49 protein-coding genes and 1 pseudogene are annotated in these 48400 nt (G+C 71.2%); 25 read left to right on the forward strand and 25 right to left on the reverse strand.

Features of this window, described 5'->3' with window-relative positions; genetic code table 11:
• Positions 1-151: 151 nt before the first annotated feature.
• A complete protein-coding gene (locus ACZ4FV_RS24675) occupies positions 152-913 on the reverse strand; it encodes a group II truncated hemoglobin (protein ID WP_395865454.1) in 762 nt (253 codons plus the stop codon).
• 1776 nt (positions 914-2689) lie between these two features.
• The gene (locus ACZ4FV_RS24680; protein ID WP_465323268.1) at positions 2690-3616 is read right to left on the reverse strand and encodes a zinc-binding dehydrogenase; all 927 of its coding nucleotides are present in this window, start codon (positions 3614-3616) and stop codon (positions 2690-2692) included.
• Between the two features lie 226 nt (positions 3617-3842).
• Between ACZ4FV_RS24680 and ACZ4FV_RS24685 the strand changes: the two genes are divergently transcribed.
• Positions 3843-4442: a TetR/AcrR family transcriptional regulator gene (locus tag ACZ4FV_RS24685; protein ID WP_395865458.1), complete on the forward strand. Its 600-nt coding sequence runs from the start codon at positions 3843-3845 to the stop codon at positions 4440-4442.
• A 49-nt stretch (positions 4443-4491) separates the two neighbouring features.
• Here the strand turns inward: ACZ4FV_RS24685 and ACZ4FV_RS24690 are convergent, their stop codons facing one another.
• On the reverse strand, positions 4492-5139 hold the full coding sequence (locus ACZ4FV_RS24690) for a nitroreductase family protein (RefSeq protein WP_395865459.1): 648 nt from the start codon (positions 5137-5139) through the stop codon (positions 4492-4494).
• A 650-nt stretch (positions 5140-5789) separates the two neighbouring features.
• On the opposite strand from ACZ4FV_RS24690, the gene ACZ4FV_RS24695 reads away from it, so the two are divergent.
• The 3 genes from ACZ4FV_RS24695 to ACZ4FV_RS24705 all read left to right on the forward strand — a co-directional run bounded on the left by ACZ4FV_RS24695 (position 5790) and on the right by ACZ4FV_RS24705 (position 7220).
• Positions 5790-6257, forward strand: a complete 468-nt coding sequence (locus tag ACZ4FV_RS24695; protein WP_395865460.1) for a MarR family winged helix-turn-helix transcriptional regulator — start codon at positions 5790-5792, stop codon at positions 6255-6257.
• A gap of 82 nt (positions 6258-6339) precedes the next feature.
• Positions 6340-6711, forward strand: coding sequence for a VOC family protein (locus ACZ4FV_RS24700; protein WP_395865461.1), 372 nt, complete (start codon positions 6340-6342; stop codon positions 6709-6711).
• Positions 6708-7220, forward strand: a complete 513-nt coding sequence (locus ACZ4FV_RS24705) for a GNAT family N-acetyltransferase (protein ID WP_395865463.1) — start codon at positions 6708-6710, stop codon at positions 7218-7220. Before ACZ4FV_RS24700 ends, ACZ4FV_RS24705 begins: the two co-directional genes overlap by 4 nt.
• Positions 7221-7822: 602 nt before the next feature.
• Here ACZ4FV_RS24705 and ACZ4FV_RS24710 read toward each other — a convergent pair.
• On the reverse strand, positions 7823-8845 hold the full coding sequence (locus ACZ4FV_RS24710; protein WP_402232151.1) for a helix-turn-helix transcriptional regulator: 1023 nt from the start codon (positions 8843-8845) through the stop codon (positions 7823-7825).
• Positions 8846-8907: 62 nt separating this feature from the next.
• Here ACZ4FV_RS24710 and ACZ4FV_RS24715 point away from each other — a divergent pair.
• Both ACZ4FV_RS24715 and ACZ4FV_RS24720 read left to right on the forward strand, forming a co-directional pair.
• Positions 8908-9366: pseudogene (locus ACZ4FV_RS24715) on the forward strand (nuclear transport factor 2 family protein); the annotation flags it as partial.
• A gap of 30 nt (positions 9367-9396) precedes the next feature.
• Positions 9397-9924 (forward strand): nuclear transport factor 2 family protein, encoded by a 528-nt coding sequence (locus ACZ4FV_RS24720; RefSeq protein WP_402232374.1) that lies wholly within the window; start codon positions 9397-9399, stop codon positions 9922-9924.
• A gap of 137 nt (positions 9925-10061) precedes the next feature.
• Here ACZ4FV_RS24720 and ACZ4FV_RS24725 read toward each other — a convergent pair whose 3' ends face one another.
• Positions 10062-10820 carry a dienelactone hydrolase family protein gene (locus tag ACZ4FV_RS24725; RefSeq protein ID WP_402232153.1) on the reverse strand — a complete coding sequence of 253 codons (759 nt, stop codon included), beginning with the start codon at positions 10818-10820 and terminating at the stop codon, positions 10062-10064.
• A 226-nt stretch (positions 10821-11046) separates the two neighbouring features.
• On the opposite strand from ACZ4FV_RS24725, the gene ACZ4FV_RS24730 reads away from it, so the two are divergent.
• Complete coding sequence (locus ACZ4FV_RS24730; RefSeq protein WP_402232155.1) at positions 11047-11988, forward strand: helix-turn-helix transcriptional regulator; 942 nt, start codon at positions 11047-11049, stop codon at positions 11986-11988.
• 166 nt (positions 11989-12154) lie between these two features.
• Here the strand turns inward: ACZ4FV_RS24730 and ACZ4FV_RS24735 are convergent, their stop codons facing one another.
• Both ACZ4FV_RS24735 and ACZ4FV_RS24740 read right to left on the reverse strand, forming a co-directional pair.
• Positions 12155-13912, reverse strand: coding sequence for an amidohydrolase (locus tag ACZ4FV_RS24735; protein ID WP_465323269.1), 1758 nt, complete (start codon positions 13910-13912; stop codon positions 12155-12157).
• On the reverse strand, positions 13909-15450 hold the full coding sequence (locus ACZ4FV_RS24740; RefSeq protein ID WP_395865474.1) for an APC family permease: 1542 nt from the start codon (positions 15448-15450) through the stop codon (positions 13909-13911). Before ACZ4FV_RS24740 ends, ACZ4FV_RS24735 begins: the two co-directional genes overlap by 4 nt.
• Before the next feature lie 244 nt (positions 15451-15694).
• Here ACZ4FV_RS24740 and ACZ4FV_RS24745 point away from each other — a divergent pair, with 244 nt between their 5' ends.
• Positions 15695-16396, forward strand: a complete 702-nt coding sequence (locus ACZ4FV_RS24745; protein ID WP_395865907.1) for a TetR/AcrR family transcriptional regulator — start codon at positions 15695-15697, stop codon at positions 16394-16396.
• A 124-nt stretch (positions 16397-16520) separates the two neighbouring features.
• Positions 16521-17231: a lysophospholipid acyltransferase family protein gene (locus tag ACZ4FV_RS24750; protein ID WP_395865476.1), complete on the forward strand. Its 711-nt coding sequence runs from the start codon at positions 16521-16523 to the stop codon at positions 17229-17231.
• Between the two features lie 138 nt (positions 17232-17369).
• Here ACZ4FV_RS24750 and ACZ4FV_RS24755 read toward each other — a convergent pair whose 3' ends face one another.
• Both ACZ4FV_RS24755 and ACZ4FV_RS24760 read right to left on the reverse strand, forming a co-directional pair.
• Positions 17370-18086 carry a DinB family protein gene (locus ACZ4FV_RS24755; protein WP_395865479.1) on the reverse strand — a complete coding sequence of 239 codons (717 nt, stop codon included), beginning with the start codon at positions 18084-18086 and terminating at the stop codon, positions 17370-17372.
• Positions 18087-18178: 92 nt separating this feature from the next.
• A complete protein-coding gene (locus tag ACZ4FV_RS24760) occupies positions 18179-19078 on the reverse strand; it encodes an NAD(P)-dependent oxidoreductase (protein WP_395865481.1) in 900 nt (299 codons plus the stop codon).
• 200 nt (positions 19079-19278) lie between these two features.
• On the opposite strand from ACZ4FV_RS24760, the gene ACZ4FV_RS24765 reads away from it, so the two are divergent.
• Together ACZ4FV_RS24765 and ACZ4FV_RS24770 are read left to right on the forward strand one after the other, a co-directional pair.
• On the forward strand, positions 19279-20391 hold the full coding sequence (locus tag ACZ4FV_RS24765; protein ID WP_465323279.1) for a GlxA family transcriptional regulator: 1113 nt from the start codon (positions 19279-19281) through the stop codon (positions 20389-20391).
• Positions 20392-20499: 108 nt separating this feature from the next.
• A complete protein-coding gene (locus ACZ4FV_RS24770; protein WP_395865485.1) occupies positions 20500-20895 on the forward strand; it encodes a nuclear transport factor 2 family protein in 396 nt (131 codons plus the stop codon).
• Positions 20896-21027: 132 nt separating this feature from the next.
• Here ACZ4FV_RS24770 and ACZ4FV_RS24775 read toward each other — a convergent pair whose 3' ends face one another.
• On the reverse strand, positions 21028-21915 hold the full coding sequence (locus ACZ4FV_RS24775; protein ID WP_395865487.1) for a spermidine synthase: 888 nt from the start codon (positions 21913-21915) through the stop codon (positions 21028-21030).
• A gap of 144 nt (positions 21916-22059) precedes the next feature.
• Here ACZ4FV_RS24775 and ACZ4FV_RS24780 point away from each other — a divergent pair, with 144 nt between their 5' ends.
• Positions 22060-22719 (forward strand): MBL fold metallo-hydrolase, encoded by a 660-nt coding sequence (locus ACZ4FV_RS24780; protein WP_395865489.1) that lies wholly within the window; start codon positions 22060-22062, stop codon positions 22717-22719.
• Positions 22720-22773: 54 nt separating this feature from the next.
• Here ACZ4FV_RS24780 and ACZ4FV_RS24785 read toward each other — a convergent pair whose 3' ends face one another.
• Positions 22774-23430 (reverse strand): enoyl-CoA hydratase-related protein, encoded by a 657-nt coding sequence (locus ACZ4FV_RS24785; protein WP_402232162.1) that lies wholly within the window; start codon positions 23428-23430, stop codon positions 22774-22776.
• A gap of 6 nt (positions 23431-23436) precedes the next feature.
• Positions 23437-24108, reverse strand: a complete 672-nt coding sequence (locus ACZ4FV_RS24790) for a TetR/AcrR family transcriptional regulator (protein WP_395865493.1) — start codon at positions 24106-24108, stop codon at positions 23437-23439.
• 140 nt (positions 24109-24248) lie between these two features.
• On the opposite strand from ACZ4FV_RS24790, the gene ACZ4FV_RS24795 reads away from it, so the two are divergent.
• Positions 24249-25358 (forward strand): tetratricopeptide repeat protein, encoded by a 1110-nt coding sequence (locus tag ACZ4FV_RS24795; RefSeq protein ID WP_465323270.1) that lies wholly within the window; start codon positions 24249-24251, stop codon positions 25356-25358.
• A gap of 239 nt (positions 25359-25597) precedes the next feature.
• Here ACZ4FV_RS24795 and ACZ4FV_RS24800 read toward each other — a convergent pair whose 3' ends face one another.
• On the reverse strand, positions 25598-26743 hold the full coding sequence (locus tag ACZ4FV_RS24800) for a winged helix DNA-binding domain-containing protein (protein ID WP_395865497.1): 1146 nt from the start codon (positions 26741-26743) through the stop codon (positions 25598-25600).
• 61 nt (positions 26744-26804) lie between these two features.
• Between ACZ4FV_RS24800 and ACZ4FV_RS24805 the strand changes: the two genes are divergently transcribed.
• The gene (locus tag ACZ4FV_RS24805) at positions 26805-27833 is read left to right on the forward strand and encodes a helix-turn-helix transcriptional regulator (RefSeq protein ID WP_395865499.1); all 1029 of its coding nucleotides are present in this window, start codon (positions 26805-26807) and stop codon (positions 27831-27833) included.
• A gap of 113 nt (positions 27834-27946) precedes the next feature.
• On the opposite strand, the gene ACZ4FV_RS24810 is transcribed toward ACZ4FV_RS24805, so the two are convergent.
• Positions 27947-28306 (reverse strand): MmcQ/YjbR family DNA-binding protein, encoded by a 360-nt coding sequence (locus tag ACZ4FV_RS24810; protein ID WP_395865501.1) that lies wholly within the window; start codon positions 28304-28306, stop codon positions 27947-27949.
• Positions 28307-28533: 227 nt separating this feature from the next.
• On the opposite strand from ACZ4FV_RS24810, the gene ACZ4FV_RS24815 reads away from it, so the two are divergent.
• The 3 genes from ACZ4FV_RS24815 (at position 28534) to ACZ4FV_RS24825 (ending at position 31682) form a co-directional block, all read left to right on the forward strand.
• Complete coding sequence (locus tag ACZ4FV_RS24815; RefSeq protein WP_395865503.1) at positions 28534-29118, forward strand: TetR/AcrR family transcriptional regulator; 585 nt, start codon at positions 28534-28536, stop codon at positions 29116-29118.
• Positions 29119-29268: 150 nt separating this feature from the next.
• Positions 29269-30843, forward strand: coding sequence for an MFS transporter (locus ACZ4FV_RS24820; protein ID WP_465323271.1), 1575 nt, complete (start codon positions 29269-29271; stop codon positions 30841-30843).
• A 77-nt stretch (positions 30844-30920) separates the two neighbouring features.
• On the forward strand, positions 30921-31682 hold the full coding sequence (locus ACZ4FV_RS24825; protein WP_395865507.1) for an SDR family NAD(P)-dependent oxidoreductase: 762 nt from the start codon (positions 30921-30923) through the stop codon (positions 31680-31682).
• A gap of 296 nt (positions 31683-31978) precedes the next feature.
• On the opposite strand, the gene ACZ4FV_RS24830 is transcribed toward ACZ4FV_RS24825, so the two are convergent.
• Positions 31979-32596 carry a TetR family transcriptional regulator gene (locus tag ACZ4FV_RS24830; RefSeq protein ID WP_395865508.1) on the reverse strand — a complete coding sequence of 206 codons (618 nt, stop codon included), beginning with the start codon at positions 32594-32596 and terminating at the stop codon, positions 31979-31981.
• 112 nt (positions 32597-32708) lie between these two features.
• Here ACZ4FV_RS24830 and ACZ4FV_RS24835 point away from each other — a divergent pair, with 112 nt between their 5' ends.
• Entirely contained in the window at positions 32709-33644 is a 936-nt protein-coding gene (locus ACZ4FV_RS24835; protein WP_402232168.1) for a zinc-binding dehydrogenase, read from the forward strand.
• Positions 33645-33772: 128 nt separating this feature from the next.
• Here the strand turns inward: ACZ4FV_RS24835 and ACZ4FV_RS24840 are convergent, their stop codons facing one another.
• Positions 33773-34597, reverse strand: coding sequence for an alpha/beta fold hydrolase (locus ACZ4FV_RS24840; RefSeq protein WP_395865512.1), 825 nt, complete (start codon positions 34595-34597; stop codon positions 33773-33775).
• A 329-nt stretch (positions 34598-34926) separates the two neighbouring features.
• Positions 34927-35646 (reverse strand): SDR family NAD(P)-dependent oxidoreductase, encoded by a 720-nt coding sequence (locus ACZ4FV_RS24845; protein WP_402232170.1) that lies wholly within the window; start codon positions 35644-35646, stop codon positions 34927-34929.
• A 68-nt stretch (positions 35647-35714) separates the two neighbouring features.
• Between ACZ4FV_RS24845 and ACZ4FV_RS24850 the strand changes: the two genes are divergently transcribed.
• A complete protein-coding gene (locus tag ACZ4FV_RS24850; protein WP_402232172.1) occupies positions 35715-36341 on the forward strand; it encodes a MarR family winged helix-turn-helix transcriptional regulator in 627 nt (208 codons plus the stop codon).
• Between the two features lie 52 nt (positions 36342-36393).
• On the opposite strand, the gene ACZ4FV_RS24855 is transcribed toward ACZ4FV_RS24850, so the two are convergent.
• Positions 36394-37383, reverse strand: coding sequence for an MmyB family transcriptional regulator (locus tag ACZ4FV_RS24855; protein WP_402232174.1), 990 nt, complete (start codon positions 37381-37383; stop codon positions 36394-36396).
• A gap of 139 nt (positions 37384-37522) precedes the next feature.
• Between ACZ4FV_RS24855 and ACZ4FV_RS24860 the strand changes: the two genes are divergently transcribed.
• Positions 37523-38062 (forward strand): VOC family protein, encoded by a 540-nt coding sequence (locus ACZ4FV_RS24860; RefSeq protein ID WP_395865520.1) that lies wholly within the window; start codon positions 37523-37525, stop codon positions 38060-38062.
• Between the two features lie 57 nt (positions 38063-38119).
• Here the strand turns inward: ACZ4FV_RS24860 and ACZ4FV_RS24865 are convergent, their stop codons facing one another.
• Complete coding sequence (locus ACZ4FV_RS24865; protein WP_395865522.1) at positions 38120-38527, reverse strand: VOC family protein; 408 nt, start codon at positions 38525-38527, stop codon at positions 38120-38122.
• A gap of 88 nt (positions 38528-38615) precedes the next feature.
• A complete protein-coding gene (locus ACZ4FV_RS24870; RefSeq protein WP_395865524.1) occupies positions 38616-39149 on the reverse strand; it encodes a DUF6817 domain-containing protein in 534 nt (177 codons plus the stop codon).
• Between the two features lie 225 nt (positions 39150-39374).
• Between ACZ4FV_RS24870 and ACZ4FV_RS24875 the strand changes: the two genes are divergently transcribed.
• Positions 39375-39959 (forward strand): hypothetical protein, encoded by a 585-nt coding sequence (locus tag ACZ4FV_RS24875; RefSeq protein WP_402232178.1) that lies wholly within the window; start codon positions 39375-39377, stop codon positions 39957-39959.
• A 135-nt stretch (positions 39960-40094) separates the two neighbouring features.
• Here ACZ4FV_RS24875 and ACZ4FV_RS24880 read toward each other — a convergent pair whose 3' ends face one another.
• A complete protein-coding gene (locus ACZ4FV_RS24880) occupies positions 40095-41312 on the reverse strand; it encodes a cytochrome P450 (protein ID WP_402232180.1) in 1218 nt (405 codons plus the stop codon).
• A gap of 135 nt (positions 41313-41447) precedes the next feature.
• Here ACZ4FV_RS24880 and ACZ4FV_RS24885 point away from each other — a divergent pair, with 135 nt between their 5' ends.
• Entirely contained in the window at positions 41448-42344 is an 897-nt protein-coding gene (locus ACZ4FV_RS24885; RefSeq protein ID WP_465323272.1) for a helix-turn-helix domain-containing protein, read from the forward strand.
• Positions 42345-42362: 18 nt separating this feature from the next.
• Positions 42363-42818, forward strand: coding sequence for a GNAT family N-acetyltransferase (locus ACZ4FV_RS24890; RefSeq protein ID WP_465323273.1), 456 nt, complete (start codon positions 42363-42365; stop codon positions 42816-42818).
• A gap of 99 nt (positions 42819-42917) precedes the next feature.
• Here ACZ4FV_RS24890 and ACZ4FV_RS24895 read toward each other — a convergent pair whose 3' ends face one another.
• Positions 42918-43115 carry a DUF397 domain-containing protein gene (locus ACZ4FV_RS24895; protein WP_465323274.1) on the reverse strand — a complete coding sequence of 66 codons (198 nt, stop codon included), beginning with the start codon at positions 43113-43115 and terminating at the stop codon, positions 42918-42920.
• Positions 43112-43978, reverse strand: a complete 867-nt coding sequence (locus ACZ4FV_RS24900) for a helix-turn-helix domain-containing protein (protein ID WP_465323275.1) — start codon at positions 43976-43978, stop codon at positions 43112-43114. The genes ACZ4FV_RS24895 and ACZ4FV_RS24900 overlap by 4 nt, the downstream gene beginning before the upstream one ends.
• Before the next feature lie 425 nt (positions 43979-44403).
• Here ACZ4FV_RS24900 and ACZ4FV_RS24905 point away from each other — a divergent pair, with 425 nt between their 5' ends.
• Positions 44404-44694, forward strand: coding sequence for a hypothetical protein (locus ACZ4FV_RS24905; protein WP_465323276.1), 291 nt, complete (start codon positions 44404-44406; stop codon positions 44692-44694).
• A gap of 242 nt (positions 44695-44936) precedes the next feature.
• Positions 44937-45719 (forward strand): phosphotransferase family protein, encoded by a 783-nt coding sequence (locus ACZ4FV_RS24910; RefSeq protein ID WP_465323277.1) that lies wholly within the window; start codon positions 44937-44939, stop codon positions 45717-45719.
• 598 nt (positions 45720-46317) lie between these two features.
• Here the strand turns inward: ACZ4FV_RS24910 and ACZ4FV_RS24915 are convergent.
• Positions 46318-47622, reverse strand: a complete 1305-nt coding sequence (locus ACZ4FV_RS24915; RefSeq protein ID WP_395865544.1) for an MFS transporter — start codon at positions 47620-47622, stop codon at positions 46318-46320.
• A complete protein-coding gene (locus tag ACZ4FV_RS24920; RefSeq protein WP_465323278.1) occupies positions 47619-48191 on the reverse strand; it encodes an ArsR/SmtB family transcription factor in 573 nt (190 codons plus the stop codon). The genes ACZ4FV_RS24915 and ACZ4FV_RS24920 overlap by 4 nt, the downstream gene beginning before the upstream one ends.
• Between the last annotated feature and the right edge of the window lie 209 nt (positions 48192-48400).

Below are 48400 nucleotides of genomic sequence, written 5' to 3' on the forward strand. Positions count from 1 at the left end.
GGGCGAAGCCGCGAGGCCGGGGCGAAGCCGCGAGGCCGGGGCGAAGCCGCGAGGCCGGGGCGAAGCCGCGAGGCCGGGGCGAAGCCGCGAGGCCGGGGCGAAGCCGCGAGGCCGGATCGGGCCGCGGCGCGGGCCCGATCCGGTGTGTCGCTCAGCCCAGGTAGGGCGGGGTCTGGCCCCAATCCCAACGCGGCATCGGAGTCTCCGGCAGCGGCGGCGGGTTGGGGCCGGAGTAGATGATCGCCATCCGGGTGCCCCACTCCAGGTAGTACGCGAGCACGCCGCGGAATTCCGGGTCGGCGGGCAGGCCCACGTCGTCGGCCGTCTCCAGCAGCAGCGCGACCCATCGGCGCCGCTGCGTCTCGGTGATCCCCCGGCCGAGGTGCTTCGAGGCCATATGCCGATGCCCGCCCAACTCGGTGCTGTAGCGGGACGGCCCGCCGAACACCTCGCCCAGCCAGGACGCCACGTGCTCGGCGTGATGCGAATCCATGTCCGCGAACACCGGAGCGAGGATCTCGTCCTTGGCCACCCGCTCGTAGAACGTCCCGAAGAGCCGCTCGAACGCGGGCGCCCCGCCGGCCCACTCGTACAGCGATGGAGTCGAACCGCCCTTACCCACCACGTCGGTCACCGCGTAGTGCCGCATCTCCTCGATCGCGGTGACGTACGGGCGGATCGCGGCGAAGAACGCGGCGAAGTGCTCACCCTTGCGGAAGCCGTTCAGATGCGCGTCCGTCGACGTCCAGCGAATGCGCAGGATGTACGCGGACGGCTCCTCCTGACATCGGCTCAACTCGTAGTCCACGCACTCCGGCGCCGCCGCGAGCGACTCGGCGGCCCGCGCGTACGCGGCCTCGAATTCGGTGCCGTCCGCTTCGGCGATCGTGTAGCGGATGTATTCGACGATCATGAACGGTCCCCCATGCAAGACGCTGGTTCGATCGCGTCAACCATAGGCATGATCGCCCGCCCGGCGATCATCGACGCCAGCCGATTTCGCCATCCGCGTAAGCGAATCCACTCACTCAACCAGACACCACCGAGGCCCCGACCAGGGAAGCCCACCCGGGTGGCATCGGGCGTCGGGCCAAGCGGGGACGGGGGGTCGGGCCGAGCGGAGACGGAGACCCGGCCCGGTGGAGGCCCCGCCCGAGCGGCGGCACGGGTCCGCCGAGCGACTACGGAAGTCCGGCCGAACCCGGCACAGGAGCCCGCCCCGATGGAGACAGGAACCCGCCCGAGCGGCGGTAGGGGTTCGGCCGAGCGAGTACGGGAGCGCGGCCGACCAGGCACAGAAGCCCGGCCCGATGGAGGCAGGAACCCGCCCGAGCGGGAGCGGTTCGGCCGATCTGGCGTGGGAGCCCGCCCAAGCGGGGAGCAAGAACCCGGCCGAGCGGGAAAGCCAGAGCCCGCAACAGCGGGTGCAAGTACCCAGCCAAGTACGGGAGTCCGCCGAGCGGGGGCAGGAGCCCGGCTGATTGGAGGCAAGAACCCGCTGGAATGAGGGCAGGAGCCCGCCCCAATACCCGCAAGAGCCCAGCCGACCGGGTACGGGAGCCGGAACTCGGCCAAGCCGAGGGCAAAAACCTATCCGAGCGGAAGGCAGGAACCTGCCCCATCAACGGCAGGAGCCCACCCGAACAGGTACAAGATCCCAGCCGATCGAATGCGGAAGTCCGACCGAGCGGGAGCACGAGCCCGGGCCGGGGGCAAGAACCCACCCCCGCCGATGGCAGGAGCCCTCCCGAGCAGGAGCAAGAGCCCGGCCGAGCGGGAGGAGGAGCCCGGGCAAGGCGGCCAAGACCCGCCGGGCCAAGGACAGGAGCCTGCCGCCGTATCGGTGAAAGAGCCCGACCACGCGAAGGCAAGAGTCCAGCCGGGCGGGAGCAGGAGGGGCCCGGGCAGATCAGATGGCAAAGCCCGGCCAAGCTGGGGCTTGGGCTCGTCCCACCAAGAACAAGAGCCGCCCCAGTCGGTGCAAGAGCCCAGCCGACCCGGGGCGGGAGCCCGGCCAAGCCAAGCAGGCGCAGGAATCCGGTAGACCAGGCACGGCAGCCCCGCCAGGCAGGCACCAAGAACCCACCGGACCGAGGGCAAGAGCCTGTCCGAGCGGGAGCAGGGGCCTGCCCGACCAGGTGGCAAAGCCTCGGCCAGGCCAGGGGCGAGGACTCGCCCCACCGAGAACCAAGAGCCGCCCGAGCGAGAGCAAGAGCCCGCCGAGCGAGTGTGGGAGCCCGACCGAGCGGGCGTGGGAGTCCGGCCAACTCGGAGGCAAGAACCCCCCGGGCCAAGGACGGGGAGCTTGTTCGCGTCGGTTCAAGAACCCGGCCGGGCGGGCGTGGGAGCCCAACCAAGCGCCCGGGCGGGCGTGGGAGCCCGACCGGGCACCCGGACGGATGTGGGAGCCCAACCAAGCACCCGGACGGGCGTGGGAGCCCAACCAAGCACCCGGACGGGCGTGGGAGCCCGACCGGGCACCCGGGCGGGCGTGGGAGCCAACCGAGCCGGCCGGGCGGGCGTGGGAGCCCAACCGAGCAGCCCGGGCGAGTGCAATCCGGCTCGCGCCGCAGCCGGTGTGCACTCCGTCCGGTGAGCGCCGTCCGGCCCGCGCCGACAGTCGGTGTGTTCCCCGGCGCCCTCGCCGGCGGGCCGAACTCCGTCCAGCGCGCGGACGGCCGGCGAGGCTTCAGTCCGTCGCGGTCGGCCCGACGTCGAGCACCACCTTGCCGGCGACGCGTCGGCCCGCGAGGGCCTCGAACGCTCGCGCCACCCGCTCCCACGGCTCGCGCAGGCCGACCTCGACCACGAGTTCCCCGGTGGCCACCAGCGCGACCAGCGTGGCGAGATCGGCTCCCGGACTGCTCGCGTCGCCGAACGAACTCAGCGTTCGGGTCGCCCCCAGCGCGAACGTCGAATACGGCGGGAACACCGCAGGCTCCCCCGAAGCCCAGCCAACGCTCCGGATACCGCCTCCGGGCGCCAACAGCCCCCACGCGGCAACCAGTTGCGGCCCGCCGACGTTGTCGAGCACCAGGTCCAACGGCTCCTCGACACCCTCCAGGCCGGTGACGACCTCGGACGCGCCGAGGTCGACCAGTCCAGCGGCACGCTCCGGCGCACCGACGGAGGCGATCACGTACGCACCCGCCCGTGCGGCGAGTTGCACCGCCATGCGCCCGACACCGCCCGACGCACCGGTGATCAGGACACGTCGACCCGCCACCGGACCGCTTTCCCGCAGCACCCGCAACGCCGTGACGCCGGCCACGGGCAGTGCCGCGGCGGTCGCCGAGGCCACCGAGTCGGGCAGTTCCGCCAAGGCGTCGATGTCGACCGCCACCCGCCGCGCCCAAGCACCCGGCACACAGGCCACGACCCGACTGCCCACCTCGGGCCCACCGCCGTCGGCCGCCGCCCGCACCACCACGCCCGCCGCGTCGAAGCCGAGCACCGTCCCCGCCGGACGCACATCCGTACGCAGATCGCCATGGTTGACCGACACGTGCCGCACGTCGACCAGCACCTGCCCGGGCCCCGGTTCCGGCTCGGGTATCTCCGCCGCCCGGACCCCGGCCGGCGCCTCGGGATCCACGACCAGCGCTCGAACAGTCATATCCGCTCCCTCGATTGATCGATCCGGCGGCCGTGCCGGATGAGCCCGGCGCTCGGGCTCGGGCGCTCGGGCAACCGGGCAACCGGGCAACCGGGCAACCGGGCAACCGGGCGATCGGTAATCGGCTCCGGCCGCACACAGCACGCCGCTTCGCCATACGGACCGTCAGTCCGGATGGTTCTCGGGTAATATACGGACCGTCAGTCCGATTGTTCAAGGAGGCCCCGTGTCGTCCCAGCCGGTCCACGAACGCGCCGATGCCACGCGCAACCGCCGTGCGATCCTGCGTGCCGCCGAGGACCTCCTGGCCCAACACGGCTTCGAGCACGTATCGCTGGACAAGGTCGCGGCGGCGGCGGGCGTCGGCAAAGGCACGGTGTTCCGCCGCTTCGGCAACCGCACGGGCCTGCTCCGCGCGCTACTGGAGGAACGTGCCCGCCTGCTCAGCGAGGCGATCGTCACGGGCCCGCCGCCCCTGGGCCCGGAGGCTCCCGCCGAGGTACGCCTGCCGGCCTTCCTCGACGCCCTCGCCGAACTCGCCGCCGGCAACATCGTCCTGCTGGCCGCCCACGAACGCGCCTGCGCCGAGGACAAGTACGCCGACCCCACCTACCTGCGCTGGCACGACCACATCACCGGCCTGCTCGCCCAATCCCACCCCGACCTGGACGTCGACTTCGTCGCCCACACCCTCCTGGGCATGTTCGACGCCGACCTGGTCCGCCACATCACCGACAACGGCGGCCCGGCCCGCCTCACCACATCGGTCCGCTCCCTAACCGCAGCCCTCCTGCAACCGGCCACCCACGCCGCCCGGCCGGATTAGCTCCGAGTCCACCCACCTCCGACCCCGACTCCGGCGAAGCCCGGGCTTCTCACCACGTGTCCCAATGCAGCACCTCCGAACTCGGGACTCGCGGGCCCCGCTTGAAGTCCGTCCCGATCGTGTGCGCCAGCGGGATCAGCGCCACGGGCATCACGTCGGCCGGCAGCCCGAGCAGTCGGGTGCCCTCGGGGCCGTAGAAGAGGTCGGGCGTGGTCCACGTCGTACCGAGCCCCCGGGCTCGCGCCGCAAGCATGAAACTCCACACCGCCGGCAGCACCGAACCCCACGTCCGGGCCTGCTCCGGCACCCCGACCGCGTCCGTACGACCGGTGATGCACGGAATCACGTGCACCGGCACCTCGTGCAGGTGGTCGAACAGGTAACCCGCACCCGCCATCACCCGCTGCATGGACTGCGGATTCGCCCAAGCCCGCGCCGCGTCCGCCGCCGGCACCGGCGTACCCGGCACCTCGCGCAGGCCCTTCCACACCAGGTCGGCCACGGCCTGCCGCCGCTCGGGATCGGTGACGACGACGAAGCTCCAGCGCTGTCGGTTTCGACCGTTCGGGGCCTGGAGCGCGAGTTCGACGCACTCCTCGATCAACCCCCGATCAACCTCGCGCCCCAGATCCAACCGAAACCGCACGGCCCTTGTGGTACCGAGCAGTTCGTCGGGCGAGAGAGGAAGAACGGTCATGATCAAACTCCTTCGAGAGGGAGCCAACCTGCACGGGAGAGCGCTTCGCCCATGAGTTGGCCACAGATGATTCGGGCAAAGATGGTTCGGACGCAGACGAGTTGAGGGCAGCCAAGTCGAGCGCAGAAGAGTCGGATCCAGATGCTTTGCACCCAGACGATTCGAACGCAGATGCGCCGCACCCAGATGTGTTGAGCCAAGACGAGTCGGACGCAGATGCATTGAGCGCAGACGAGTTGCGCCCAGACGAATCGGACGCAGACGCTTTGCGTCCAGACGAGTCGGATGTAGATGAGTTGAGCGAGGACGAATCGGACGCGGATGCACTGAGCACAGACGGATTGGACGCATAAGGACCGAGTACAGATGATTTGCATCCAGACAAGTTGGATGAACATGATTCGGGCGCTGGTGCGTTGGGCCCAGACGAGTTGAGTGCAGACGAGTCGGACACAGATGCTCTGCACCCAGACGATTCGGACGCAGATGCGCGGCGCCCAGATGCGTTGGGCACAGACGAATTGGCCACGGACGAGTTGGGTGCAGAATGATTTTGTGCAGATGATCTGGGGCCAGATGATTGAAGGAAAACGTATGCCTACAGATCGTCTTGCGTCAAACAATCTTTCGGCGTGCGATAGCCTTGCGCCATGAAGAAGGCCGCCGTCGAGCACACCACCCAGGCCAAACCTCACTACTTCCCGCGGCTCGCCGAGGAGCGCGTGGACATCGCGCTGTGTCGCGCCGCCGCCGCGATGGCCCGCGCGGCCGACGCGCACGCCGCCGGTCAGGAGGTGGGTGTAGGTCAGCACCTCGTCCTGAAGATGCTCGACGCCGTCGGGCCGAGTGCACAGCAGGCGTTGGCCGAGGAACTGCGCATCGACCGCAGCGTCATGGTCGGCATCGTCGACTCGCTGCAAAAGGCCGGGCTGGTCCGCCGTGACCGCGACCCGGTCGATCGCCGCGCGTACGCCGTCACGATCACTGCCGCCGGCACCCGCGTACTCACCGAGGCAGAGCGCGACATCCCCGACTTCCTCGACAGCAGCTTCGCCGCACTGACCGCCGCCGAGCGCCGGCAACTCACCACCCTCCTCGGCAAACTCCTCGCGAAGTAGGACAACGAGTACCGGGAGGACGAGGAGCCCAGGACCGCAGGACCGGTAGGACCCAAGGACCGGACGGACCGGAAGGACGCCGATGGTCGGCAGGTTGCAGTGCGTCGTGTTGGACTGCCCGGACGTCCACGAACTCGCCCGGTTCTACGCGGCGCTTCTCGGCGGCGCCGTCGACCGACCCGATCCGCGCTGGGCGGTCGACTCCGACTTCGCGACCGTTCATACCGAGGCCGGGCTCGTGTTGGCGTTTCAGCGCGTCGCCGACTACCGGCCGCCGCAGTGGTCCGACGCCGCGCGTCCGCAGCAGTTTCACCTCGACGTGGACGTCCCGAACCTCGACGCCGCGCACGAGCAGGTCCTCGGACTCGGCGCCGTGTTGCTCCGTGTCGACCCTCGTGGTTGGCGGGTGTACGCCGATCCGGCGGGCCACCCCTTCTGCCTCCTCGGCCGATGACGACGAACCGCGCCGAAAACGAAGCGGGCACCGAGGCCGCCCTCGCGCCACTGACTTCCGCCGACCTATCCGACCTGCACGACTTCCTGGTCCGGGCCGACCTCACCCTCAGCGGGCTCGACGCGCCCACCGTGCGCCTGTGGTTGCTTCGGGACGCCGCCGGGGTCGTGCGCGGCAGTACCGGGTTCGAGTTGTCCGCTGCCGGCGAGCACGCCCTGATCCGCAGCGTCGCGGTGGATCAGGACGCTCGGCGGCAGGGACTGGGTCTCGATCTGGCACGCTACGCGCTCGACCGGGCCGCCGACGCCGGCGCCCGTCGGGCCTGGCTGTTCAGTCGCCGATCGGGACCGTTCTGGCGGAAGTTGGGCTTCGAACCGGCCGACCGAACCCGACTCGCGACCGTACTGGCCGAGACCCATCAGGTCTGCCTGTTTCGCGCGACCGGGCAACTCGACCGCGAGGTGGCCTGGTCCCGCGAGTTGAGCCCGGGGCGTACGCCCGCGCGCTGACGCCGGACACACCCGAGCCCGTCCCCCGATCCCGCCGGGCGCGACGCGGCGGGATCGGGAAGGACGGGCCCTGGCCCGGCCCGATCATCGGGCCGACTGCGGGACGCGGGCGAATCGGACGTGCGCCCCGCAGAGTCACTCGGACATTTGATCACCCAGGCGTCCAACCACGCGATCTGGTGACCCCTCGATCCCGTCGATCCCCTCGATCCCGTCGATCACGCGGTCACGTGCGCACCGCGTCCGGAGCCCTCATGATCCACGGCAAAGGCTCGATTCTGCCCGTCGAACTGTCATGCGATCTCCGAGATTCCTATAGCTACGGTGAAGAATGCAATTTCCGGAAGCCCTCCATCCGCTTGGCGGGCGTCGGCTATCCGGATACATCGTCACAAAAAGCACCATCAACCCCCGCACACATCCGCCCACATGCGCACGTGACCCCACCCAACCTCACTCGCCTCACCCGGCCTCACCCGCCCCCACGTGACCGAACACGACCCCACGCGCCCCCGCGTCCGCCCACCGCCGCACGGCCGCAGGCCGCACCGCCGCGCCTCCGCACCTCCGGATCACCGCAACAAGACCGCCCGGCCGCCCACTCACCCCCCGTCCCCGTACACCCGGGCCAACGCCGCCACCGCCGCCCGCATCCCGGCCCGCAGTTCCGCCGGTTCGAGCGCCTCCACCTCACCGCCGAACGGCAGCAGCGTCGTGATCGCCTGCTCGACCGACTCGATCGGGACGACCACCTCCACCCAGCCGTCCGCGTCGGGCCCGGTGGCGCTCGCCCGGGCCGCGTGCACCACGGCCGGTTCCGTCAGGTGCGTCAGCCGGTCCATGGCAATCGGCGACATCCGCACGGTCGCCGACGCGCGGAGCCGGCGGCGGTCGAACCGGTCCAGGTAGTCCTGCCAATGCGCCGCCAACGCGAACCCGGCCGGCCGCTCGAACGACCCCGATCGCACCTCGACGTCCAGGATCCGGGACACCCGGTACGTACGGATCGCCTCCCGTCCCCCGTCACCGTGCGGGCCGCCGCCCTCGGCCGACTCCGCGTGTGCGGCGACCAGATACCAGGCGCCCGCCTTGAGCACCACGCCGTACGGATCGACCACCCGCGTGGTCTCGCTCGGCTCGGCCCAGCGGAGATAGCGGATTCGCAACCGCCGGCGGTTCCACACCGAGTCCGCGACCTCGGCCAGGTGCGGTGTGGGGTCGGCGGCGCCGTACCAGGACGGCGCGTCGAGATGGAAGCACTCGGCGATCCGCCCGGCGCGGTCGCGCAGTTCGGCCGGGAGCGCCGCCATCAGCTTGAGATGCGCGGCGGTCAGCACCGAGCCCAGACCCAGGTCGGCGGCGGCGGTCGGCAGGCCGGTGAGGAACAGCGACTCGGCCTCGCCCGTGGTGAGCCCGGTCAGCCGGGTACGGAAGCCGTCGAGCAGTTCGTACCCGCCGCGATGGCCCGGATCCGCGTACAACGGCACCCCGGCCGCGCTCAGCGACTCCATGTCCCGGTAGATCGTGCGCACCGAGACCTCCAAGGTGTCCGCGATCTCCCGAGCCGTGACCCGCCCTCGGGTCTGCAACAACAACAGGATGGAGACCAGCCGACTCGCCCGCATGCGCGCATTCTGCCGAACTCCACTGACATAACGTGTCAGTGCAGTCCACCTACGGTCCGACCATGAACGCGACCCACACCACCGACATCGCCTCGGACCCCACCCCCGCGCCTACCTCCGCGCCCGGCACCGGCGCCGGCCCCGACACGAACGAGGCCCTCTTCCCCCTCGACAGAGACATCGACGTCGACGTCGACGTCGACATCGACGAGTTCGTCGACCGCTACGTCGCCGTGTGGAACGAACCGGACCCGACCGCCCGCCGGGCCGCCGTGGTTGCGCTGTGGGCACCGGACGGAATCGAGACCATCGAGTCCGGGCGATACGTCGGGCACGAGGCACTGCTGGCTAGGGTCACCGAGGCGTACGAGCAGTTGGTCGCCGGGGGCGGGTTCGTCTTCCGCTCGGCCGAGGACGCGGTCGGTCACAACGGCACGATCACCTTCACGACGTACATGATCCCGGCGGCCGGCGGCGATGTCGCGTGGACCGGGCGCATGGTGGTCCGGCTCGGCCCGGACGGCCGGATCCGGCATGACCGGCAGTTCACCGTGCCGACCGATCCGACGCCCGGCACCGGCGCCGTGGTCGCCGAGTTCGTCCGCCGGGTCGGCGCGGGCGACCCGGACCGGATCGCCGAACTGTTCGCCGATCGGGTGGACTGGCTGCTCGACTGGCCGGCCGAGGGCCACCCGGCGACGCCGTGGATCCGGTCGCGCTCGACCCGAGCAGACGTCGCCGCGCACTTTCGCGAACTGGCCGCCGCGCACACCGACGACCACGCCCCGAACACGCACGCGGACACGGACACGGAATCGGATACGGATACGGATACCGACGTCGACGTCCCCACCGCCGGACCCGACCCGCGGATCCTGCTCGACGGGCCCGAGGCGGTCCTGCTCACCGAAATCCGCCGCACCGCAGCGTCCACCGGAACGGCCTACCGAGCCATGTGCGCGGTCCACGTCACCGTCGAAGCGGGCCTGATCAGCCGCTATCACGTATACGAGGACAGTCTCACCGTGGCCCGCGCCCACACCGTCGGCAACCGACCGACCGACACCCCAACGACCTGACGACCTGACGTCCCGCACCCGGTCGGCGGCACTCGCACCGCGCCCTGCCCCGCGACGCTCGACACCCGAGGCCCCGCCACGCACCCACCGCCGACCGGCCGGGATCCCCGTACAAAACCGCGCCCTTGAGCCGGGCCCTAACCCTTCAGCGCCTCTCCCAACAACGCCGTGGCCCGCGACCAGGCATCCGCCGCAGCCACCGGACGGTACGTATCGCGCTCCGGGCAGCAGAAGCCGTGCGGCGTGTCCGGGTACACCACGAACTCGTGCCGCACGCCCGCCTCGGCCAGCCGGCCCGCGATCGACTCCCGCTGGTCGGCCGTGTACAGGTGGTCGTCCGCGCCGATCAGCACCAGTACCAAGGTGTTGTGCCGGGTCAACAGAGGAGTCAGCTCCACTGTCGGCTCCGGCCGCCCCAACGTGATCTCGCCGCCGGTCAGCCAACCCGGATAGAACACGACCAGCGCCGCCAACGGCACCTGCGTCGCCGCGTAGTAGGCGATGTGCCCACCCGCGCTCAACCCCAACATCGCGGTCGGCGCGTCGTCGCCGAAGCGTCGGCTCAACTCCGCGATGGTCGCGGTGACATCGCCGCGGACGCCGGCCCGGGTCAGCCCGCCGACCAGTTCGAGTCCGCGAGCCCGCCCGTCGGGGTCGGCGGGCAACTCGATCCGGTGGCCCGCCCGATGGTAGAAGTCCGGTACCAGGGCTCGGAAGCCGAGGCCCGCGAGCGTGTCGGCGACGCCCCGCACATAGCCGGTGACGCCGAACATCTCGAAGCCCACGAGCACGTTCGGATGCGGTCCGGGTCCGCTGGGTCGGGCCAGATACCCCGACATCGGCGCCGCCGCGCCGGGTACGTCGATCTCGATCCACTCGGTGACGATTTTGCTCATGCCACCGACCGTAGATCCGTTCCACTCCGGCATCCATGCGTCGTCTTTACTGGTAACAGCAGTACCAGGACCCATCCGCACCAGGACCCATACCGAGATCGGCCCGAAGTCGAGACGGCCGCCGAAGTCGAGTCGCCCTCGAAGCGGCACGACCCCAGGCCGCCACCGACCTCCAGGCCACCACCGACCCCGCCACCGGCCGAAGCCCCACCAAGGAACCCCCAGAATGCCCGCAACGCCGGACGGCCACCCCGCTCCCGATCGCCCCACTCCCGGCCACCCCGCTCCCGGCCACCCCGCTCCCGATCGCCCCGCCCGCGAGTTCGCCGACTTCCTACGCTCGCGCCGCGCTCGGCTGCGACCCGCCGACGTCGGTCTGCCGCCGGGGACCCGCCGCCGCACCGGTGGCCTGCGCCGTGAGGAGGTCGCGGGCCTCGCCGCGATCTCGACCACGTACTACACGTTCCTCGAACAGGGCCGCGACGTACATCCCTCCCGCCAGGTCCTGGACGCGCTCGGCACCGCGCTGCGGCTCGAACCGGCCGAGCACGCCCACCTGATCCGGCTCGCCGAGGGCGTACCCGCAACCGCCCGCGCAGACGGGCCCGAAGGGCCCGACGAGGTTCTCGACCCCGCGGTGGCGGCGCTGGTCGACCGCCTCGACCCGCACCCGACCTACGTCACCGGCCGCCGCTTCGACGTGCTCGCCGCCAACGGCGCGGCCCGCGCCTTGTGGGCCGACTGGCCGCGCCTGCCGCCCGAGGAACGCAATATCGTGTGGTGGACCCTGGTCGCCCCGGAAGCCCGCACCCGCCTCGTCGACTGGGAGGCCGAGGCCGTCGGCGCCTTGGCCCGCTTCCGTGCCGCCGCCGACCGCCACCCGGGTGATCCGGCCATCGCGGACCTGATCCGACGCCTGCGCGCCGCCGGTCCGGAGGCGGACGCGTGGTGGTCCCGACACGACGTGCGCGACCTGTCCTCCGGTCGAAAGCGCCTGTACCACCCGAGGTTGGGCCGCCTCGACCTGACTCACGTGGTCCTGCGGGTCGCCGACGCCCCGGAGCAGAAGCTCGTCACCTTCACCGCCGACCCGCCGCACCAGGCCCGGATCGCCGAGCTCGTCCGCGAAGCCGAGCGCGACGCGCGGAACGCCGACGACGCGCGCTGACCGAGCCGGGGTCGGCGGCGGCGCCGGCCTTGTCACTCACGTAAGTGACAAGGCCCGCCGCCCGTCACCCACGTAGGTGACAACCCCCGCCCCCGACCCGACCAACCGGCACCGCAACGCCACCACCCCGCTACGCCACCACCCCGCCACGCCCCCCGCCACCCCACTACGCCCCGAAAACCCGCTCACCCCCCACAAACGTCTCCAACACCCGCGTAGCCCCGATCTCACTCTCCGGCGCCGCGAACGGATCACGGTCGAGCACCACCAGGTCCGCGTGGTTGCCCACCACGATGCTTCCGGTGTCGTCCAGGTGGTTCACGTACGCGCTGCCCGCCGTGTACGCCGCCAGCGCCGTGTGCAGGTCGAGCCGCTGCTCCGGGAAGAACACCGGCGAGTCCGACCCGTGGATGCGCCGGTTCACCGCGACGTGGATGCCCTGAATCGGATCCGGGCTGGACACCGGCCAGTCGCTGCCCGCGACCAACGTCGCACCGCTGCGCGCCAGTTCGCCGAACGGGTACTGCCACGCGGCCCGCTCCGCGCCCAGGAAGGGGATGGTCAGCGTGTCCATCTGCGGCTCGTGCGCGGCCCACAGCGGTTGCATGTTCGCGCTCGCGCCGAGTTCGCGGAAGCGGCCGATGTCCGCCGGGTGCACCACCTGGAGGTGGGCCAGATGCGGCCGGGTGTCCTTCCACCCGTTCGCCGCGCGCATCGCGGCCACCGCGTCCAGCGCCTCGCGCACCGCGCGGTCGCCCAGCGCGTGGAAGTGCACCTGGAAGTCGTGCGCGTCCAGTGCCGTGACATACCGGCGCAGCGCCTGCGGCTCGATGAAGCTGATCCCGCTGTTGTCCGACGCGCATCCGCACGCCGTCAGATACGGGCTGAGCATCGCGGCGGTGAAGTTCTCCGCGATGCCGTCCTGCATGATCTTGACGGTCGTACACGACAACCGCCCTCGCGTGCCCGCCTCGCGTCGGGCCAGCAGGTCCTCGATCTGCTCGATCCCGCGGTCCCGCTGCCACCACAACGAGCCGACCACGCGCGCGGTCAACTGCCCTCGGTCCGCCGCCGTCAGGTACGCGGCGCTCGCGTCGGTGATGTTGGCGTGCGCGCCGAGCAGCGCGTCCTGCCACGCGGTGACGCCGAGCGAGTGCAACAACCGCTGGGCCCGGAGCAGGCCGGCCACCTGGTCCTCGGGAGTGAGCGCGGGCAGCAGCCGGCCGACCAGGTCCGCCGCGCCCTCTTGAAGCACCCCGGTCGGCTCGCCGTCCGCGTCACGCTCGATCCGGCCGTCGGCCGGATCCGGGGTGTCCCGGGTGATGCCCGCCAGGCGCAGCGCCATGCTGTTCGCCCACGCGCCGTGGTGGTCCCGGTTGGGCAGGAACACCGGGCGGTCGGGGACCAGTTCGTCCAGCATCGACCGGTGCGGCAGGCCGCCCGGGAATGCCTCCATCGACCAGCCGCCGCCGGTGATCCACTCCAGGTCCGGGTGGGCGTCGGCGTAGGCCCGCACGGCCTGCCGGTATTCGGCGAGCGTCTCGTGCTCGGACAGGTCGCACTGACCCATCTCCACGCCGCCGCCCACCGGGTGCACGTGCGCGTCCTGGAAGCCCGGGATCAGCAGCTTCCCCGCGAGGTCGACGACCTCCGTACGGGCGCCGATCAACGCGCGCACCTCGTCGTGCCCGACCGAGACGATCCGCCCGTCGCGCACGGCCACCGAGCTCGCCCGGCTGCGCCCGGCGTCGACCGTGTACACCGCGCCGCCGGTGAAGACCACGTCCGCACCGGCGGACGCGGAAGCGGACACCGCGGTCGAAGCAGCGGTGGACACCTCGGTCGAGACAGAAGCGGACACCGCGGTGGAAACAGCGGCGGACGCCCCGGTGGAGGTGTGAACGATGTGGTCGGTGGTGCTCATGCGTTTTCCTTGGACTTGAAGGCGTCGAAGTCGGCGGCGTCGTTGTAGCGGTCCATCGGCAGTTCGATCGAGTCTCCGTCGGTGCCCCGACCGGTCTCGAAGTAGGCCGACTTGCGCACGTACTTGGCGTAGGCGGCGAACCCCAGGCCGGTGAGGATCACCACCATCGGCACGGAGAACATGAACCAGCCGTTGTCGGGGCTGAGTTCGAAGCTGTCGCTCATGGTCAGGTAGTCGTAGGCGAGGTACGCGCCGACGCCCAGCAGCGCGCATCCGCTCACCCCGGGGATGACCACGGCGCGCACCGCCTCGCGTCGGTCGGTGCGCAGCGTCGGCCGGAACCGCACCGCGCAGGCGATCGCGGTCAGACCGTAGTAGAACGCCACGATCAGGCCGATCGAGTTGACTGCGGCCAGGATCATGTCGTTGAGCTTGGGGATGCCGATCGCCAGTACGGCGGTGCCGGCCGCGATCGCCATGATCAGCACCGTGCCGATCGCGGGCGATCCGAAGGTCGGGTGGATCCGGGTCCACACCTTGCCGAGCGTCTGGTCGCGGCCCATCGCGAGCATGCCGCGCGCGGTGGGGATGACGCCGGACTGCAACGACGCGATCGCGGAGAAGATCAGCGCGAGCAGCGGCAGGCTCGCCCACGGGTCGGCGGCCAGGTGCGCGCCCAGGAAGGTCAGTCCCTGCGGTCCGTTCTCGGTCAGTTCCGGAACGGTCATCACCCGCTGGAAGGCGATCGCGCCGAGCAGGAACATGCCGAGCATCACGAACAGCGCGATCAGCCCGCCTCGGGCCGAGTCCTCGGGGTTCTTCGTCTCCTCCGTGACGCTGAACGCCGCGTCCCAACCCCAGAAGAAGAACACCGCGAGCACCAGGCCCTGGGCGAAGTCCGAGGCCGAGTCGATCTCGAACGGGTTGAACCACGAGAACGAGAACGGCTGGTCGCCGGAGGCGATCGCCCAGACGCAGAAGACCAGCAGCACCGCGTACTCGAAGACCAGCAGGAAGGTCTGCAGCCGGGTGGCCTGACGCACGCCGGTGATCGCGAGCACGGTGACCACCACCAGGACGATCAGGCCCAGGACGGTACTGAGCTTGGTCGAGTTCGGGTCCAGGGCCAGCCCCGCGAACTCGTGCCAACCGGCCTTGTTGGCGAATTGGAGCAGCACCGAGCCGGTGATCGCGCTGGTGTAGGCGAGGAAGATGATCGACCCGGCGAGGGCGACCCAGCCGGTGAGGAAGCCCGACCACGGGCCGATCGACTTGCCGACCCAGACATAGCCGCTGCCGCAGTTCGGCTCGACCCGGTTGAGTCGGGCGTACGCTCCGGCGATGCCGAGCATCGGCAGGAAGGCGATCAGGATGATCGCCGGCGTGGCCAACCCGACGGTGGCGGCCAGGCTGCCCATGCCGACGCCGATGCTGGTGGTGGCCGCCGTACTGGACGCGGCCACCGCAATGCCGTCGACGACACCGAGCGACTTGCGCAGCGCGGGCGGTTGATCGTCCCGGGGCAGGTTCGTGGACATCGGCGCTCCAAGGGAGGCTAAAGCGGACAGGGGGTGGACGCCGATGAAACAGCCTGCGTCAGAATTACGTCAATGGTGTTGACATAAGGTGTGGCGCGAACACGCCGGCACGCGGGACCTTGGCGGGCAGGCGGGGGCGGCCGGCCGGACAGCAGCCGGCCGGACAGCCGGACAAGCGTCGGAGGATCGTGTGGACGGAGCAGACGGAGTGGACCGGGTGGATCGCGCGGACCGCACGGACCACGTGGGCCGCACGGACCGCACGGACCGCGTGGTGGGTGAACGTCGCCGGCGCAGGCCGACCAAGTCGGGGAGCGTTTTGTCCGAGGATGTCATTGTCGATTGTGCAGTACGCCTGATCGGACACCACGGTGCGCAGGCGCTGACGGTCCGCAAGCTCGGCGCCGCGCTCGGGTGCGACCCCACCGCCATCTACCGATACTTCCGCGGCACCGACGACCTGCTGCTCGCGATCGCCGACTTCCTGATCGGCGAGACGCTGGCCGGCTACCGGCCGGGCCCGGACTGGGTGGCCTCGCTGCGCGAGCTGGGCCTGCGGGTCCGTGACGGCTACCTGCGGCACCCGCGCGTGGCCGCCGTCGCGGCGTCCCGGGTGACCCGGCGGCACAACGAGTTCCGGGCCGTGGAGATCGGCGTCGCCCTGCTGCTCTCGGCGGGCTTCTCCCCCGCCGACGCGGTGCGCTACTACCGGGTGTTCATCGACACCGTGCTCGCGCACGCGGCCCTGGAAGCGTCGTACGCCGCGCTCGCGCCCGAGGTGCGCGAGGCCGACGACCGCTCCTGGGAGGAGACGTACAACAGGCTGTCCGGCGCGGACTATCCGGCCATCGGCACGGTCCGTCGGCACCTGCCCCAGGGGATGGCGGGCAGCCCCTTCGAGGACGTGCTCGACCTGCTGCTGGAATCGCTCGCCCGACGGGTGTGAATGCGATCGGACACAGCGTCACCGATCGCCACGATCGGTGCCGTGACGAACATTTGACGCTACGTCAACAATGCAGGCGGGTACGTGTGTCGTAGGGGGTGCCGCAGACTCGATAAGGTGGCGCGTGTTTCCAGACCTCACCCACTCCCACGGGGGATCCGTGCTGATCGACAAGTTCATGCATGGCGTCGTGGCGCCCACCGCGAAGGCGATCTACCGCCCGCGTACCGAGGGCCGCGAGAACGTACCGATGACCGGCCCGGTCATCATCGCCAGCAACCACCTGTCGTTCGTTGACAGCGTCGCGATCCCCGTGGTCATGCCGCGCAAGGTGTCGTTCCTCGCGAAGGCCGAGTACTTCGACGGCCCCGGGCTCAAGGGCCGGGTCAGCAATGCCTTCTTCTCCGGAATCGGCGCCGTCCCGGTGCCCCGAGGTGCGCACAGCGCGGCGAAGGCCGCCCTGGAGACGGCGCTTTCGGTACTCGAACGCGGCGACGCGTTCGGGATCTACCCCGAGGGCACCCGCTCTCGGGACGGCCGGCTCTACCGCGGCCGGACGGGGGTCGCGTGGCTCACGCTGGCCGCGCGGTGCCCGGTGGTGCCGGTCGGCATCATCGACACCGACCGGGTCCAGCCGATCGGCTCGAACATCCCGAGGTTGTCGCCGCGCGCGCTCATCCGCTTCGGTGAGCCGCTCGACTTCTCGCGCCACTTCGGACGCACGGACGTGGCCCGGGCGCGGCGCGAGATCACCGACGAGATCATGGAAGCGATCCAGAAGTTGTCGGGTCAGGACTACGCGGGCGTGTACAACGAGACGCCGGCGGAGGTCTGAGCGTCTGAGCCCGGGCCCCTCGGCCGACGCCGCGACCCGGCGAACCCGGCTGCGACCCGGCGATCCCGGCCGTCGCCTCGCCGAACCCGGGCCGCGGCTCGCCGAACCCGGCCGCGCTTCGGCGAACGCGCCCCTTCCTCAGCGCAGCGAGCCCTGCCACTGCCATTCGCCGGCCGGAACCCGCGGCCGGCCCGGCAGGTCGCCCCGACCCGTGCACCACGACAACACGTCCGCCGGGGCGTCACCCGTCCCCGTCGGCGCGTCCGGGAACAGCCGGGCGAGCGCCGGGGCGGCGAGTTCGTCCGGCGGCGACCAGACCTGGCCGAGCGCGCGGGTGATGTCGTACGTGTGCAGGAGCAGTTCGACCACGCCCATCGCGGCGAAACCGGTGCGATCCGAGTGGCCCCAGGGGTGCCAGGCGCGGACCTCGGGTGGGGTGTCGCGCACGGTCGAGGCGAGTACGGTGCCGGCGATCCCGAGGCCGTCCAGACACGCGTCGATCGGGGCCGCCGGGTCGAGCGACGCGAACAGCGTGATGTAGCGGTCCGTCGGCCGGGCGATCAGCAGGCCCGTATAGCCGACCAGGCCCAACGCGAGGTGGTCGAGCAGTTGCCGGCAGGACCGCTCGCCGTCGGCGGGTCGGCCCCAGGCGGGGTCGACGACCGCGGAGTGAACGCCCGCGGAGTGAACGACTGCCGGGTGATCGACTGCCGTGGAGGCGCCCGCGGCCGCGGTCCCACCGGTCTCCGCCGCGGCTCGGGCGAGGGTCGCCACGCAGACCTCGGTCGCTCGGGTGACCAACGCGGGCCAGTCGTGGGCGGTCGCCGCCGTCTCCGTCGTCGTGGCGCCTCGCACGATCGTCCCCGTTCCCGTCCCCATCCACATCCCCGTTCCCGTTCCCGCCCCTGTTGTCATCCCCGCTCCCGTCCCCGCCCCCGCTCCCGGGTTCACTTGCGGAGTTCCTCGACCAGCCGGGCGTAGCCGTCCGAGCCGTGGCCGGCCGCGATCGCGCGTCGGGTGTACGTGCGGTACAGCTCCGGGAGGGCGGTGTCGACGCCGCGTGCCCGGGCGGCGTGGACGAGGTGGTCCATCGTTGCCAGGTGCACGTCGAGCGTGGCGTCGTCGCCGGGGTAGGCGCCCGCGTCGACCTGTCCCGCGTACAGGTCGATGAATCCGGTCACGGCGTGGGCCAACCAACGGTTGGCGATCGGCGTGAATTCCGCCGCGCCCACCCCGTCGGCGCCGACCACGGCCGAACCGTGCAGCCAACCCGTCAGCGTCGCCCACATCACGCCGAGCAGCGCGGTGTCGTACAGGCTCGCGACGCCGGCGTCCGGGCCCAGGTCGACCGGATCGCCGAGTGCGCGCAGGGTCGCGGCGTGCCGGGCGAACGCGGCCGGGTCGCCGCTGTAGAGCAGCATCGACTCGGGCGAGCCGATTCCGGGCGGCGTGGACATGATCGCGCCGTCGAGGTAGGCAACTCCCAGTTCAGCCGCCCACGAGGCGGTCGACCGGGCCTGTTCGGGCGAGCCCGAGCTGAGGTTGACCAGGGTGCGGCCGGCGAGCGCCGCCTCGTCGGCCTTCAGGATGGTGTGCGTGCTGTCGTAGTCCAGCACGCAGACCACGATCACCGGACTCGCGGCGATCGCCTCGGCCACGGTGTCGGCGCGCACCGCGCCACGGGCGACCAGGTCGTCGGCCTTCGCGGCGGAGCGGTTCCACACCGTGGTGGGATGGCCGGCCGCCCGGAACGCCTCGGCCAGGGCGGCGCCCATCGATCCCAGACCGATGACCGTCACGGCTTCGTGGTTCATCTTCGTCCCTCGTTCGTGCTCTGTGCGCGGCACGGGACACCCGTGCTCACGCGTCGTCGTTCCGTGCTTGGTCGGCCGTCCTCCCGGCCGAACGTGGACAACCCTCGCAGCGCCGAAACCGCGCCGACAGTGGCAGGAATGCCTATCGGCGCAAAATTCGCGCCAACGATGATCTAGGCTGTCCACCCATGAACGACCGAGCGGGGAACACGCGGGCGACGGGACCGGGATCGGTGGCCGTCGCGGTGATCGACGACGGCGACATCCCGCCGTGGGACATGTACGAACTCTCGATCGCCTGCGCGGTGTTCGGCACTCCCCAACCGGAACTCACGGACCGCTGGTACGACTTCCGCGTCTGCGTGGAACGGCCGACGGGCGGCGCAACCGGTCCGGACGGCGGACCCGACGCCGCTGCCGACTCGGGCCCCGGCCCCGGATCCGGCCTCGGCTCCGGATCCGGCCTCGGCTCCGGATCCGGCTCCGGTTCCGGCTTCGCGTTCGGCATCCGAACCCCCTACGGATGGGACGCGTTGGCCGGCGCGGACACCGTGATCGTGGCGGCAGTGCCGCAGGAGTGCGTCGACCACGACCTCGAACTGCCCGCCGATTTCCTGGCCGCCCTGCGCGCCGCGGCCGACGCCGGCGCGCGGATGGTCTCGCTGTGCACGGGCGCGTTCGCCCTGGCCGCCGCCGGCCTCCTGGACGGACGCCGGGCCACCGCGCACTGGGCGCACACCGAGGATCTGGCCCGCCGGTATCCGAACGTCACCGTCGACGACAGCGTCCTCTACGTCGACGACGGCACCGTGCTCACCAGCGCCGGCATGACCGCCGGCCTCGACCTGTGTCTGCATATCGTGCGCGCCGACCTGGGCGCCCACATCGCCAACCTGCTCGCCCGCCGCATGGTCGTCCAAGCCCATCGCCCGGGCGGCCAGGCGCAGTTCGTTGACCTGTCCATACCCGCCACCGACGACGAGGGCCTGGCCCCCGTGCTGGCCTGGGCCGGCGCCCACCTGGACCGCCCGCTCACCGTCGAGGACCTGGCCCGCCGCGCCCGGATGAGTCCGCGCACCTTCTTCCGCCGCCTCCAGGCCGCCACCGGCACCACCCCGCTGCAATGGCTGCTCACCCAGCGCCTGGCCCGCGCCCAATCCCTGCTGGAGACCACCGACCTCCCCATCGAGCAGATCGGCGAACGTTGCGGCCTGGGCACCGCCGCCAACCTCCGCCACCACTTCGCCACCCGGCTCGGCGTCTCCCCCGCCGACTACCGCCGCGCCTTCAACACACCCGCGCCCGCACCCGCGCCGATCCGGATCGGCACCGACTCCGCCGCCTGACGCCCGCCCCGCGCCGCGCCGCCGGCGGGTGGACCGGCGGCGTACGGAGTGACAGGGTGGAGAGGTCAGCCATCCATCCATGTTCGTGGCGGAAGGTGGCGAAACGCCATGGCTGAACACCCACACGCCGCCCTGGTTCGCCGGGGCTACCAGGCGTTCGCACAGGGTGACCTGGGCACTCTGCGCGCGATGATGACAACCGACTGTACGCACCATGTCCCCGGCGACCACATGTTGTCGGGCGACTTCAAGGGTGTGGACGCGGTGCTGGGCTACTACGAGCGACTCGCGACGGAGACCGGCGGCAGCTTCCGCGTCGAGCTGCGCCATCTGTTCGTCGACGGTCGCGGCCATGTGGTCTCGGTGCACCGGGCCACCGGCGAGCGAGCGGGCAGGCACCTCGACCAGATGGGCGGCATCGTCTTCCGCCTCGTCGGCGAGAAGATCACCGACCTCGACGAATGCGTCGAGGACATGACGGCGGCAGCCGACTTCTGGGCCTGACACCCGAATCCGGGCCGGACACCCGGCTTCCGGACCCGGCTCCGACTTCCGGGCCGACCCGGCCCGGCTCACCCCACGTGTGGCTCACCCGAACCGTGACCCACCCGGCCCTTGGCGCACCCGACCCATGGCTCACCCGATCCGGAACGTCCCCCCGGGCGGAGCCGGCGACGGAATCGCCGTCCTGTCCGTGACGGCCGCCCCGTCGCGGGAGAACACCCGGGCCTCGATCCCGGAGAGCACGCGCGCCGGTGTCTCGTCGCAGGCGGTACGCCGGGCCAACTGGCTCACCGGCAGCGCGACCGTGGACGCCACCACGACGAGGTTGCCGAACCGCCGCCCGCGCAGTACGCCCGGCTCGGCCATCAACGCCACCTGGGGGAACACCGCGCGCAGGGTGGCCACTTGAGCGCGTGCGAAGTCGAGGTCGCCGCCGTCGGCGATATTGGCCGCGTACGCGCCGCCGGGCCGCAACACCCGGGCCACCTCCGCGGCGAACTCCCGCGACGTCAGATGCGCGGGCACCTGCGCCCCGCCGAACACGTCGGCGATCACCAGGTCGGCCGAATCGTCGAGGCGCGCCGCCAACTCCTCCCGGGCGTCGCCGGTGCACACCTCTATCGCCGCGCCCGCCGGCAACGGCAGATGCTCCAGGACCAGCGCGATCAACTCCCCGTCGAGCTCGACGACGGTCTGCGTCGAACCCGGCCGGGTGGCCGCGACGTAGCGGGGCAGGGTCAGCCCACCGCCGCCCAGATGCAGCACGTCGAGCGGCTCGCCGGGTTCGGCCGCGAGATCCACCACATGGCCCAGGCGCCGCGTGTACTCGAATTCCAGGTGCTCGGGCCGGTCGAGATCCACGTACGACTGCGGCGAATCGTTGAGCGTCAGCAACCACGCGCGGGGCAGGTCGATGTCGGGCATCAGCAACGCCGCACCGAGATCCGTCGCCCGCCCCACCGGAATGGACTCGGTCGGTTCCTGCTGGTCGTCGTACATGAATCGATTGTCTCGCAGCATGGGCGCCCTCCCCGCCGCCGCTCCGGGGTCGACTTGGCATGATCGACCCGGGAAGCGGCAAGAGACGCGGGGAGCGTCGCCGGCGACGGCGACGCCCCGGCACCCGATCGGCCATCACCAAGCGCAACCCCCGGGAGAACAGGCATGCGGTTCACCAAGCTCGGCCACGCGTGTGTACGACTGACCACGGACGCGGCCACCGTCGTGATCGACCCCGGCGCCTTCAGCGAGCCCGACGCGATGGTGGGCGCGGACGCCGTACTGATCACCCACGAGCATGTGGACCACGTGGTCCCCGACACGCTCCGGGCCGCCGCGGCGGCGAACCCGGACCTGGAGATCTGGACCAACCCGGCCGTCGCCGCCCAGTTCCCCGACCTGGGCGGTCGGGTGCGCGCCGTGACGCACGGCGACACGTTCGAGATCGGCGGCGCGCAGGGTCTGTCCGTGCACGTGTACGGCGAGAAGCACGCCGTGATCCACCCGGACATCGCCGTCATCGACAACGTCGGCTTCCTGATCGACGGCCGCGTCTTCCACCCCGGCGACGCCTTCACCGTTCCGGAGGAGGCCACCCCCACCCTGCTCGTGCCGGCCGGCGCTCCCTGGCTCAAACTCGGCGACGCCGCCGACTACATCCGCGAAGTGGCCCCGGAGCAGGCGTTCCTGATCCACGACGGGCTGTACAACGACACCGGCCTGGCCCTGGCCGAACGCCTCCTGACCCAACTGGCCGGCTCCGACACCCGCCCCATCCACCACCCGCGCCCCGGCTACACCACCACGCTCGCCACGAGCGGGTGAGCCGCGGCTGCGTGGCGGAGCAGCCGCGCTCCGCCGGCCCCGCTCCCGTCGACGTCAGCGTGTCGTGAGGGCGGTCACCGCGGTCGCGTACATGGTCGACTTGATCGCGCCGAGTGTGGCGCGGTCCTTGCCCGCCAGGGGGCGTACGCGGGTCGAGGCCGCGGCGACCAGGGCCGCTTCCTCGGCCGTGTCGTCCACCAGGCCGATCTCCCGGGCCTCGACGCCGCCGAAGCGTCGGCCGGTGGTCATCGAGGCGACGGCCGCGGCGGGGGTCGTCTTGCCCTGGACGAGCGCGGCCATGCCGGGCGAGAAGGGGATGCGGATGTCGACCTCGGGGAAGCAGAAGTAGCCGCGGTCGGCCCGCATGATCCGGAAGTCGTGGGCGATCGCGAACATCGCCCCGGCGCCGAACGCGTGGCCGTTCACCGCGGCGATCGTGGGCACGGGCAGCGTGAGCACGCGGGCCAACAGGGCTTCCACGTCGGCGACGTACGGGCCGAACTCGTCGGCGTGTTCGGCCAACCAGTCCAGGTCGAGGCCGTTGGAGTAGAACTTGCCTCGTCCCGTGGTCACCAGCACCGCCGGTTCGGGGTGTTCGACGACGGTGTCGAGCAGGGCGTCGACGGTCTTCACCCAGTCCGGCGCGAAACGGTTCTCCCCGTCGCCGAGGTCCAGGACGAAGACGTGGTCCTCGTGGCGCAGTTCGGGCATGGTCGGTCATTCCTTTCCGGAACCCGTCGTCCGCCCGCCATGCGGCGGCAGCGGCGGCGGGAGGGTGAGGACCGCGCGGACCGCGGCCTCCAGTCGTGCGCGGCTGTCGGCGCCGATCCGGGGGCGGCCGTCGGTGCACGGCCCGGTCAGTTCCCGGCGGAACACGGCCGTCGGCAGGTCGACCACGCACAGCGTCACCACTTCGACGCTCGGCCCGTCGGCCCGCCCCCACAACGCCCGCGCCAGTCGGGTGAGCAGCGCCAGAACCCGCTTGTCCAGCGCGAACATCGCCTCGGCCGATTCCTGCGGCAGGTCGGGGCCGAGCAGCCGATCGCGGTGGACGCCCATGAGCATCCGAGCCGCCTCGGGTCGCCGGTCGGCGAACGCCGCCGGCGCGCTCGCCGCGGCCAGCACCGCTCGGACGCCGCCGTCCGGGTCGTCGAGGCGCACCGCGTCGACGAGTTCGACCTGAAAGTCCAGGAAGTCGCCCGCGGCGCGCAGCCACACGCGCCCGAGCAGGACCGGCAGCGACCCGAACGCGTGATAGATCGCCCCGTTGGACACCCCCGAGGCCGTCGCGAGCCCCCGCACGGTGAAGCGCTCCGGCCCGACGTCGGCCACCAACCGCTCGGCCGCGTCCAGCAGCAGATCGAGATCGTGAACCCGAGGACGAGGCATGCCGGAACAATAACAGAGCATCTGCTCCATAACAGCTCTCCGCCGCCCCACCGCCCTGCTGGACGGCACACCGTGATCTCATGGCGACAGGCTCGGAGAACGGAAGTCACGACACGGAAACCAAGACGGAGAGTCGGCCCGTGGCCCACGCCCCCTTACCCGCGACGCCACATGTCGGCCCGGCCGAAGCCCTCCCGCCGGCGCGGCCGTACAGCGCCCGCGACCTGGACGAAACACGGCAACTGCGCGAGCACAACGCCCACATCGTCACGCTCGACACCCGCCACGGCGCCGGGGCCATCCTCGAATCGGCCGTGCGCTCGGCCCGATCGGCACTGCGCGCCACCCTGATCGGCCCGGCCTCCCGCGACCGGCTGGCCGCCGTGGCCGAGGCACAACAGGTGGCCGGGTGGCTGGCCTTCGACGCCGACCGGCAGGACCTGTCCCGCCGCCTGAGCACCGACGCCGTGCATACCGCGCGCCGCGCGGGCGACCGCTCCGCCGAACACTTCGCGCTGTCCCAACTCGCCATGCAGGCCATCCACCTGCGCCGCCCCGACCAGGCACTGGGCATCTGCGCGACCGTCCTGGCGGACGACCTGCCGCCCGGCGTACGGACCCTGTTCGTGATGCGCCGGGCACGGGCGCTCAACCAATACGGGGAGCACGCCAAGGCGCTCGACCTCATCCACGAGACCCACAGCCGACACCTGCAAGGCGCCGGTCCCCGCGATCCGGCCTGGGCCTGGTGGCTCGACACGGCCGAGATCACCTGGCACCACGCGATGATCCACGCCGACAACGGCCACTGGACCCGCGCGATCCCCCTGTTCGAACAGGCCGCCGCCGGACGCATCCCCGGCAGCCGCACCGCCCTCAACGACCACGCCTACCTACTGCACGCCCTCGCCCGAACCCGCACCTGGCCCGAGGCCGCCACCCTCCTGCACTCCCGCATCCTCCCGGCCCACTCCACCATCGCCTCCCCCCGCATCACCCACCTCCTCACCCGAACCGCCCGTTCCCTCACCACCCCACCCCCGGCCCACGACCTCTCCCACACCCTGACCACCACCCTCGGCCTCACCCCCGCGCCCGCGCGCGCCGTCGGCCGCACTCGGCGCGACCCAAAGCCCGATCTCTCTCGCCTCCAGCGCCTGCGCCCGGTCCACCGGACCGTAGGTTCCGGGGAGCCGGCATTCGAAGCCGACGCCGGTGAGGGCCCACCACGCACGCACGTCGGCGGGTAGCTCCACGCCCGCCTCCCGCGCGAACGCGTCGAGAAGCTCGGCATCCACGGCGGGCCGGGCCGGGGCTCTCCGAATATGGCTCTCGAGCCATGCGTCGATGCGGTCCCACGATGTCCGAACGCCATGCTCGATCAAGGTCACGGCCCGCACCTTCGCAGAGGGTCCCGACAGCCGCGTGACGGGCGTGCCTTCGGGGGTCGGCGCCGGGGCGGACTCCGGGGTGGTGGGAGGGGTTCGGGTCAGACGACGCGGATGTCGTGGTTGTTGGGGGTGGTGAAGGTCATCAGGTCGGCGGCTTCCGTGGTGAGGGCGGACTCGGTGGCGGGGGTGAGGGGGCGGAAGGGTTGGATTTCGAGGGTGAGGGGTGGGCCCGCGGGGTTGGTCGTGGCGGCCGGGGAGCCGGGCGAGACCGGTTTGCCGGCTCGGGTGAGGCGCCACATGCCGGCGACGAAGCCGTCCACGAGGAAGGTCGCGCGGATGATGCCGTTGACGGTGAACAGGCGCTTGCGGTCCTCCTCGGACATGATCCGGGTGCGGTTGGCGTGGGAGAGCAGGATGTTGTCGAACTCGGGGAGGAACCGGACCGCGGCCGGGGTGTCTTCGGGTGGGAGCGGGGCGTCGGGAAGGTCGTAGAGGTCACGGCCGGACTCGTCCCGGTACACGAGCAGGCTCGGGCGCAGGCGGTCGACCACCTCGCGCAGCCCGCCGAGGCCGGACCAGGCCTGCATGTCGGCCACCGTGGCCGGGCCGAAGGCGGCCAGGTAGCGCAGCAGCATCGCGTCGGGTGTCGATGTCGTCGACAGCGGGCGGCCCAGCCAGTGTTCGGCGGTCGTACAGGCGGATTGGCCGCTGCGGCCCCACAGCGCGCGAGGCGGGACCTGGACCAGCGGCGCCTGGCTGCGCAGCGCGTGTGCGAGCGCCTTCGGGTTCTCGCCGGGGAACAGTTCGCCGAGCGCGAGGCCCAGTCCCTTCGCCGTCAGCGCTTGCTTTTCCATCAACTCGCGTCCAGCGGCCACGAGTTCGCGAACGTCGACGGTCGAGTCGCCGAGGCCGTGCAGGACGTTCCGGTACAGGTCCGCGTCGTAGATCGACTGCACGACGGGCCGCAGCGCGAGGCAGTCGTCGGCGGTCACCAGGTGCACCGTGCCGCGCATCAGGCCGAGCCGCACCACCCGGCGCTCGGTCAGCAGGTCGGCCAGTTCCGTCGGCCGGAAGTCGGCGAGCCGGGTCCACAGGCCGATGTACGGCGGGTGCGGCGCCTGCGCCTGCATGCCGACCAGGTGCGTGATCGCCGCCTCCGCCGAGAGCGCGTGCCGCCGGGTCAACAATTGGCGTTCGAGCAGCACGCGGTTGAGCCGGCGGGTGCTGAGGGTGGTGATCTCCATGCGCCCAGACTAGGAGCGAATGCGGTCGGAAACTTGCCTCATTCGACGTCACCCTGAAGACATGGACTCGTTGGAGAGTACGACCCGCCTGCTTCGTCTGTTGTCCCTCCTGCAATCCCGACCCGAGCCGCACGAGCGCGCCGACGACCCCGATCGCACCGACCGACCCGACCCCGCCGGCCACTCCGAAGCACCCGTCTGGACCGGCCCCCGCCTCGCGGCCCGCCTCGGCGTCAGCCCGCGCACGCTGCGGCGCGATGTACGGCGACTGCGCGACGCGGGTTATCACGTCCGCACCGCGGGCTCGTCCGGCGGCTACCGACTCGACCCGGGCGGCCCGTTGCCGCCGCTGCTGGACCACGACGAGGCGGCCGCGATCGTCTCCGGCCTGCGTACCGCCGTCGGCGGCACCGTCGCCGGGATCGAGGCGACCTCGGCCCGGGCGCTGGCCAAGCTGGAACAGGCGCTGCCGACCGGCCTTCGACAGGACGTGGGCGCGCTCGACGCGGTCACCGTGGTGCTGCCGGTGGCCGGTGAGACGGTGGCGCCCGCCGACCTGAGCACGATCGCGACGGCGTGCCGGTCCGCCGAGACGCTGCGCTTCGACTACCGCACCCACGACGGCCGTGAGGGTGTGCGCAGCGCCCAGCCGCACCGGCTCGCCTGTACCGGACGTCGCTGGTACCTGCTGGCCTGGGACCTCGACCGGGACGACTGGCGGACCTATCGCGTGGACCGGATCCGGCTGCGCACGCCGAACGGCCCGCGGTTCGAGCCGCGTCCGCTTCCGGACGAGGACGTCGTCGCGTACATGTCGGCGGGCATCTCCACCCGCGCCTACCCGCACCGCGCGAGCGTGCTCCTGCGGGCCGCCCCGGAGGTCGCCGCGGCACGGATCGGCGCGACCGACGGTGTGCTGGCGGCGATCGACGCGAACACGTGCCGGTTGACCACGGGATCGTCCTCGATCGACACGTTGGCGTTCCGCCTCGTGCTCCTCGACCTGGACTTCACCGTCGAGAGCCCACCGGAACTCGTGTCCCGGATCGCCGAGTTGGGCCGACGCTGGACCCGGGCGGCGGCCGGCTGAGCGCCGAAACCCGGGACGGCCACAGGCCCGAGGTGCCCGGTCACCCGACGACGGCCGCAGGCCCGACGGGCTCCGGCCCCCGCCCGGAAACCCGCCCGAGCCCGCGGCTCGCCTCAGGAACCGACGCCCGGCTCACCGTGCTCCGCCGCAAGTCGCTTGGGCGCGGTGAGCCGCCACGCGTCCACCACCATCGCGCGCAGTTCGTCCTCGTCGTCCACCGCCGACAGGTGCACGCGGATCCAGTTGCCCGTGTCGTCGTGCCCGTCGCGCAGGAAGAACTTCTCCGGCTCGGCCCGGATCAGCTCGGCGCGCTCCTCGATCGGGCACTTCATGCCCATCGACGCGTCGTCCTCGCCCAGCCAGACGAAGATCTTGCCGGCGACCCGAAACGTGGGCATGCCCCACGCGAGCTTCTCGGTCGTCGAGGGCAACGCGAGCGCCAGTCGACGCACGTCGTCCGCGGTGGCTGCCATCGCCTTACCTCCATCAACCCGTTCCCCCGGCCCGCCCGCCGCCGAGGACGCCGACTGCCGCCCGGTCCGGGCGGGTCGGCCGTGCCCGCGACAGGGCCGACGGCACGCGACGGTCGCTCCGACGACCGACTCGCACCCTATGCAAACGACCCGACACCGGCCCGCCGAGCGCAAGAGGTGTCGCACTTTCTTGACCACTCGTTCTCGAATGTTCTAGAGTCGCCCTCGTGGCCAGGACCAAGGAATTCGATCCCGACGCCGCCTTGCAGGCCGCTCTCGAACTCTTTTGGGAGCGCGGCTACGAGGCGACCTCGATGGCGGACCTCGTGGCTCGCCTCGGCATCGCCCGAGCGAGCATCTACGCGACGTTCGGCAACAAACACGACCTCTACCTCGCGGCGCTCGACCGCTACCGCGAGAGCCGCAACCCGGAGCTGTTCGAGGAGTTGTCCCAGCCGGGCCCGGTACTGCCGGCCGTCCGGGCACTCGTCGAGCGGTTCGCCCGGCAGGCGTGCGAGGAGCCGACCCGGCTGCGCGGCTGTTTCCTCACCAACACCGCCGCCGAGCTGGCCGCGCACGACCCGCGCGCGGCGCGGATCGTCGAGCACGGCTGGAGTCAGATGGAGACCAATCTGACCGTCGCGCTCACCCGGGCCAGGGCGCAGGGCGAGCTGGGTCCGGATCGGGACCCGCAGGCCCTCGCCCGCTTCCTGCTGGTACTTCTGCAAGGAATGCGCGTGGTCGGCAAGGCCGGCCCCGACTCGCTGCGCCTGCGGGACGCGACGCAGCAGGCGTTCGCCCTGCTCACCTGAACAGCCCCCGAACGGCGCGGCACTCGTCGCACCACCGGACACGCACGCCTTGATTCCAGAACGATCGATCTGTAAAAGCTGACGGCGACGGGGGGTACCGGCATGACAGGTCTGACCGGAATGGCCGGAAGCAGAGGCACGGACAGGGAAATGGACACGGAAACGGCTACGAGAACGGCCCCGACCACGGGCCTCGGCTCAAAGAGCAACACGAGCACACTGGCCCCCGTCCCCTCCCCCGCCCCGGCCCCACGCGCCACCCTCGCCTTCGTCCTGCTCGGCACCGTGCAGGCCACGCTGATCTTCACCATCACCATCATCGGTGTGCCATTGCCCGACATCGGCCGGGAATTCGGCCTGGGGTCGGCCGATCTGGTGCTGGTCAGCGCCGCCTACGGGTTGCCGTTCAGCGGACTGCTGTTGTTCGGCGGTCGGCTCGCGGATCGGTACGGCGGGCGCCGGATGTTCACGACGGGCCTGGTCGTGTTCGGCCTCGCGTCCATGGTCGCCGCGTTCGCGCCGGGCTTCGCGGTGCTGGTCGCGGTGCGCTTCGGGCAGGGCCTGGGGGCGGCGTTGACCGCGCCGGCCGCGATGGCGGTGCTGCGCGCGGTGTACCCCGAACCGGGCGCGTATCGGCGGGCGATGGCGACCTGGGGCGGCCTGTCCGTACTGGGCGCCGCCGCCGGCAACCTGGCCTCGGGCGTGCTCACGACGTGGGTGTCCTGGCGCTGGATGTTCGTCGTACCGGTCGCCGTGGCCGTCCTGGGTCTGCTCCTGACGCCGCGTCTGCTGCCGGCCGGGCGCCCCCCGTTCGGCGAGGCCGCCGACGGGACGGCGGCCCCGTCCGGCCGTCGCCCCGGGCTCGACCCGATCGGCGCGATCCTGGCCACGGTCGGCATCACCGTCACCGGGTACGGCCTGACCGTGACCGGCGACCACTCGTGGGCGTCGGCGGCCGTACTCGTCCCGCTCGGCGTCGGCGTGAGCCTGCTCGTCGCGTTCCTGACAGTCGAGCGCCGGGTGACCGATCCGCTCCTGCCGCCGGGCTTCGTCGGCGATCCGCGTCGGATCCTGGGGCTGGTCGGGGTACTGCTCGCGGCGACCGGCACCGGCCTGATCAGCTTCCTGATCTCGCTCTACCTCCAGCAGGGACGGGACTGGTCGCCGCTCGCGACGGCAGGCGCGTTCGTACCGTTCACCCTCGCGCTGATCGCGACCGGTCGCGCCGCCGGCCCGCTGATCACCCGGTACGGCCCGGGCCGCGTCACCGTGCTGGGACTGCTGATCGGCGGCGCGGGCCTGCTCCTGCTCGCCCGCCTGGACGACCGCAGCCGTTACGCCCTCGACCTCCTCCCGGGGCTGGTCCTGCTCCCCGTCGGCGCCGCCCTGATCTTCGCCGGCACCGCCGTCCTGGCCACCAGGGACATACCCGTCCACCAGGCGGGCCTGGCCGGCGGCGTGCTGAACACCGCGATGGAACTGGGACCCACCGTCGGCCTGGCCGCGCTGATGTCGGTGGCCGCGACCCGCGGCGACGTGATCGTCGGCTACGCGTGGGCCTTCGGCACGGCCGGAGCGGTCTTCCTCGTGGCGGCCCTGGCGGCCCTCGCGGCCTTCCGCCCGGCCCGCGGCCGGGACCACGACCGGGCCCCCGACTGGGACCACGACCGGGCTCCCGACTGGGACCACGACCACATCCCGGAGCCCGACCCGCAACGCACCTGACCGGCGGAGCACCCGCACCCGTCGACTCCCCGACCCACTCACCACCCACACAACCCGCAAGACTCTGGAGACCCACCATGTCCGCACGTTTCACTGCCAAGACCGTCCTCGTCACCGGCGCCGGCTCGGGTGGCGGCCGGGAGGTCGCACTCGCCTTCGCCCGGGAGGGCGCCGCCGTCGTGGTCGCGGGCCGCGGTGCCGCGCCGCTGGCGGAGACCGTTCGCCTGATCGAGGCCGAAGGCGGCCGCGCCGCGGCCGTCACCGCCGACGTCACCGACTCGGCGAGCCTGGCCGCGCTCGTCGCCCGCACCGTCGAACTGTTCGGCGGCCTCGACGTCGCCGTCAACAACGCCGGTGTGATCCTGGGCATAGGCCCGCTCGGCGACGTCGACGAGGCGGACTTCCGGGCCGTCCTGGACGTCAACGTGACCGGCACGTGGTTGTCGATGAAGCACGAGATCGGCTACATGCGGGCCAACGGCGGCGGGGCGATCGTGAACATATCGTCCAACCTCGGTGCGCACTCCCGGCTGGCCAATGTCGGCGCGTACGTCACGTCCAAGGCCGCCGTCAGCGCGCTCACCCGCAACGCCGCGCTGGACCACATCGGTGACGGTATCCGGATCAACGCGGTCAGCCCGGGTCCGCTGGACACCACCATGTCGCTGCGTCCGGGTGAGACCGAGGCCGGCCGGGCGGACCGGATGAAGGTCGAGAACCCGTCCGGTCGGATCGGCACGCTGACCGAATTCGCGGCGGCCGTCCTGTACTTGGCCTCCGATGAGGCCGGATTCGCGGTCGGCACCGACCTCGTCCTCGACGGCGGCGCATCGGCCTGACCCAGTTCGCCCCCGCCCGCTCCGAGCTCCGGCCCGGCCGCCGTCCCACCGACCCGGCCGGGCCGCCTCGGCACGCTCCGGCACTGCGCTGCGCTCTGCACCCGCGATCGCGCGCGCCCACACGCGACCGTCCCCCTGCCCGCGCCCATGCCCGCGACCGTGCCCGCGCCGTGAAAATCTCCCGCGCTCCGGCCGTCGAAGACCCGAGAGCGCCACAGGGCCGAGGGAGACCGTACGCCCGAGACGCCACGCCGGCCATGCCGGCCACAAACCGTCCCCGCGGGCCGGGCGGCGCATCAGCCCGCCGCCGGCACCACCAGGTCCAGACTCGGCCGGATCGCCGCGAACGCCCGCTCCACATGCTCCGCCAAGCCCGGCCCCGCCCCCTGCTCGGTCCATGCGCGCTGCGCCCAGTGCCACGCCGCGATCATCGTGTCGAGCGACAGGTGCACCAGGATCCGGTCCGGCGCGGCCGGACCGAGCCGGTCGATGACCGTGTCGACGGCGGCGTCGCTGGTGTCCGCACAAAAGCGCAGGCTGTGCGCGTTCAGGGCGGGCGTCGCCTCGGCGATCCGTCGACTGGCCGTGAACCGGTCCGCCCAGTCGTCGGGCATGGTCGCCAGGGTGTCCGTCAAGGCGGCCTGGTGGATCGCCAGGAGAGACCCTCGCAACGGGCGTTCGGCCAGGTCGGCGAGATAGGCGGACCACAGTTCGCGCTCCGGGGCGAGCGCCACGTCCTCCTTGGACGCGTAGGTGCGAAAGAACGTGCGCTTGGAGACCTCCACCGCGCGCACGATCTCGTCGAGCGTGGTCGCGTCGAAGCCCTTCTCGGTGAACAGTTCCAGCGCGGCTTGGGCCAACGCCTGCCGCGTGCGCAGCTTCTTGCGTTCCCGGAGCGGCAGTTCGGTGGTCATGCGGGCCAGCCTACCTCGATTCGCCTATCGGCCGCTAAAGCCACTTGTACGCAAACGCCACTCAGTGGCACAGTAGGCGTCTCCCATCCACCTCCGCACAGGAGCCATCACCATGCGCGCCCTCGTCATCGACCACACCGCCCCCGGTCACCTCACCCTCGCCGACGTGCCGGACCCCGAGCCCGCACCGCACGAGGCGCTCGTGCGCGTGCGGGCGATCTCGCTCAACGCGGGCGAGGTCCACTTCACCGTGCCGTTGGGCGAGAACGGCACCGTGCCCGGCTGGGACGCGGCCGGCGTGGTCGAGCGCGCCGCCGCGGACGGTTCCGGGCCCGCGGCGGGAACGCCCGTGACCACGCTCGGAGACGGCGGCGCGTGGGCCGAACTGCGCGCGGTGCCGACGAGTCGGCTCGGTGTGCTGCCCGAGGGCATGCCCGCAGCGTTGGCCGCGCCGCTGCCCGTGGCGGCGCTCTCCGCGTTGCGGGCGCTGCGGCGGATCGGTCCGATCCTGGGTCGACGGATCCTGATCACCGGCGCGGGCGGCGGGGTGGGCCGGTTCGCGGTGCAACTGGCCGCGCTCGGCGGCGCCGAGGTGATCGCGGCCACCGGGAATCCGGCCCAGGCCGACGATCTGCGCGCGCTCGGCGCCGCCGAGGTGCTCACGGACGGGCTCCCGTACACGACCGCGCCGGTGTACGGCGTCCTGGACAACGTCGGAGGACCGCACCTGACCGCCGCGTACGACCTGCTGGCGAGTGGCGGAACGCTGGTCGCGCTCGGCCACGCGTCGGGAGTGGGCGAGGAGTTCGCGTTCGGCGCGCTGTTCGGGAACGAGGGTCGGCACAACCGCTCGCTGGTCACCTACTACCTGCTCGACGACATCGAGGGCATCGACGCCGATCTGGGTTGGCTCGCCGCCCGGACCGCGCGCGGCGACCTCGACCCGCAGATCTCCTGGCACGACTCCTGGACCAAGATCGCCGAAGCCGCCGAACTGCTCGCCGACCGCAGGCTCGGCGGCAAGGCGGTCCTCGACGTGACTTCCTGAGAGCCGGCGGCCCGGCCCGTGACTTCATGAGGGCCGGCCGGCCCCGTGACGACCGGCGACCCGACCCCGTGACCTCGTGAACACCGGCGGCCCGACCCCGTGACGTCGTGCGGCCCGGAGCCCGGCCCCTACTTGCGCTCGAGGATCGGGGCCAGGGCTTCGGCGGTCTCCTCCGGCCGCATCGCGTAACTCATGTGATCGCCCGGGAACTCGGTGACCGGCAGGTCCAGGCGCTCGGCGAGCAGCGCCGTGGTGCGGTAGAGCAGCGTCTGGACTCCCTCGGCTCCGACCGCCGTCACCAGTGGGGCGCCGCGCAGAGCGGTGAGGTCCGGTTCGAAGCGGCTGAACGCGCGCAGTTCGCAGGAGAAGTTGAACTCCACGTTGGCCTGCACGCGTTCGAGCAACTCCCGGATCGACGCCGGCATCTCCGCCGCGGGCTCGGGCGGGGCGGCCACCCCTAACAACGCGCAGAGTTCGTCCATCGCGGCCCTCGCACCGGCGGTCACGAACAGGTCGCACACGGCGTCGAACCTCGCGTGCCACTGCTTCGGTTCGGGCAACATGCCGAGCACGAGCGGCTCGTGGGCGACCAGCAGTTCGACGCGCTCGGGATGACGGGCGAGCAGGTCGAGCCCGATGGCGGCGCCGGTGCTGCTCCCGAAGATCGCCGCCGGTTCGGCGGTGAGCTCCCGAAGCAGCCGGAACGCGTCGTCCGTGTGCTGTTCGACCCGCAGTTCGACCCGCTGCTCCTCGGGCGGACCGGTGAGCCGGCTCCGGGAGTTGCCGCGTCGGTCGTAGGTGACGACCGTACGGCGGTCGGCGAAGCGATCGGCCAGCCCCGCGTACAGGGCGGTATCTCCGTTGCTGCCGTTGATCATCAGCAGGACCGGCCCGGAGCCGCGCACCTCGTAATAGAGGTCGGCTCCGGGAACGGCCAGGGTGCCGGAATTCATCAGATCTGCCTTCCGTACGAGAACCCCTTACAGACCAACGCTACGGATGCCACCGACGCCCCGTCCGGCGAACCGACTTTCCCACCCGGACCCGATCGCGGCCCGCTCCCGGCCGATTCCTCACCACACCGGGACCTGTCGAGGCTTGTGCCCAGAGCTCGTCCAGGCCCTCCATCTCGACGATCAGGCCGCCGTCGTCGATACTGCTTTCGCCATGCCGGCTCCTTGCGGGTGAGAGTGGCTCAAGGCTCGCCCGGCACGGTCGGGGCGCTCGGCGGGATCGCGGGCGCGGCACGTCGTCCGTCGCCCACGACCAAGGACCGCCGACTTCAACGGCTCTTGTACGCACCGCCGTTGACGTTCAACACCTGGCCCGTGACGTGCCTGGCGGCGGGTGAGGCGAGGAACGCGACGGCGCCCACGATGTCCGCGGGCGAGCCGGCCCGCCGGACCGACGTCGCGGCGACCAACCGGCCGCGCCGCTCGTCGGTGAGGTTGTCCCGGAAGAACTCGGTGTCCGCGATGTAGCCCGGGGACACCACGTTGGCGGTGATGTCGCGCGGGCCGAGGGCGTCCGCGAGGCCGACGTTCCAGGCGGCCAGTCCGGCCTTGGCCGCGCCGTAGGAGCCGGACCCGGTGTCGGCGGCGATCGAGCCGATGCCGATCACCGCGCCGCCGGCGGCCAACCGGTCCTCGACCGCCCGGGTGGTCAGCGCGGCGCCGACCAGATTCGCGTCCAGATTGGCCCGGAACGCCCGGGCGAAGCCGGCCAGGTCGTCGGTCGCGCCGTGGTCGAAGTCGGTGTTGCCGCCCGCGTTGTTGACCAGTACGTCGATGCGCTCGGGCAGTTCGGCCACCAGTCGGGTCAGCGCCTCGGGGTCGGTGTGGTCGCAGACCAGCGCCCGGGCGCCGGTCTCCTCGGCGGCGACGGCCAACGGTTCCGCCCGCCGACCGGTGATCGTCACGGCGTCCCCGAGTGCGGCGAAGTGCCGAGCGACCGCGAGCCCGATACCGGTGCCGCCACCGGTGACGAGGATGTTGCGTGCCATAGGATGACCTCCATGTCTTTCGTTTAGATCTAAATTCAGGTCTGAACGTAACACCCGAAGGAGGCCCGATGGCAACCGAGAATCCCGAGGACCTGCCCGACGCCCGCACCGAGGCGGGCGTGTCGGCGGGTACGGCGAGCGTCCGGGACGGCGACGAACGGGTCGGACACAGCGTCGAGGAGATCGCCGCCGCGTGGGAGCGGGAGCGGCCCGGGACGCCGGTGTCCTCGATCGGGATCGTCACGCCGATCTGGCGCCTGGCCAAGCTGCTCGGGGACGACCGGCGCCGGGTGCTGGCCCGGGCCGGGGTGGACACCGCGACGCTGGACCTGCTCAGCGTGCTGCGCCGCAGTGGGCCGCCGTACACGTTGGGCACCCGCGAACTCGGTCGACGCTCGCTGGTCACCGCGGGCGCCGTTTCGCAGCGGGTCGCCCGCGCCGAACGCGAGGGGCTGGTCGTGCGGCGGCCCGGGCCCGGTCGTGCCCGGTCGGTCGAGGTCGAACTGACCGAGACGGGGCACGCGTTGGTCGAGGCGACGGTGGATCGGGTGCTGACCCGCGAGGCCGCGCTGATCGACGGGCTCACCCCCGATCAGCAGACGCAGCTCGCGGGTCTGCTGGCGATCCTCTTCCGTGATGTACAGCACCGGCTGGGCGACGACCGGCTCAGCCAAGTGGGTGACGAGCACGCCTGACCGGACCGCGCCCTCGAACGCCGCCGCCCCGCGCGCGGCGCCGTGGATCCGCCTACCCCCGCGCCCCTGTCGCCGCCACGCGCGCTCCCGGAGTCGTCGACGCCGCGTCCACCGGTCGCGTATCGGTCGACCCTCCCGTCACGTACGCGATCGTCTCCACGTCCGCCGGCGTGCACACCAGCACCGTGGTCTCCGGAGCCTCCGCCGGCACCAGCAGCGACATCGCGAACCGCAACGGCACACCTCGCGGATCCCGAACTCGGCCCGCCCGGCCGCCGTCGACCGCGCCGGACCGCTCGGCCTCCGCGAGCGCGGGTACGCGACCCGCCGCCCGCGATCCGCCGTCGGCCCGCGCCGCAGGCCCCCACACCCGCACGGTCCGGGCCGCGAACACGCCCACCGCGCGGCAGTGCCACCACGCCGCCAGATCCGGGCGCGCGGTGCGCAGGTCCGCCGTGATCGCGCGGTCGCGTGCGTCGTCGGGGCGGGTGCGCAGGTGCCGGACCAGGTCGAGCGCGACCGTCTCCCGCTCGGGGAACCCCGGCTCGTACGCCGGATCGGTCAGCAGCATGAGCAGCAGGTTGCGGCGCTCGGTCGGCACCGTGCGCGGGTCGGGCCAGGTCGCCCGCCAGGCGTCGTTCCAGGCCAGTACGTCCAGCGCCCGGTCCAGCACCAGCGCCGGGGTGGCCGGCCAGCTCTCGACCATCGCTCGGAGGCCGTCGGCCGGGGTCGTGCTCGGGCCGGCCGGTACGTGGAAACCGGCGAGTTCCAGGACGTGCCGACGCGCGTCGGCGTCCAGGCGCAGCGTCCGCGACACCGCTTCGAGGACCTGGCGCGAGGTGTCCACCCGGCCCTGTTCGAGCCACGTGTACCAGGCCACCCCGACCCCCGACAGCGCCGCGACCTCCTCGCGGCGCAGGCCCGGCGTCCGGCGGCGCGGCGATCGGGGCAGTCCGACGGCTTCGGGGGTGAGCAGTTCGCGATGGGCGCGCAGGAACCCGCCCAACTCGCGCCGGCGATCCGGCTCGTCCTCGGTGGCCATCGGCCCAGCCTATGACCGTTGGTCACCGTATGAACCGGAGCCTGCCCCGACCGCGGCGACGCCGCGAGGGTGGTGGACGTACCGATGAACGCCGCCGGCGCCGATCGGCCCGGCACACAGCCAAGGGACCCCGATACCGATGACCACCGAACCGACGACCGGACCGACCACGGGACCGACGACCGGATCGGCTGCCGGACCGGCTGCCGAACAAACAACCGGACAGACGACCGGACCGACCACCGAACCCGACCCCGCCGCCGCCGACATCATGTGGCGCCGCAGCAACGACTCGTCCACGCTCGCCACGCCCCGCGCGTTCCTGCGGGTCTTCGTGGAACCCGGCGACCTGGAGCGGGCGACCACGTTCTACGAGGAGCTCCAGGGCGTCGAGCGCGACATGTGGTTCACCTTCCGGGAGTTCGGCATCGCGCTCTCGGCGGTCGGCGGCTTCCTGCTGATCGAGGGCGAGGCCGAGACGGTCGAGCGGTTCCGGTCCACCACCGGCACCCTGCTCGTTCCCGAACTGGCCCCCTACCTCGAACGCCTGACGGCGGCCGGCGCGGAGATCACCGAGCCGCCGCGCCGCGTACCCACCGGCGCGGGCCTCACCGCGCGGCACCCCGACGGCACGATCGTCGAGTACGTGGAACACCGCCCGACGCCGGAAGGTCGCTGAACCACACCGGGCCGTCCGGGATCCCCCGCACGTGGTCTCGGCATCCGGATCCCGGCGTCACACCACCGCGCCGGCCTGCGGATCGGTCGGATACACCGAGATCTCCACCAGGTTCCCGTCCGGATCCCGCACGTACACGCTGTCGATCGGCCCCAGCGCGCCCGTCCTCCGCACCGGCCCCTCCTCGATCGGCACTCCGGCGCGGAGCAGGTCGGCGGTGATCGCGGTGAGCGGGGGTTCGGCGACGAAGCACAGGTCCGCGCTGCCCGCGGTGGCGGCGCGGGCCTTCGGCTCGAACTCGGCGCCCGCCCGGTGCAGGTTGATCTTGCCCGCGCCGAACCGCAGAGCGTGTCTGTCGTCGCCGAACGTCACCGGCTTCATGCCGAGCACTCCGGCGTAGAAGTCGATCGTGGCGCCGATGTCGGCGACGGTCAGCACGAGATGGTCGAGCCGTTCGATACGCATGATTCTCCCTCGACACCGTTCGCCCGTCGGGCCGGCGACCCGACGCCGGACCGGCGGGCTCCCCATCACTACCATCCGGTCGCCGGTCCTACCGGCTGCCGGCCTTCGTGTTCGCGAGCACGCGTTCGCACTCGGCCCACGCGGGGGCGCTGAGCAGCGGGCGGAAGCCGGTGAGCAGGTCGAGGAGGGCCGCACCCCAGCGCGCGTGGGCCTGCGGGTCGATCTTGACGATATCCAGTTCGTTGGCCGCGGTGAGCTCGGCGAAGTCGCGGCGCTCGGCCTCGGTGGGCCGGTAGGTCCGGCCGGTGAATCGATCCCGGAAGGTGCCGTCGACGAGCGTGCCGTGGCTGGCGGCCCGGTCGCAACTGGCGTAGAAGTACACGATGCGCTCGGCGTCCACGCCGATCCGGCCGGCGAGTTCGGCCCGGCGGTCGAGCGGGAGCAGCGCGGTCGCGAAGCCGTCGGTGCCGTAGAACGCGTGGCACTGGCCGGCGCTGCGCAGTTCGGGGCGCGCGCCCCAGGTCTCCAGCAGTGCCTCGACCCGGCTCAGATGGGCGAGCAGGGTTCCGCCGGGATGTTCGATGCGGTCCCCACCGAGCATGCGGATGTAGTCGACGATCATGTGCCACCCCTTGCCATGTAATGGGTCGGCGCCGATGGTTCGGTGGCCGCCCGATGACCTCGGGTTCACGATAGCGCTGACGGACCGTCAGATCCCAGGGGCTCCGGAATACACCTTGCGAGGTGTTCGGGTTCGGCCCGACGATCACAATGCGGGGAATGACGGCATGGTCGTCCGCTTTGTGGATAGCGTCGAGGTCTGCTGCGAACGAGTACGGAGAGCACCGTGGGACCGGATCAATTCTGTCTGGTGTTGTTGCGACGCATGAGCGATTACCAACCCGACCTGGTCGCCGACGCCGTCCGCGAGTTGGAGTTCACCCGCACGCGGATGCGCGAGGTCAACGCGCAATGGCAGCGCATGGTGCGCTCCCGCTCGGTCGGCGGCTCGGGCCGCGCGTACCGGGCCGCGCTCGGCGAACCGGCCGGCCGGGCCGAGCGCAGGATCGGGGATCTCACCGCCGACGCCCAGTGGTGGGTGTTGCCACTGTGGCCGGGGCTGCGTTTCGAGGTGCTCACCGGCCCCGACGGGCGGGTCTGGCAGGAATGGCTGGTCAGAGCCGATCCCGCCGGCATTCCGCCCGTCGAGACGGTGGCCGACCTGCGGCCGTGGGAGTTCGTGATCGGCGACGTCGCCCTCGCGTTCCCGCAACTGCGCCATGTGGAGGGATCGGCGCCGAGTCGGTGGGGGAGCTTGATCACCGAGGGTGCGGCGACCTACCGCCTGGACTTCGTCTGGGGCCTCCTCCAAAACGTCACCCGCCTCGACGCGGCAACCGACCCGACAACCCCGGCCGAGCAGGCGGTTTAGGTAGTCGGCGGACTACCTCGTCGTGTCGGCGGCCGTCGTCACGACGAACGCTCTCCCCGGCGGGGCCGGGGAGGTCGCGGCGCCGGTCGGGTGGGACGGGGTACCGACCGCCGCCGTCCGGGGCCCGCGCGCGCCTCAGCGGTCGAAGCGCACCCGTAGCGACTCCGGGCCGCGGAGCGCGGTGCCGAGCAGGCCCCGGATTCGGGTCGGCTCGGCGAGTCGCATCGTCGGCAGGCGTTGCAGCAGCACCTTGAGCGCGGCCCGGATCTCGGCGAGCGCCAGCCAGGTGCCCAGGCACACGTGCGGACCGTCGCCGAAGGCGAGCGTCGGCCGGACCCGACGGCCGATGTCGAACACGTCGGGGTCCGGGTAGTGCGCCGGGTCCCGGTTCGCCGCCGTGATCGCGAAGATCAGCGGTGTCTCCGCCGGTATGTCCAGTCCCAGACCCTGCCAGTCGCGGACCGGCGCGGGGCAGATCCGGGGCAGCAGTCCCACCGGCGGCTCCCAGCGCAGCGACTCCTCGACCGCCCACTCCAGTTCCGTGTCCGGGTCGGCCAGCACGCGGGCCAACTGCTCGGGGTGGGTGAGCAGTGCGTACAGGGCGTTGCCCAGGGCCAGGTAGGTGGTGTCGGCACCGGCCGGGAAGAGCAGCCGCAGGAAGGACAGGATCTCCTCGTCGGTGAGCCGGCGGCCCTCGGCCTCGGTGCCGGCCAGCGTCGAGAGCAGGTCGTCGCCCGGGTCGATCCGGCGGCGCGCGACGATCGGCGTGACGTACTCGGTGAACTCGCGCGACGCGCGCTCGGCCGCGTCCGGCGCCATCGGGAAGTGGAACAGGTCGACGGCCCAGCGGCGGAAACGTTCCTCGTCGTCGACCGGCAGCCCGAGCAGCCGGGTGATCACCTGGACCGGGTAGCCGTGCGTGAACTCGGTGACCAGGTCGGCCTCTCCACGCGCCTCGAAGCGGTCGACGAGTTCATGCGCCAGGGGTTCCAGGATCGCCTCGACCTGGTCGGTGACGATCTTGCGGCGGAAGGCCGGCACCACGAGCTTGCGGTTGATCCGGTGCTCGGCGCCGCGCATGCACTGGATGGTGTGCCCGAGCACGGGTTCGGTGGTCGCGGAGTAGATCGCGGCCGCGGGGAACGACTCCTCGTCCTTGAACGCCGCACTCACCAGATCGTGGGTCAGGAACATCACCGCGCGCGTCCCCAGAAACGGCACGAGCGCGTACGGCTTCCGCGCCCGAGCCGCCGCGATCAACTCGTGCGGGTTCGGAATGTCGTCGAAGGCGAAGTCGTATCCCTCGATGTCGAAGGGCGCGTCCAAGTCACGCACCACGGGCACATCGCTCATCCGGACTCCCCGGTCAGCCCTCGGCGTCGCATCGCAACCACCTGTCGTCGATGAGTGGTTGACGAATATTCGTCGCCGAAGTGACGTATATTCATTGACTCTAGGCATGACGTCGAGCCCGGACAAGAGGTCCTCATGGTTGCTTCGCCACCCACCGATCGGGTCGTGGCCGTCGTCGAGTTGATCGCCGCCGCCGCGCCGGTCGGGTTGAGCGTGTCGGAGGTGGCCGCGCGCCTGGACCTGAACCGGTCCACCGCGACCGCCGTGCTTGCCGCCTTGGAGTCGCCGGGGTGGGTGCAGCGTGGGGCCGATCGCCTCTACACGCTGGGGCCGGGTCTGCTGGCGGTCGCCGACGCGGTACACGCGCGGGTTCGGCCGCCGGACGATGCGGCGGAGGTGTTGGCGGGGCTCGCGGAACGGGTCGGCTGCGGGGTGGCGTTGTCCCTGGTCGGTACGGACCACGTGGTCTTCCTCGTGGTGGAGCCGGGTCCGGGACTGGTGCCGGCGGGGATCGAGGTGGGCACCCGGCTTCCGCTGCGACCGCCTGCGGGCGCGTCGGTGATGCCGTGGCGGCCGGCTACCGAACGGGCCGCGTGGCTCGCCCACGCACCGGAGTTGGCGCCGGCCCTGGACACGATCCGGTCCCACGGGGTCGCCGCGTGGCGCCCACGCACCGACTCGACGGAACTGCTGGCCGTCCTGCGGGACGTGGTGGGCCTCCTGGACGAACACCCGGGCCGAACCGCCCTCCGCGCACGCGTCCGCACCCAACTCGCCTCGATCAGCGCCCACCCGTACACGGACGCCGACCTGACCTCGGACGAACCCCTCCCCCTGAGCTACCTGGCCGCCCCCGTCCGCGACCCCCGGGGCCGCCCAACGCACGAGCTGCAAATCGGGCCCCTACGCAATGCCGTAGGCCCGACGGAGCGCCATACATACATCACGGAGCTACGCGCGACAGCGGCCCACCTCTCCACGATGGCCCACCCCCGGCACGTCGACGCCTCGGACTCGGGCCCACGCCGTTGAACGCTCGGTGCGGCCGAGGTGGGCGACTACCACCGGGTCCTGGCCGACCACCCCCGCTATTGGGGCAAACGCGATCTCCGATCGCTGCATCTACTCGCACTGGTACAGGAGTTCGGTGCGACCTGCCTGGTCGCCCGAGCCGAGGACGGTATCCGTGGGTACGTCTTCGGGTTCGTCACCCCGGAAGGCACCGGGTACGTGCACCTGATCGCCACACGGGACGACGCTCGCGGAAGCGGTCTCGGACGTCGCCTGTATACGGCGTTCGCCGAAGCGGCCGAGCATCAGGGTGCACAGCGGTTGAAGGCGATCACGTCGGTCGAGAACACCGGCTCGATCGCCTTCCATCGCAGCCTCGGCTTCGAAGCAAAGATCGTCGACGACTACAACGGCCCCGACCAGCCGATGGCCGTCTTCCACCGAGACCTGCCGTTCGACGTCTCGCCCTCCCGACCGATCGGCCCTCGCTCGTAGTTGCGCTCCAGGCCGTCGCCGATTGAGTCATCGGTCGGGCGGGCGGGGAGCGGACCTCCGTCACGCGTGGCCAAGGCGAAGGGGCACCCAAAGCGCGAATCAGGCGCGCAGAGAGGCAGTCAGAGCCGACCAGGATGTCTCGTTGATTATCAGGTTCCCCACACTCGGGTAATTTCTATCACGCACGGCAGCACCCGCCGTGTATGGCGCCACCTCCACGCATTCGCTTTGCGCGCCGGAGTACGAGGATTTCCTCCAAGCGAGAGCGGAGGTCGCTATCCGAATATCCTCGGTCATTTGGGCCCCATTTCATTGACGGTGCGCTTTATCAGCGCGAGCGACTTCTTATACGAATGTGCGTCCGCAACCACGCGGCGGGCCAGCGCGGAATACTTGACAACTTCGTCAGGCTCTTCGATGTAGATGGTACTGACCATGCCATCCACATAGACGACGTCGGTTTCGGCGGGATCGGGGAACGTCAGAATGACAAACGGCCCGAACAGGGCGGCGTGAGCTTCCGAAGTCTTCGGAAGGATCTGGAGGTTGACGTTGGGCTCACCGGCCATGTCGATGACATGGTCCAGCTGTTCTCGCATGACCGCTTGGCCGCCGATCTCCTGACCGAGCACCCATTCCGAAAGCACGACCCACAGCGTCAGGGAGTCCGGCCGAGTGAGAACCGAGCGACGCTCTTGGCGAACCTTCGTCAGGGTGTCGACTTGATCCGCTGTCGCTTCCGGCATCTGTGCCTTGACGACGGCACGGGTGTAGCTCTCGGTCTGCAGAAGCCCCGGAATCAAGAAAGGCTGGACGCTCAGGAACTCCGACGCATCAGCTTCCAGAGCAATGTAATCGGCGTACATCGGGTTGAGATCCTGGGCATAGCGATTCCACCAACCCCGCTGTCGACTGTCTCTCGACAATTCTTCCAAGCGCGAACGGACACCCGCGTCATCGACGCCGTACGAGTCGAGGAGCAAACGAAGGTCGACGAGTCGGATACCCGACTGGCCACCTTCGATGCGACTGATCTTTGACTCTGCACACGAAAGTGTGCCTGCCGCATGGGCAATCGTCTTGCCTGCACCGACACGGATCTCTCGCAGCGTCCGCGCCAACCGTCTCTGACGGACGGTCGGGTTGCGGTTGACGGTCACCTACACCCTCCCAAGGTTTGCCCGCTCGGGCAGCAGTCTGCCGGGCGACGGACAGGCTCAACAAGGTCGGCTCATCCAAAATGGGGGTCTCTGAAGTAGGGACTTGCACTATCACCCACACCAGAGCAGGCTACATACAGCGACATCACCGACACACACTGGTGATCTTGGGAGTCGGCCGCGCCCCGTCGCGCGGCCGATCCGTCGCGCCTTGAACTGCCCCGGCGTCGGTCTCGGTCGCGCGTGGTCCCGGCGCCGGGGCGCGTGGTCTTGCAAGGGAGTGGCATGACGAAATCGATGCATCCGCCCGGTGGGGTGCGGACGTTGAGCGTGGATCAGTACGCCATTCGGCGGTGGATCATCCGTCGGGTTCGTGCTCGGTATCCCCGGTTGGTCGTTCGGGGTGCACCTCGTGGGCGGTTGTCGTGAGCCGTGGGGCGGGGTTCGTGGTCGGTGTGGACGGGGAAGCCGTGCCGATCGTCGTGGCACGGGAGTTGCCCCCGCGAGAACAGCCCGAACCCTTGCGCCACTCCGTCGGCGACTGGGTCGCACCGCGTCCCGGGCTCGACCACGACGCCCACCCCGCCGGATGCGTCGAAAGGGCCGAGGACTCCGCCGGGCTCGACAACGACCAAGTGGTCATGGTGTGTCCGCCGACCGGCATGCCGTACCTGCTGAAGGGCTCCGAGTTGTACCGGGTCAAGTCGCCACGTTGACACTCATGTTCGCTCCGCCCGGTGGCTCGGGGAAGGACACCGGGCGGGGTTCGCACCATCCGAGCGTTACCAACACGAAAGGCAGGGCACATGGCAAACGACGAGTACGAGATCACCGGCGGCGACCCGAACTGCGCCCACGAGTGGTGGCACTACAACCACGCCGACAGGTGCAAGCACTGCACCGCGGTACGCACCAAGAAGTAGGACAGCATCGACCCCGTGACCACCGAAAGGCCGCGATGAGCAAGCGCTACACATGGTCCGAACTGCCCGAGGGGCTGCGGTCCTCCGTCGAGTCGGTCACGGGGCCGGTACTCGAGTCCGAGCGCATCACCACCTGGCACAGCGACGCACCGTTCACAGGCGCGCTCATCACCGGCACCGGACGGGTGTTCGCAAAGGCCGCACCCGACCACGACACCGCCACGATCGAGCAGTACCGGCGAGAGACCCTGCTCGCCCCACTCGTGGCCAGGTACGCCGCGCCGTTGCTCGGGCGTGTCTCCGAGGACGGATGGACGCTTCTCCTCTTCGGCTATGTGGCCGGCGGAAATGCGGACCTGTCCCCTGGCCACAAGGACCTCGGATACCTGTCGGCGACGCTGCGGGCGGTTCAACGGATCCGCCCGCCGCACGGCCTTGCGCTGCCGACGCTCGCCGACCAGTGGGCGGAACACCTGAACCGGGACGAACGATCGTTGTTGTCCGGCACCCACTTGCTTCACAACGACCTTGTGCCGTCGAACGTGATGCTTCGATACGCCGGATACGACACGCAAGCCGTGCTGGTCGATTGGGGCCGCGCCGTGCTCGGTCCCGCGTGGGCGGAGTACGCCGGTCTGTACATGTGGCTGCTCTTCAGCGGACACGACCCGGCGCAGGCACGCGCGTGGCTGACTCGGTTCCCGGCGTGGCGGATGGCAAGCCGAGCAGGCATCCGCGCTTACGTGGCCGGGGCAACCGCCGAGTGCGCCGACAGTCCGGAGCACGTGGCGCGTTGGATGTCTCTGCTCAATCGGTGACGACCCCGTCGTGACCCACACATGAAAGAAGCCCCGGCGACCGCTGGAACGGTCCCGGGATCGGCCGACAGCTTAAGAGGAGCTGACGACGTGACCCACTTTATCGCTGCCGTCTTCGGATGGCTGCGCCTACGACGCACCCCGCCGAAGCCGGACGGGCAGCCCGCCCGACCCACCGCACCGACGCGCCCCCGACCGAGCCGTCCCGCCAACCCGAAGCCGCAGACCCACCCCCAGTGGCGCACCTTCGTACCGCCCGCCCTTTCCCCCGTCACCGACGACGGCCCGCCCGTGCAGGACTCGGCGACGGTCGTCCCTCCGTACCTGATGACGCCCCGAGAAGTCGCCGAGCGCAGGCGCAGGATCGCCGAAGCCGGACAAGCGCACCTCGCCGACGCAGTCCCCGGATGCCACCCCCGACCCGCGTCCCACCGCCGCCCCCGCCCGGCCCGTGGCGCGGGGGCAACAGCCTGATCCCCGCCCCGCCCCGCCCTACCACTGCCGCTGCCGCTGCCGCTGACACGACGGACGCACACGCCGGTCCCGAGTCCCACCTGGGACTCGGGACCGGCGCGGCGTTCCGGACCGACGCGCGATCTCACGCGACCCGCTGCGCCACGCGCGTGTCGACGTCGTCCTCCCTGGCCGTGGGCAGATCACGCTGGTGGGCCATCGGCGAGAAGAACAGGATCAGGGCCGCGGCCGGGATCGCCGCCGCCATCACCCAGACCGTGGGACGGACCCCGATCGTCGAGCCCAGGGTGCCGGCCAGGACCGCGCCCAGCGGGATCGTGCCGTAGTTGACGAACTGCATGCTCGCGGTCATCCGACCCAGCAACCGCGGCGGGCAGTAGCGCTGTTGGAAGCCCGCCTTGATCACGTTGCCCGCCACGACGCCGGCCACCATCGCGAAGTTGCCCACCATGAACAGCACGAGCCGTACGCCCCCACCGGTCAGCGGCACCAGCAGGACAAGCACCGGCAGGCCCAACTCGAACACGATCGTGGCCCGCGCGGTGCCGATCCGCGCCGCGACCCGGCGCCCGACGAACGCCCCCGCGACGCCCCCGAGCGAACCGATCGCGATCAGGCCGCCGACCACGCCGGGGCTGACCCCCACGGTCCGGACCAGGAAGACCACTTGGATCGATTGCAGCCCGACCAGGCCGAGATTGGACGCGCCACCGAACAGCGCGAACGTACGCAACCACCGGTCGTGCGCGACCAACCGCAGGCCCTCGCCGATCTCGCGCACCAGCGAACGTCCGGTCCCCGAGTCGGCCGCCCCGGCCGCTCCGGCCATCCCGCCCGGCTCGTGCGGCGGTTCGCGGTGCCGGATGCCCAGCAGACACGTGAACGAGGTCAGGAACGTGCCCGCGTTGACGAACATCCCGTTGACCGCGCCCACCAGTTGCGCGATCAGGCCGCCCGCACCGACCCCCGCGATCTGCGCGGCGGACGCGCTGCCGTGCAACTTGCTGTTGCCCTCGGCTTGGTCGGCGGGCCCCAGCAGGCTCGGCAGGTAGGCGGTGTACGCGGTCTGGAAGAAGACCGCGGACACCCCGGTCGCGAGCGTGATCGCCAGCAGCAGGCCGACACTCGACAACCCCGCGAAGTGCGCCAGTGGAACCGCCAGGAACAGCGCGCAGGACGCCGCCGCGGCGCCGAGCATGATCGGACGTCGCGCTATTCGGTCCACCCACACGCCCACCGGCAGCCCGATCAGCAGCCACGGCAACCAGGCCGCCGCGCTGAGGAGGCCGACCTGGAACGTGCTCGCGTCCAGCGTGGAGACCGCGATCAGCGGCATCGAGACGCTGGTGACCGAGGCGCCGAACTTGCCCGCGGTCTCACCGAACCACAACAGTCGGAAGTCGCGGTGTCGGCGCAGCAGTCCACTCATGTCGGTTCCTGGGATCGGCGCGGAAGGGCCTGGTACTGCAGCACCACCGTGATCGCGCCGGGCTGCTCCGGTGCTTGCGTGTACTCGCTCACGAGCGCGACCACACGATCGTTGAGCTCGGCCATCTGATCGGCCGTCAGGCGCGCGCCGCTCCAGTCCGAGACGGCTCGGGCCCGCACCCATTCCGGGCCCATCTCCTGGGCGTCGGCGTACGTGGCCACCATGCGGTCGGCCTGCTGCCGCAGGGCCTCGTCCTCGTAGACCGCCAGCGCGCCGCTCGTCTCCGGGTCGTCCCGGAAGTCGCTGGTGTTGAGCTGGCGCGGGTTGTAGACGGCCCGCCACCAGCGCTCGCGCTTGGTGCCGCGGTCCGGGTCGTCCTCGATGAAGCCGTGCTCGGCCAGGGTGCGCAGGTGCCAACTGACCGTGCCGGTGCTCTCGCCGAGTCGCGCGGCGAGCCGGGTGGCGGTCGCGGGGCCGTCCAGCTTGAGAAGTTCGACGATGCGCATGCGTAGCGGGTGGGCCAGGCCACGCAGGCTGCGGGCGTCCATCCGCGGAAGTGGATTGGGCATGGCTCGACTCTAATATGCAGAGACTTCTCTGCAAAGGACTCTTGGCAAAGAAGTCTCTGCAAATGGTTCTCTGCAAACGCCACGGCGGGTCGGCCGAGCAGGTTGCCCGACCTCAGCTTGGTGTTTAACCCAACTGCTGTTTCGCGCGCATGTGTTCGGTGATGGATTCGGCTCGTTTCACGGTCTTTCCGGGGTCGTGGCGCGGGGCT

The sequence above is a fragment of the Embleya sp. NPDC025285 genome (genome assembly GCF_055558835.1).

What these genes read in the sequence shown, in the direction of transcription:
- ACZ4FV_RS24680 (WP_465323268.1), bottom strand. Translation starts at nt 3,616, where the DNA reads ATGACTGTTCGAGCGCTGGTCGTGGATCCCGAGGCGCCGGCCGGGGTC.
- ACZ4FV_RS24865 (WP_395865522.1), bottom strand. Translation starts at nt 38,527, where the DNA reads ATGCGTATCGAACGGCTCGACCATCTCGTGCTGACCGTCGCCGACATC.
- ACZ4FV_RS24690 (WP_395865459.1), bottom strand. Translation starts at nt 5,139, where the DNA reads ATGACCGTTCTTCCTCTCTCGCCCGACGAACTGCTCGGTACCACAAGG.
- ACZ4FV_RS24700 (WP_395865461.1), top strand. Translation starts at nt 6,340, where the DNA reads ATGGTCGGCAGGTTGCAGTGCGTCGTGTTGGACTGCCCGGACGTCCAC.
- ACZ4FV_RS24705 (WP_395865463.1), top strand. Translation starts at nt 6,708, where the DNA reads ATGACGACGAACCGCGCCGAAAACGAAGCGGGCACCGAGGCCGCCCTC.
- ACZ4FV_RS24895 (WP_465323274.1), bottom strand. Translation starts at nt 43,115, where the DNA reads ATGACCGAGGATATTCGGATAGCGACCTCCGCTCTCGCTTGGAGGAAA.
- ACZ4FV_RS24710 (WP_402232151.1), bottom strand. Translation starts at nt 8,845, where the DNA reads ATGCGGGCGAGTCGGCTGGTCTCCATCCTGTTGTTGTTGCAGACCCGA.
- ACZ4FV_RS24870 (WP_395865524.1), bottom strand. Translation starts at nt 39,149, where the DNA reads ATGATCGTCGACTACATCCGCATGCTCGGTGGGGACCGCATCGAACAT.
- ACZ4FV_RS24675 (WP_395865454.1), bottom strand. Translation starts at nt 913, where the DNA reads ATGATCGTCGAATACATCCGCTACACGATCGCCGAAGCGGACGGCACC.
- ACZ4FV_RS24780 (WP_395865489.1), top strand. Translation starts at nt 22,060, where the DNA reads ATGCGGTTCACCAAGCTCGGCCACGCGTGTGTACGACTGACCACGGAC.
- ACZ4FV_RS24740 (WP_395865474.1), bottom strand. Translation starts at nt 15,450, where the DNA reads ATGTCCACGAACCTGCCCCGGGACGATCAACCGCCCGCGCTGCGCAAG.
- ACZ4FV_RS24860 (WP_395865520.1), top strand. Translation starts at nt 37,523, where the DNA reads ATGACCACCGAACCGACGACCGGACCGACCACGGGACCGACGACCGGA.
- ACZ4FV_RS24845 (WP_402232170.1), bottom strand. Translation starts at nt 35,646, where the DNA reads ATGGCACGCAACATCCTCGTCACCGGTGGCGGCACCGGTATCGGGCTC.
- ACZ4FV_RS24775 (WP_395865487.1), bottom strand. Translation starts at nt 21,915, where the DNA reads ATGCTGCGAGACAATCGATTCATGTACGACGACCAGCAGGAACCGACC.
- ACZ4FV_RS24830 (WP_395865508.1), bottom strand. Translation starts at nt 32,596, where the DNA reads ATGACCACCGAACTGCCGCTCCGGGAACGCAAGAAGCTGCGCACGCGG.
- ACZ4FV_RS24810 (WP_395865501.1), bottom strand. Translation starts at nt 28,306, where the DNA reads ATGGCAGCCACCGCGGACGACGTGCGTCGACTGGCGCTCGCGTTGCCC.
- ACZ4FV_RS24800 (WP_395865497.1), bottom strand. Translation starts at nt 26,743, where the DNA reads ATGGAGATCACCACCCTCAGCACCCGCCGGCTCAACCGCGTGCTGCTC.
- ACZ4FV_RS24880 (WP_402232180.1), bottom strand. Translation starts at nt 41,312, where the DNA reads ATGAGCGATGTGCCCGTGGTGCGTGACTTGGACGCGCCCTTCGACATC.
- ACZ4FV_RS24850 (WP_402232172.1), top strand. Translation starts at nt 35,715, where the DNA reads ATGGCAACCGAGAATCCCGAGGACCTGCCCGACGCCCGCACCGAGGCG.
- ACZ4FV_RS24730 (WP_402232155.1), top strand. Translation starts at nt 11,047, where the DNA reads ATGCCCGCAACGCCGGACGGCCACCCCGCTCCCGATCGCCCCACTCCC.
- ACZ4FV_RS24855 (WP_402232174.1), bottom strand. Translation starts at nt 37,383, where the DNA reads ATGGCCACCGAGGACGAGCCGGATCGCCGGCGCGAGTTGGGCGGGTTC.
- ACZ4FV_RS24695 (WP_395865460.1), top strand. Translation starts at nt 5,790, where the DNA reads ATGAAGAAGGCCGCCGTCGAGCACACCACCCAGGCCAAACCTCACTAC.
- ACZ4FV_RS24785 (WP_402232162.1), bottom strand. Translation starts at nt 23,430, where the DNA reads ATGCCCGAACTGCGCCACGAGGACCACGTCTTCGTCCTGGACCTCGGC.
- ACZ4FV_RS24920 (WP_465323278.1), bottom strand. Translation starts at nt 48,191, where the DNA reads ATGCCCAATCCACTTCCGCGGATGGACGCCCGCAGCCTGCGTGGCCTG.
- ACZ4FV_RS24825 (WP_395865507.1), top strand. Translation starts at nt 30,921, where the DNA reads ATGTCCGCACGTTTCACTGCCAAGACCGTCCTCGTCACCGGCGCCGGC.
- ACZ4FV_RS24735 (WP_465323269.1), bottom strand. Translation starts at nt 13,912, where the DNA reads ATGAGCACCACCGACCACATCGTTCACACCTCCACCGGGGCGTCCGCC.
- ACZ4FV_RS24790 (WP_395865493.1), bottom strand. Translation starts at nt 24,108, where the DNA reads ATGCCTCGTCCTCGGGTTCACGATCTCGATCTGCTGCTGGACGCGGCC.
- ACZ4FV_RS24820 (WP_465323271.1), top strand. Translation starts at nt 29,269, where the DNA reads ATGGACACGGAAACGGCTACGAGAACGGCCCCGACCACGGGCCTCGGC.
- ACZ4FV_RS24910 (WP_465323277.1), top strand. Translation starts at nt 44,937, where the DNA reads ATGAGCAAGCGCTACACATGGTCCGAACTGCCCGAGGGGCTGCGGTCC.
- ACZ4FV_RS24725 (WP_402232153.1), bottom strand. Translation starts at nt 10,820, where the DNA reads ATGAGCAAAATCGTCACCGAGTGGATCGAGATCGACGTACCCGGCGCG.
- ACZ4FV_RS24770 (WP_395865485.1), top strand. Translation starts at nt 20,500, where the DNA reads ATGGCTGAACACCCACACGCCGCCCTGGTTCGCCGGGGCTACCAGGCG.
- ACZ4FV_RS24915 (WP_395865544.1), bottom strand. Translation starts at nt 47,622, where the DNA reads ATGAGTGGACTGCTGCGCCGACACCGCGACTTCCGACTGTTGTGGTTC.
- ACZ4FV_RS24835 (WP_402232168.1), top strand. Translation starts at nt 32,709, where the DNA reads ATGCGCGCCCTCGTCATCGACCACACCGCCCCCGGTCACCTCACCCTC.
- ACZ4FV_RS24805 (WP_395865499.1), top strand. Translation starts at nt 26,805, where the DNA reads ATGGACTCGTTGGAGAGTACGACCCGCCTGCTTCGTCTGTTGTCCCTC.
- ACZ4FV_RS24840 (WP_395865512.1), bottom strand. Translation starts at nt 34,597, where the DNA reads ATGAATTCCGGCACCCTGGCCGTTCCCGGAGCCGACCTCTATTACGAG.
- ACZ4FV_RS24885 (WP_465323272.1), top strand. Translation starts at nt 41,448, where the DNA reads ATGGTTGCTTCGCCACCCACCGATCGGGTCGTGGCCGTCGTCGAGTTG.